General features: G+C 70.5%; 48 protein-coding genes (1 of these 48 cut by a window edge). 31 read left to right on the top strand and 17 right to left on the bottom strand.

All coding sequences use genetic code 11. The annotated features are described in order from the left end of the window. A protein-coding gene (locus tag ACZ4WS_RS01290) for a DMT family transporter (RefSeq protein ID WP_467976082.1) crosses the window boundary here: on the bottom strand, nt 1-801 show its 5' portion. The gene continues 453 nt to the left of window position 1, outside the view; the window shows 801 of its 1,254 coding nt (coding positions 1-801); its start codon is at nt 799-801; its stop codon lies off the left edge, out of view. A gap of 211 nt (nt 802-1,012) precedes the next feature. On the opposite strand from ACZ4WS_RS01290, the gene ACZ4WS_RS01285 reads away from it, so the two are divergent. The 6 genes from ACZ4WS_RS01285 (at nt 1,013) to ACZ4WS_RS01260 (ending at nt 10,007) form a co-directional block, all read left to right on the top strand. Beyond that, the gene (locus ACZ4WS_RS01285) at nt 1,013-1,762 is read left to right on the top strand and encodes a (2Fe-2S)-binding protein (RefSeq protein WP_467976080.1); all 750 of its coding nucleotides are present in this window, start codon (nt 1,013-1,015) and stop codon (nt 1,760-1,762) included. Nucleotides 1,763-1,847: 85 nt separating this feature from the next. Further along, nucleotides 1,848-2,999 carry a glycogen synthase gene (gene glgA, locus ACZ4WS_RS01280; RefSeq protein WP_467976078.1) on the top strand — a complete coding sequence of 384 codons (1,152 nt, stop codon included), beginning with the start codon at nt 1,848-1,850 and terminating at the stop codon, nt 2,997-2,999. A 98-nt stretch (nt 3,000-3,097) separates the two neighbouring features. After that, on the top strand, nt 3,098-4,318 hold the full coding sequence (glgC, locus tag ACZ4WS_RS01275) for a glucose-1-phosphate adenylyltransferase (RefSeq protein WP_467976076.1): 1,221 nt from the start codon (nt 3,098-3,100) through the stop codon (nt 4,316-4,318). A 239-nt stretch (nt 4,319-4,557) separates the two neighbouring features. After that, complete coding sequence (locus ACZ4WS_RS01270; RefSeq protein WP_467976074.1) at nt 4,558-6,888, top strand: GH92 family glycosyl hydrolase; 2,331 nt, start codon at nt 4,558-4,560, stop codon at nt 6,886-6,888. Between the two features lie 166 nt (nt 6,889-7,054). After that, on the top strand, nt 7,055-8,398 hold the full coding sequence (locus ACZ4WS_RS01265; RefSeq protein ID WP_467976073.1) for a wax ester/triacylglycerol synthase family O-acyltransferase: 1,344 nt from the start codon (nt 7,055-7,057) through the stop codon (nt 8,396-8,398). A gap of 112 nt (nt 8,399-8,510) precedes the next feature. After that, nucleotides 8,511-10,007 (top strand): SDR family NAD(P)-dependent oxidoreductase, encoded by a 1,497-nt coding sequence (locus ACZ4WS_RS01260; protein WP_467976072.1) that lies wholly within the window; start codon nt 8,511-8,513, stop codon nt 10,005-10,007. Nucleotides 10,008-10,025: 18 nt separating this feature from the next. Here ACZ4WS_RS01260 and ACZ4WS_RS01255 read toward each other — a convergent pair whose 3' ends face one another. The 4 genes from ACZ4WS_RS01255 to ACZ4WS_RS01240 all read right to left on the bottom strand — a co-directional run bounded on the left by ACZ4WS_RS01255 (nt 10,026) and on the right by ACZ4WS_RS01240 (nt 14,369). Further along, the gene (locus tag ACZ4WS_RS01255; RefSeq protein ID WP_467976070.1) at nt 10,026-11,645 is read right to left on the bottom strand and encodes a serine hydrolase; all 1,620 of its coding nucleotides are present in this window, start codon (nt 11,643-11,645) and stop codon (nt 10,026-10,028) included. Between the two features lie 44 nt (nt 11,646-11,689). Then, nucleotides 11,690-12,496, bottom strand: a complete 807-nt coding sequence (locus ACZ4WS_RS01250; protein ID WP_467976068.1) for an SDR family oxidoreductase — start codon at nt 12,494-12,496, stop codon at nt 11,690-11,692. Between the two features lie 25 nt (nt 12,497-12,521). Beyond that, nucleotides 12,522-13,082, bottom strand: coding sequence for an HD domain-containing protein (locus tag ACZ4WS_RS01245; RefSeq protein ID WP_467976066.1), 561 nt, complete (start codon nt 13,080-13,082; stop codon nt 12,522-12,524). A gap of 96 nt (nt 13,083-13,178) precedes the next feature. Beyond that, the gene (locus tag ACZ4WS_RS01240) at nt 13,179-14,369 is read right to left on the bottom strand and encodes a permease (protein WP_467976064.1); all 1,191 of its coding nucleotides are present in this window, start codon (nt 14,367-14,369) and stop codon (nt 13,179-13,181) included. 408 nt (nt 14,370-14,777) lie between these two features. Between ACZ4WS_RS01240 and ACZ4WS_RS01235 the strand changes: the two genes are divergently transcribed. Together ACZ4WS_RS01235 and ACZ4WS_RS01230 are read left to right on the top strand one after the other, a co-directional pair. After that, nucleotides 14,778-14,954 (top strand): hypothetical protein, encoded by a 177-nt coding sequence (locus ACZ4WS_RS01235; protein ID WP_467976062.1) that lies wholly within the window; start codon nt 14,778-14,780, stop codon nt 14,952-14,954. A 55-nt stretch (nt 14,955-15,009) separates the two neighbouring features. Beyond that, nucleotides 15,010-15,492 (top strand): GNAT family N-acetyltransferase, encoded by a 483-nt coding sequence (locus tag ACZ4WS_RS01230; RefSeq protein WP_467976060.1) that lies wholly within the window; start codon nt 15,010-15,012, stop codon nt 15,490-15,492. Here the strand turns inward: ACZ4WS_RS01230 and ACZ4WS_RS01225 are convergent. Next, the gene (locus ACZ4WS_RS01225; protein ID WP_467976058.1) at nt 15,489-16,829 is read right to left on the bottom strand and encodes an amidase; all 1,341 of its coding nucleotides are present in this window, start codon (nt 16,827-16,829) and stop codon (nt 15,489-15,491) included. The two genes, ACZ4WS_RS01230 and ACZ4WS_RS01225, sit on opposite strands and share 4 nt — an antisense overlap. 728 nt (nt 16,830-17,557) lie before the next feature. On the opposite strand from ACZ4WS_RS01225, the gene ACZ4WS_RS01220 reads away from it, so the two are divergent. Then, on the top strand, nt 17,558-18,010 hold the full coding sequence (locus tag ACZ4WS_RS01220) for a hypothetical protein (protein WP_467976056.1): 453 nt from the start codon (nt 17,558-17,560) through the stop codon (nt 18,008-18,010). 47 nt (nt 18,011-18,057) lie between these two features. On the opposite strand, the gene ACZ4WS_RS01215 is transcribed toward ACZ4WS_RS01220, so the two are convergent. Then, nucleotides 18,058-19,101 (bottom strand): LacI family DNA-binding transcriptional regulator, encoded by a 1,044-nt coding sequence (locus ACZ4WS_RS01215; RefSeq protein ID WP_467976054.1) that lies wholly within the window; start codon nt 19,099-19,101, stop codon nt 18,058-18,060. Between the two features lie 221 nt (nt 19,102-19,322). Here ACZ4WS_RS01215 and ACZ4WS_RS01210 point away from each other — a divergent pair, with 221 nt between their 5' ends. The 6 genes from ACZ4WS_RS01210 to ACZ4WS_RS01185 are packed head-to-tail and all read left to right on the top strand — an operon-like array spanning nt 19,323 to nt 28,772. After that, nucleotides 19,323-20,612, top strand: coding sequence for an ABC transporter substrate-binding protein (locus ACZ4WS_RS01210; protein ID WP_467976052.1), 1,290 nt, complete (start codon nt 19,323-19,325; stop codon nt 20,610-20,612). A gap of 6 nt (nt 20,613-20,618) precedes the next feature. After that, nucleotides 20,619-21,515 carry a carbohydrate ABC transporter permease gene (locus tag ACZ4WS_RS01205; RefSeq protein ID WP_467976050.1) on the top strand — a complete coding sequence of 299 codons (897 nt, stop codon included), beginning with the start codon at nt 20,619-20,621 and terminating at the stop codon, nt 21,513-21,515. Then, nucleotides 21,512-22,423: a carbohydrate ABC transporter permease gene (locus tag ACZ4WS_RS01200; RefSeq protein WP_467976049.1), complete on the top strand. Its 912-nt coding sequence runs from the start codon at nt 21,512-21,514 to the stop codon at nt 22,421-22,423. Before ACZ4WS_RS01205 ends, ACZ4WS_RS01200 begins: the two co-directional genes overlap by 4 nt. 33 nt (nt 22,424-22,456) lie before the next feature. Then, nucleotides 22,457-23,689: a glycoside hydrolase 5 family protein gene (locus ACZ4WS_RS01195; RefSeq protein WP_467976047.1), complete on the top strand. Its 1,233-nt coding sequence runs from the start codon at nt 22,457-22,459 to the stop codon at nt 23,687-23,689. Nucleotides 23,690-23,718: 29 nt separating this feature from the next. Then, nucleotides 23,719-25,716 carry an endo-beta-N-acetylglucosaminidase gene (locus ACZ4WS_RS01190; protein WP_467976045.1) on the top strand — a complete coding sequence of 666 codons (1,998 nt, stop codon included), beginning with the start codon at nt 23,719-23,721 and terminating at the stop codon, nt 25,714-25,716. A 35-nt stretch (nt 25,717-25,751) separates the two neighbouring features. Further along, nucleotides 25,752-28,772: an alpha-mannosidase gene (locus tag ACZ4WS_RS01185; protein ID WP_467976043.1), complete on the top strand. Its 3,021-nt coding sequence runs from the start codon at nt 25,752-25,754 to the stop codon at nt 28,770-28,772. Nucleotides 28,773-28,846: 74 nt separating this feature from the next. Here ACZ4WS_RS01185 and ACZ4WS_RS01180 read toward each other — a convergent pair whose 3' ends face one another. Continuing rightward, nucleotides 28,847-29,548: a FadR/GntR family transcriptional regulator gene (locus ACZ4WS_RS01180; protein ID WP_467976041.1), complete on the bottom strand. Its 702-nt coding sequence runs from the start codon at nt 29,546-29,548 to the stop codon at nt 28,847-28,849. A 165-nt stretch (nt 29,549-29,713) separates the two neighbouring features. On the opposite strand from ACZ4WS_RS01180, the gene ACZ4WS_RS01175 reads away from it, so the two are divergent. Genes ACZ4WS_RS01175 through ACZ4WS_RS01140 form a run of 8 tightly spaced genes read left to right on the top strand, consistent with a single transcriptional unit; the run spans nt 29,714 to nt 37,598 of the window. Beyond that, nucleotides 29,714-30,778 (top strand): sugar ABC transporter substrate-binding protein, encoded by a 1,065-nt coding sequence (locus tag ACZ4WS_RS01175; protein WP_467976039.1) that lies wholly within the window; start codon nt 29,714-29,716, stop codon nt 30,776-30,778. 11 nt (nt 30,779-30,789) lie between these two features. Next, nucleotides 30,790-32,283 carry a sugar ABC transporter ATP-binding protein gene (locus tag ACZ4WS_RS01170; protein ID WP_467976037.1) on the top strand — a complete coding sequence of 498 codons (1,494 nt, stop codon included), beginning with the start codon at nt 30,790-30,792 and terminating at the stop codon, nt 32,281-32,283. Beyond that, the gene (locus ACZ4WS_RS01165; protein ID WP_467976035.1) at nt 32,276-33,301 is read left to right on the top strand and encodes an ABC transporter permease; all 1,026 of its coding nucleotides are present in this window, start codon (nt 32,276-32,278) and stop codon (nt 33,299-33,301) included. The genes ACZ4WS_RS01170 and ACZ4WS_RS01165 overlap by 8 nt, the downstream gene beginning before the upstream one ends. A gap of 59 nt (nt 33,302-33,360) precedes the next feature. Beyond that, on the top strand, nt 33,361-34,716 hold the full coding sequence (locus ACZ4WS_RS01160) for an L-fuconate dehydratase (protein WP_467976034.1): 1,356 nt from the start codon (nt 33,361-33,363) through the stop codon (nt 34,714-34,716). Continuing rightward, the gene (locus tag ACZ4WS_RS01155; RefSeq protein ID WP_467976033.1) at nt 34,713-35,468 is read left to right on the top strand and encodes an SDR family NAD(P)-dependent oxidoreductase; all 756 of its coding nucleotides are present in this window, start codon (nt 34,713-34,715) and stop codon (nt 35,466-35,468) included. Before ACZ4WS_RS01160 ends, ACZ4WS_RS01155 begins: the two co-directional genes overlap by 4 nt. Next, nucleotides 35,465-36,439 carry an aldo/keto reductase gene (locus ACZ4WS_RS01150; RefSeq protein WP_467976032.1) on the top strand — a complete coding sequence of 325 codons (975 nt, stop codon included), beginning with the start codon at nt 35,465-35,467 and terminating at the stop codon, nt 36,437-36,439. Before ACZ4WS_RS01155 ends, ACZ4WS_RS01150 begins: the two co-directional genes overlap by 4 nt. An 8-nt stretch (nt 36,440-36,447) precedes the next feature. Continuing rightward, entirely contained in the window at nt 36,448-36,762 is a 315-nt protein-coding gene (locus tag ACZ4WS_RS01145; RefSeq protein WP_467976030.1) for an L-rhamnose mutarotase, read from the top strand. Then, on the top strand, nt 36,747-37,598 hold the full coding sequence (locus ACZ4WS_RS01140; RefSeq protein WP_467976029.1) for an amidohydrolase family protein: 852 nt from the start codon (nt 36,747-36,749) through the stop codon (nt 37,596-37,598). Before ACZ4WS_RS01145 ends, ACZ4WS_RS01140 begins: the two co-directional genes overlap by 16 nt. Here ACZ4WS_RS01140 and ACZ4WS_RS01135 read toward each other — a convergent pair. Beyond that, entirely contained in the window at nt 37,586-39,007 is a 1,422-nt protein-coding gene (locus ACZ4WS_RS01135) for a lipase maturation factor family protein (RefSeq protein WP_467976027.1), read from the bottom strand. The genes ACZ4WS_RS01140 and ACZ4WS_RS01135 overlap by 13 nt on opposite strands. A 136-nt stretch (nt 39,008-39,143) precedes the next feature. On the opposite strand from ACZ4WS_RS01135, the gene ACZ4WS_RS01130 reads away from it, so the two are divergent. The 3 genes from ACZ4WS_RS01130 (at nt 39,144) to ACZ4WS_RS01120 (ending at nt 43,639) form a co-directional block, all read left to right on the top strand. Next, nucleotides 39,144-40,520: a DUF6777 domain-containing protein gene (locus ACZ4WS_RS01130; protein WP_467976025.1), complete on the top strand. Its 1,377-nt coding sequence runs from the start codon at nt 39,144-39,146 to the stop codon at nt 40,518-40,520. Nucleotides 40,521-40,600: 80 nt separating this feature from the next. Then, a complete protein-coding gene (locus tag ACZ4WS_RS01125) occupies nt 40,601-42,676 on the top strand; it encodes a SpoIIE family protein phosphatase (RefSeq protein WP_467976024.1) in 2,076 nt (691 codons plus the stop codon). 102 nt (nt 42,677-42,778) lie between these two features. Beyond that, nucleotides 42,779-43,639, top strand: coding sequence for an Fpg/Nei family DNA glycosylase (locus ACZ4WS_RS01120; RefSeq protein ID WP_467976023.1), 861 nt, complete (start codon nt 42,779-42,781; stop codon nt 43,637-43,639). Nucleotides 43,640-43,684: 45 nt separating this feature from the next. Here ACZ4WS_RS01120 and ACZ4WS_RS01115 read toward each other — a convergent pair whose 3' ends face one another. The 3 genes from ACZ4WS_RS01115 to ACZ4WS_RS01105 all read right to left on the bottom strand — a co-directional run bounded on the left by ACZ4WS_RS01115 (nt 43,685) and on the right by ACZ4WS_RS01105 (nt 45,712). Further along, entirely contained in the window at nt 43,685-44,335 is a 651-nt protein-coding gene (locus tag ACZ4WS_RS01115; RefSeq protein ID WP_467977119.1) for a zf-HC2 domain-containing protein, read from the bottom strand. A 176-nt stretch (nt 44,336-44,511) separates the two neighbouring features. Continuing rightward, on the bottom strand, nt 44,512-45,027 hold the full coding sequence (locus tag ACZ4WS_RS01110) for a hypothetical protein (protein WP_467976022.1): 516 nt from the start codon (nt 45,025-45,027) through the stop codon (nt 44,512-44,514). A gap of 136 nt (nt 45,028-45,163) precedes the next feature. After that, nucleotides 45,164-45,712, bottom strand: coding sequence for a sigma-70 family RNA polymerase sigma factor (locus ACZ4WS_RS01105; RefSeq protein WP_467976020.1), 549 nt, complete (start codon nt 45,710-45,712; stop codon nt 45,164-45,166). A 269-nt stretch (nt 45,713-45,981) separates the two neighbouring features. Here ACZ4WS_RS01105 and ACZ4WS_RS01100 point away from each other — a divergent pair, with 269 nt between their 5' ends. Further along, a complete protein-coding gene (locus tag ACZ4WS_RS01100; RefSeq protein WP_467976018.1) occupies nt 45,982-47,139 on the top strand; it encodes a CapA family protein in 1,158 nt (385 codons plus the stop codon). A gap of 39 nt (nt 47,140-47,178) precedes the next feature. On the opposite strand, the gene ACZ4WS_RS01095 is transcribed toward ACZ4WS_RS01100, so the two are convergent. Further along, complete coding sequence (locus ACZ4WS_RS01095; protein WP_467976017.1) at nt 47,179-47,643, bottom strand: universal stress protein; 465 nt, start codon at nt 47,641-47,643, stop codon at nt 47,179-47,181. Nucleotides 47,644-47,743: 100 nt separating this feature from the next. Between ACZ4WS_RS01095 and lysX the strand changes: the two genes are divergently transcribed. Both lysX and ACZ4WS_RS01085 read left to right on the top strand, forming a co-directional pair. Beyond that, nucleotides 47,744-51,022, top strand: a complete 3,279-nt coding sequence (gene lysX, locus ACZ4WS_RS01090) for a bifunctional lysylphosphatidylglycerol synthetase/lysine--tRNA ligase LysX (RefSeq protein ID WP_467976016.1) — start codon at nt 47,744-47,746, stop codon at nt 51,020-51,022. 80 nt (nt 51,023-51,102) lie between these two features. Beyond that, complete coding sequence (locus ACZ4WS_RS01085) at nt 51,103-51,948, top strand: polysaccharide deacetylase family protein (protein ID WP_467976015.1); 846 nt, start codon at nt 51,103-51,105, stop codon at nt 51,946-51,948. A 39-nt stretch (nt 51,949-51,987) separates the two neighbouring features. Here the strand turns inward: ACZ4WS_RS01085 and ACZ4WS_RS01080 are convergent, their stop codons facing one another. Further along, nucleotides 51,988-52,653, bottom strand: coding sequence for a class F sortase (locus tag ACZ4WS_RS01080; RefSeq protein WP_467976014.1), 666 nt, complete (start codon nt 52,651-52,653; stop codon nt 51,988-51,990). A 797-nt stretch (nt 52,654-53,450) separates the two neighbouring features. Between ACZ4WS_RS01080 and ACZ4WS_RS01075 the strand changes: the two genes are divergently transcribed. Beyond that, a complete protein-coding gene (locus ACZ4WS_RS01075) occupies nt 53,451-53,924 on the top strand; it encodes a hypothetical protein (protein ID WP_467977117.1) in 474 nt (157 codons plus the stop codon). A 129-nt stretch (nt 53,925-54,053) separates the two neighbouring features. Here ACZ4WS_RS01075 and ACZ4WS_RS01070 read toward each other — a convergent pair whose 3' ends face one another. From ACZ4WS_RS01070 to ACZ4WS_RS01060, 3 genes are all read right to left on the bottom strand, one after another. After that, nucleotides 54,054-54,590: a hypothetical protein gene (locus tag ACZ4WS_RS01070; protein ID WP_467976013.1), complete on the bottom strand. Its 537-nt coding sequence runs from the start codon at nt 54,588-54,590 to the stop codon at nt 54,054-54,056. A 224-nt stretch (nt 54,591-54,814) separates the two neighbouring features. After that, nucleotides 54,815-55,579: a bestrophin-like domain gene (locus ACZ4WS_RS01065; protein ID WP_467976011.1), complete on the bottom strand. Its 765-nt coding sequence runs from the start codon at nt 55,577-55,579 to the stop codon at nt 54,815-54,817. A 16-nt stretch (nt 55,580-55,595) separates the two neighbouring features. Continuing rightward, complete coding sequence (locus ACZ4WS_RS01060; RefSeq protein ID WP_467976009.1) at nt 55,596-55,724, bottom strand: hypothetical protein; 129 nt, start codon at nt 55,722-55,724, stop codon at nt 55,596-55,598. 769 nt (nt 55,725-56,493) lie between these two features. Between ACZ4WS_RS01060 and ACZ4WS_RS01055 the strand changes: the two genes are divergently transcribed. Then, nucleotides 56,494-57,447 (top strand): SCO0930 family lipoprotein, encoded by a 954-nt coding sequence (locus ACZ4WS_RS01055; RefSeq protein ID WP_467976007.1) that lies wholly within the window; start codon nt 56,494-56,496, stop codon nt 57,445-57,447. Nucleotides 57,448-57,671: the final 224 nt, after the last annotated feature.

Raw genomic sequence — 57,671 nt, 5'->3', positions numbered from 1 at the left:
GATCAGACCGCCCGCTGCGACGACGCCGCAGCCCAGCGCGAGAGTGGTGCCGGTCGTGCCGTAGCGGAAGGTTTCGCCGAACATCGTGATGCCGACTGCGGCCGCCATGACGGGGTTCACGACCGTCAGCGTGGCCAGCGGGGCCGCGAGGCCGCCGCCCCGGTAGGAAGCCTGCGACAGCAGCATGCCGGCCGTGGCGAAGACGCCGATCACGGCGAGGCTGGGCAGATCGGAGAGCGAGACCTGGTTCGTCCAGTCCACCGCGACCGTCTTCGTGAACACCGAGGACATGCCGAAGGCGATACCTGCCGCGACCGCGAGCAGCACACTGCGCACGGCCGGGTGCCGGTGCGCCGCGCGGCCCGCCACCATCAGCGCCACCACCGCGCCGCCCGTCACCACGGCCAGCACGATGCGCTGGGCGTCGCCCAGGGACTGCGAGTCGGACGAGCCGACCAGCGACAGCAGGCCCGCGAGGCCCACCGTGGCCATGATCGCGCCGCGCCAGGCGGTCGCCCCGGCCTTGCGGCCGACGAAGAGGGCCGCCATCGGCAGGGCGAACACGATGGTCAGCGCGCCGAGCGGCTGCACCAGGCTCAGTGGGCCGTAGGCGAGGGCCACCACGTGCAGCAGCCCGCCGAGGCCGTTGAGCGCCACGGCGGCCCACCAGCTCGGCCTGCGCAGCGGTGCGTACGTCTGGTCGGGAGAGGTCACGGCGACCTGCTCCTGCACGATCGCTCCGCCCGCGTACGCGATGGCGGAGACGAACGACAGCAGCACGGACAAGGCGAGGGCGCTCATGAGTCCCTCCTCTGCGTACGGCGGGGGCGCTGTGCCCGGCGCGACGAACGGTCGGCTTCCATGGGAAACAACGATGCCCCGTTAATTAGTTCGCGTCGTCGTACCTGAGCAGGCATTGGGTCCTACTGCCGATGGAGTACGACACGCGCTCTGTCCTCCCCAGGGTGGGCGACACAGGGGGTGCCCCCACTGGTGGAAACCCCTAGGGGGCTTGGTACTACTGCTCTTCGTGGACCTCGACCCCGAACTCGCGGCGCTCGGCGCGCTCGGCGGCTTCTTCGTACTACGCACCGGCGTACCGCCGCGCGGCCCGCTGCCGACGCTCGCGCAGGCGTATGCGGCACCGCGTGTGGACCGCGAAGATGATGTTTACGCGGATCCGGTAACTTTTCGCATTCGAAATGTTACGGAGAGTCTTCGGGCGCCTGAACCGCGTATCGCGGTCTCGGTGGCGCACCAGGCCCTCGCGGCCCGGCTGTGGTCGATCGCGCTCGGCGCCGCCGTGCTGTACGGGCGGGTGCCCGACCTCGATCCCCGACTGCTGCACTGGGATCCGGACGGCAGCGCCCCGGACGACCTGTGGCTGTCCGAGGTGCGCGCCCGGCCCGCCGAGGCGATCGATGAGATCGTACGAGCCGGTCACCTCGCCCCGCTTGCCGCCGCCCTGCGCGCCCGATATCGCATCTCAGCAGGCCTGTTGTGGGGCAACGCGGGCTCCGCCCTGGCCGGCGCCGTACGTCAACTCGACCGCTGGGCACGGGCCAACGGCCGTACGGAGGTGGGCGAAAGGGCCCGTACGCTCGCCGCCGGACTCTTCGCGCATCCCGACCTCGCCGGCACCCTCGACCCCGCCACCCTCCGCCGCCGCAGCTGCTGCCTCTACTACCGCCTCCCCGGTGGCGGGCTCTGCGGCGACTGCTGCTTCGACCGCCCGCCGCGGCCCGCTACCGCCCATTCCTGACGGCCGTGGTCTTCGCGTGGTCTTCCCCAACTGCCCCATCTGAGTGACCATGAGGGGCACCGGCCGCAGCGACAGGGGGTTCTGTGTGCGAGTGGGACTGCTGACCCGGGAGTATCCGCCCGACGTGTACGGCGGTGCGGGGGTCCATGTCGAGTTCCTCGCCCGGGAGTTGCGATCGCTCACGGAGCTGGATGTGCATTGCTGGGGCGAGGGCGGCGCGGGCGGCGTCGTACGCCACCGGCCCTGGCCCTCGCTCGACGGTGCCAACGACGCCCTGCGCACCTTCTCCGTGGACCTGGCCATCGCCGCCGCCCTCGAAGGCCGCGAACTCGTCCACTCGCACACCTGGTACGCCAACCTCGCGGGCCACTTCGGCAAGCTGCTGCACGGCATCCCGCACGTCATGACCGCCCACTCGCTGGAGCCGCTGCGCCCCTGGAAGGCCGAGCAGCTCGGCGGCGGATACGCCCTCTCCAGCTGGGCCGAGCGCACCGCCATCGAGGCCGCGGACGCCGTGATCGCCGTATCCGGCGCGATGCGCGAGGACATCCTCACCTGCTATCCGGCCCTGGACCCGGCCAAGGTGCGCGTCGTGCACAACGGCATCGACACCTCCCTCTACCGGCCGGACCATGGCACGGACGTCCTCGACCGCGTCGGCCTCGACGCCGATCGCCCGTACATCCTGTTCGTCGGCCGGATCACCCGTCAGAAGGGCGTGCCCCAACTTCTGCGCGCGGTAAGGGACATCGACCCGGCCGTGCAGGTGGTGCTGTGCGCGGGCGCGCCCGACACCCCCGAGATCGACCGGGAGTTCCGCGACCTCTATCAGGAACTGAGCGCCGTACGCGAGGGAGTGCACTGGATTCCGCAGATGCTGCCGCGCCCGGACGTGATCCAACTCCTCACGCACGCCGCCGTGTTCGTCTGTCCCTCGGTGTACGAGCCGCTCGGCATCGTCAACCTGGAGGCGATGGCGTGCGGTACGGCCGTGGTGGCGTCGAGGGTCGGTGGGATTCCCGAGGTGGTCGAGCACGGCGTGACGGGCCTCCTCGTAGAGGTGGAGGGGAACTTCGAGGCCAATCTGGCGCTCGCCCTCGACTCGGTTCTCGCCGACCCGGAGATGGCCCGGCGCATGGGTGAGGCCGGACGGGAGCGCGCGGTACGGGAGTTCGGCTGGGACGCGGTGGCCCGGCGCACCGTCCAGCTGTACGAACAAGTCCTCAAACCGGGGTAACCATCGGACAGGCGCAGTTCAGCCGGACAGGCGTACTTCAGCAAAAGGGCCGACCCGGTAACCGGGCGCGGCCCGACCGGGCGTAGAGGGGCGGCGGCATGCGACGCGGTGGACCTTCGGTGCTGGGAATCGTACTTGCGGGTGGAGAGGGCAAGCGTCTGATGCCCCTCACCGCGGACCGCGCGAAACCCGCGGTCACCTTCGGCGGTACGTACCGCCTCGTGGACTTCGTGCTCTCCAACCTCGTCAACGCAGACGTCCTGCGCATCTGCGTCCTGACGCAGTACAAGTCGCACTCGCTGGACCGGCATGTGACGACGACCTGGCGGATGTCGAGCCTTCTCGGCAACTACGTCACTCCCGTCCCGGCCCAGCAGCGGCTCGGCCCGCGCTGGTACCTGGGCAGCGCCGACGCGATCCTGCAGTCCCTGAACCTCGTGTACGACGAACGGCCCGACTACATCGCGGTGTTCGGCGCCGACCACGTCTACCGCATGGACCCGCGGCAGATGCTCGCCCAGCACATCGAGGGCGGCGCGGGCGTGACGGTGGCCGGGATACGGGTGCCGCGCGCCGAGTCCTCGTCCTTCGGGATCATCAGCCCCGGCTCCGACGGTCAGACCGTGCGGGGCTTCCTGGAGAAGCCTGCCGACCCGCCGGGCCTTCCCGACGACCCCGAGTGCGTCTTCGCCTCGATGGGCAACTACATCTTCACCACCAAGGCCCTGATCGAGGCGCTCCAGCGGGACGCCGAGGACGGGCACTCCGTGCACGACATGGGCGGTTCGATCCTGCCGATGCTCACCGACCGGGGCGAGGCGCAGCTGTACGACTTCAGCGACAACCACGTGCCCGGCGAGACCACCCGCGACCAGGGGTACTGGCGCGACGTCGGAACCCTGGACGCGTACTACGACGCCCACATGGACCTGATCGCCGAGCGGCCCACCTTCAACCTGTACAACCGCAGTTGGCCCATCTACACCCACTCCGGGCAGCTGTCGCCGGCGAGATTCAACGCGGGCGGCATCGCGAGTGAGTCGATCATCAGTGCGGGATGCCTCATCCGGGGGCAGGTGACGAGGTCCGTGCTCTCCCCGGGCGTCCTCGTCGACCCGGGAGCCGTCGTCCAGGGTTCGGTCCTGCACGACAACGTCCACATAGGGCGGGGCGCGGTCGTGCGCGGCGCGGTCCTCGACAAGAACGTCGAGGTGCCGCCGGGCGCGACGATCGGCGTCAACCCCGAGCGGGACGCGGAGCTCTACACGGTGTCGAAGGGCGGCGTGATCGCGCTGGGCAAGGGCCAGCGCGTGCCGTAGGGCGCGAACGGCGGCCCCGGTGAGCTGTGGCCCACCGGGGCCGTTGCCATGCCGCTCGACCCGAGGAGCCGGGTACCTCGACCTGAAGAGTCGGGTCCCTCGACACGAAGAGCCGGGGCCGCGCACGACGCGCTGATCCGCGACGCGTTCGGGCGACCCCCACAAGTTGCCCGGAAACCGGACCTCCTGCCCCGACCATGCAGGGAGACAACGATGTCCACCCTCCGGAGGTCTCCCGCATGAGATGGACCAGGCGCCTGCGCCTGTGCACGGCCGGGCTGGTGGCTGCGGCCGCACTGTTCGCCCCGCCCATCGCTCAGGCCGCCGCGCCGAGCGACGGTCAACTCACCGATCTGGTCAACCCGTTCATCGGAACGCAGAACGAGGGCAACACCTATCCCGGCGCCGCCGTGCCCTTCGGCATGGTGCAGCTCTCGCCGGATACGGGGCACAGAACCGGCTACGACTACGCGCAGAACCACATCCGCGGTTTCTCCCTCGTCCATCTGTCGGGCGTCGGCTGCGCCCTCGGCGGCGACCTGCCCGTCCTGCCGACCACCGGTGACGTCACTCGGACGGACTACGCCCAGTACCAGGCCGAGTTCAGCCACGACACCGAACAGGCGAGCCCCGGCTACTACAAGGTCGGCCTGAAGACCGGCATCGACGCCGAGCTGACGGCCACCGCCCGCACCGGCGTGCAGCGCTACACCTTCCCGGCCACGGACAAGGCCAACGTGCTCATCAACGCGGGGCAGTCGCTGCACAAGAGGGTCTCCACCAAGGTCGAGATCCTCGACAACCGGACGGTGCGCACGGCGATCACGGGCAGTGGCTTCTGCCGGGCCACCGAGCCGTACACCGTGTACACGATCACCCGCTTCGACCGGCCGTTCACGACCTCGGGCACCTGGAACGGCGCCACCGTCACCGAGGCCTCCAAGACGTCCGTGAGCACGGGACGCAACGGCGCCTTCGTCCGCTTCGACACGACCAGGGACCGCACGGTCGAGGCGATCACCGCGCTCTCGTACGTGGATGCCGGCGGTGCGGCGGTCAACCTCCGTTCCGAGGGCGGCCGTCCGTTCGACACGGTCCGCAGCGAGGCCCGGCGCGCGTGGGAGGCCCGGCTCGACGACGTACGCGCCCAGGGCGGTGGCGACACCCTGCGCCGCACGTTCTACTCGTCGCTCTACCGGTCCTTCCTCGCGCCCAACATCGGCAGCGACGCCGACGGCCGCTACGCCGGCTGGGACCGGAAGATCCACCGTGCGCAGGGCTTCACCTACTACCAGAACTGGTCGCTGTGGGACACCTACCGCACCCAGTCCCAGCTCCTCGCCCTGCTTGCCCCGCGTGAGTCGCGCGACATGGCGATCTCCGTCATCACCATCGGCGAGGAGAGCGGCTGGCTGCCCAAGTGGGGCTATGGCGCGGTCGAGACGAACATCATGACCGGTGACCCGGCCACCCCGTTCCTCACCAACGCCTATCAGCAGGGACTGCTCAAGGGATACGAGCAGCGGGCCTACCGCGTCCTGAAGAAGAACGCCGACGGCGTGCCGCCCGCCGGCTCGCCCGCGGTCGGCCGCGAGGCCAACAAGGAGTACATCGCGCACGGCTTCGCGCCCTACCTCAAGGGCCGCCCGCACACGAAGCTCGGCCACTCGGACTACGACTACGGTGCGTCCGTGACGCTGGAGTACGCGCTGTCGGACGCGATGCTCGCAGAGATGGCACGGGACCTGGGACACGACGCGGACGCCGCGCGGTACGCGGCCCGTTCCCGCAACTACCGGAATGTCTACGACAGTTCGACCGGGTTCTTCCGTGCGCGCGATGCCTCCGGAGCCTTCTCGGGACCGGCGGACCCGGCCAAGAGCGTGGGCTTCCACGAGGGTTCGTCCTGGCAGTACCAGTGGCTCGTGCCGCAGGACCTGCCGGGCATGGTCGATCTGATCGGCGGCAAGCGGGCGGCCAACGACCGGCTCGACTCGTTCTTCGCGTACGACCAAATGCTGAAGGACCCCGCGAAGACCGCCCGCGAGGTGTGGGTCAACGGCCCGTACGACTACTACAACGCGGACAAGTACAACCCGCAGAACGAGCCCGACCTCATCGCCCCCTACACGTATCTGTCGACCGGTCAGCCGTGGAAGACGACCGATGTGGTGCATGCCGCGCTGACCCTGTTCACCGACGCGCCGACCGGAATGACCGGCAACGACGACCTGGGCACGATGTCCGCCTGGAACGTCCTGTCGTCGATCGGGATCTTCCCGGTGCAGCCCGGCTACGACACATGGGGCCTGTCGACGCCCGTCTTCGAGCGGGTCGACCTGACGCTCGACCGTGGCTACTACCCGCGCGGTTCTCTGACGGTCACGGCTCCCGGCACCTCGGACAGCGACCGGTACATCCAGTCGGCCCGCGTGGACGGATCCCCGTACAGCCGTACGTATTTGACGACGGACGCGCTGCGAGGCGCCGGCTCGCTCTCCTTCACGGTCGGCGCCGAGCCGTCCGACTGGGGGACGTCCGCCGAGGCCGCGCCACCCGCCCTGAACTGACCGTAGACGCCCCTCGGGGCCCTTGAGGCACTCGAGCCCCGCCCCTCCCACCGAGGGGCGGGACTTAATCTGCTGTTAACTGAGCGTAGCTTGATCGTACTTGACCGTAATCGGTTGTCGGCGATTGACTGCTTGCTCACCTGTCGTCGACGCGAGAGCAAAGCTTTTGAAATCTGACCTGCTCGCACCACTCGACCTGGCGTTCTGGAACATCGAGTCCGCCGAGCACCCCATGCACCTGGGTGCTCTCGGCGTCTTCGCGGCCCACTCGCCCACCGCGGGCGCGCACGCCGCCGACCTGCTCGCGGCCCGCGCGGCCGCGGTTCCGGGGCTGCGGATGCGGATCCGTGACGTATGGCAGCCGCTGGCCTACCCGCTCACCTCCCCGCTGGCCTTCGGCGGCGCGGCCCGTGAGCCTTCGCCCGACTTCGAGCCGCTCGACCACGTCCGGCTGCACGCGCCGACCTCGGACTTCCACGCGGTCGCGGGCCGGCTCATGGAACGCCCGCTGGAACGCGGACGCCCGCCGTGGGAGGCGCACGTGCTGCCCGGTGAGGACGGCACGTCGTTCGCCGTGCTCTTCAAGTTCCACCACGCGCTCGCCGACGGACTGCGGGCACTGACGCTCGCCGCGGCGATCATGGACCCGATGGACATGCCGGCGCCGCGCCCGCGCCCCGCCGAGCCGTCGCGGGGCCTCTTCCCGGAGCTGCGCAAGCTGCCGGAGCTCGTCCGCGGCACCCTCTCCGACGTGGGCCGGGCCCTCGACATCGGCACCTCCGTCGCCCGCGCGACCCTGGGTGTACGGTCCTCGCCCGCCCTGACCTCGGAGCCCACCGGCACCCGGCGTACCGCCGGCGTGGTCCTCGACCTCGACGACGTGCACCGCGTCCGCAAGACCGTCGGCGGCACCGTCAACGACGTCCTGATCGCCGTCGTCGCGGGCGCCCTGCGCAACTGGCTCGACGAACGCGGTGACGGCAGCGACGGGGTCGCGCCCCGCGCCCTCATCCCCGTCTCCAGGCGCCGCCCGCGCGCCGCGCACCCACAGGGCAACCGGCTCTCCGGCTATCTGATACGGCTCCCCGTCGACGACCCGGACCCGCTCGGACGGCTGCGCGCGGTGCGCACCGCGATGGACCGCAACAAGGACGCGGGACCGAACCGAGGCGCCGGAGCCGTCGCGCTGCTCGCCGACCATGTGCCACCGCTCGGGCACCGGCTCGGCGGGCCCGTCGTCGGCCAGGCGGCCCGGCTGCTCTTCGACATCCTGGTCACCAGCGTGCCGCTGCCCAGCCTCGGTCTGAAACTCGGCGGCTGCCAGCTCGCCGAGGTCTATCCGCTCGCCCCGCTGGCCCGCGGGCAGGCGCTGGCGGTGGCCGTCTCGACCTACCGAGGCCGCGTCCACTACGGGCTCGTCGCGGACGCCGAGGCCGTACCGGACCTCGGTCTGCTGGCGCGCGCCCTGTCCGAGGAGGTGGAGACGCTGACCGCCGCCTGCGCCCTCTGAAGACCGTTGATCACCTCGGGTTTGGTTCCGCGCACCATTGCTCCGTAAAATTCCGCCTTCGAAAGCGAGCGCGGTTCGAGCGCGGCGCAGAACCCGAGGAACGGCAACGGCGATGACGGTGACAGAGGACAGCCAGGCGACCCCCGCCGTGGACACGGCAGAGGTCGCGGAGGCCTCGTACGGCCCCGGTATCGACTCGGAGCGGCTGGCCGTCTGCCTCAGCGTGCTCGACGAGCTCGAGAAGATCGACGTCGACCACCCTGACGCCGTCGCCGTGCGCCGCGCCACGGCGGGCGTCTACCGGACGGTCAAGCAGCGCCGCCGCCAGGAGCGCCGGGCCGCCAAGACCGCCCACGACAAGGCGGTCACCGAGGCCACGGCGACCGGCTCCGCCCAGCGCATCGACGACGAGACGGAGGGCATCCTGCCCTCGTCCGTGACCGAGGCGGGCGAGATCGCGGGGATACTCCAGCGCCCGCGCTCCTGCTACACCTGCAAGACGCGGTACATCGAGGTCGACTACTTCTACCACCAGCTCTGCCAGAACTGCGCCGCCGAGAACCGGGCCCGCCGCGACGCCCGCACCGACCTCACCGGCAAGCGCGCGCTGCTCACCGGCGGCCGCGCCAAGATCGGCATGTACATCGCGCTGCGGCTGCTGCGTGACGGCGCGCACACCACGATCACCACGCGTTTCCCGAACGACGCGATCCGCCGCTTCAAGGCCATGCCCGACAGCGACGAGTGGATCGGCCGCCTGAAGATCGTCGGCATCGACCTCCGTGACCCGGCGCAGGTCGTCGCGCTCGCCGACTCGGTCGCCGCCGAGGGCCCGCTCGACATCCTGATCAACAACGCGGCCCAGACCGTGCGCCGCTCCCCGGGCGCCTACAGCGAGCTGCTCGCTGCCGAGTCGGGCCCGCTGCCCGCCGGTGAGCTGCCGCCCGCCGAGGTCATCGGCACCTTCGGCTCCGGCGCGGTGGCCGCGCTCCCGGTCGCCGGGGGCGGCGCGCTGACCGCGCAGGACGTCACCGACCTGGCCCTGGTGTCCGGCTCCGCCTCCCTTGAGCGGATCGCGGCCGGTACGGCCATCGACGCGGGCGGTCTCGTGCCCGACCTGCACGACTCCAACAGCTGGATCCAGTCCGTCGAGGAGGTCACGCCGGTCGAGCTCCTGGAGGTTCAGCTCTGCAACTCCACCGCGCCGTTCATCCTCATCAGCCGCCTGCGTGCGACGATGGCCGCCGCCGAGGCCAAGCGCACCTACATCGTGAACGTCTCCGCGATGGAGGGCGTCTTCAACCGCGGCTACAAGGGCGCGGGCCACCCGCACACCAACATGGCCAAGGCCGCCCTGAACATGCTCACGCGCACCAGCGCCCAGGAGATGTTCGAGAAGGACCGCATCCTGATGACCGCCGTCGACACCGGCTGGATCACCGACGAGCGCCCGCACCCCGACAAGATGCGCCTCGCCGACGCGGGCTTCCACGCCCCGCTCGACCTCATCGACGGCGCGGCCCGCGTGTACGACCCGATCGTCCGCGGCGAGCAGGGCGAGGACCTGTACGGCGTCTTCATGAAGGACTACGCGCCCGGCAAGTGGTAGCCCCGTCGGTCCGGGCCCTCACTCGCGGGTGAAGGTGCCCAGGCCGTCCTGGTCGAAGGCCTCGACGATCACCTTCGACGCCTTCGCGCCGTCAGAGCCGACGGTGAAGGTGACACCGGACAGCCCGGTCGCGTTCTCCCCGACGGTCCGGAAGCTGAAGGTGTCACCGGCGAAGTGGGTGAGACGGAACTTCGCGTGCTGCGGGCCCAGGCTCATTGTCAGCTCGCCCTTCGCGGCGGTGACGGTGAGCGGACCGTAGAAGTCGTTGGCGTACGTGCCCGTGTACACGTCGTCGGAGCGGGCCGCGGCCGCGTCCTGCGGGGGCTTGGTGTAGTCGGTGGGGGAGCGGCCCTGCTGTTCCTGCTGCTGGTACACCTGGTCGACCAGGGTGCGCCAGTCGGCCGTGGGTCTGCCGTACTGGGCGGTGTCGAAGAAGTCGAGCGCGACCGAGTCGGCGAGCCCCGCCGGTGCTCCGTTGGTGAGCACGGTGATGCCGAGCTGCTCGCCGGGCAGCATCGTCACGTTGGTGTTGGCGCCGAGTTCGAAGGCGCCGGAGTGGCTGAGGCGCAGCCGGCCCTGGTCGTCGTAACTGACGTTCCAGCCGAGGCCGTAGAAGCCGGTGCGGCCCGCCGGGGCCTGCGGGGGCTGGGCGACGATCTCGGGGAGGTGCGTGCGCTCCAGCGGTCCGGCGGCGATGATCTGCTTGCCGTCGAGTTTCCCGTTCGCGAGCTGCAGACGCATCCACGTGGCCATGTCGCGGGCCGTGGAACTCGCCCCGCCCGCGGGCGACTGGGCGTCGGCGTCACGGACGTACTTCGCCTGCCAGGTGCCGTCCGCATTCTGCACATGGGTGGCGGCCTTGTCCTTGGCCTGGTCGTAGCCGACGAAGCGGGAACTGGTGTGGTTCATGCCGGCGGGGCCGTAGAGCGTGTCCTCGGACAGCTTCTCCCAGGTCGTGTCCTTCGCGTTCGCGACGGCCTGGCCCGCCGCGGTGACCCCGTAGTTCGTGTACGCGTAGCTCGCGCGGAACGGGGTCAGCGGCTCGTACCGCAGGTGGTCCAGGATGTACGTCCGGTCGTAGCCGAGGTCCTCCAGGAGGTCTCCGGCGTGGTCGGGCAGACCGCTGCGGTGCGCGAAGAGATCGGCGTACGTCACATGCTCGCTGACCCAGGGGTCCTTGAGCGCGAAGCCCGGCAGATGCCCCGCCACGGGGTCGTCCCAGGCGATGGTCTTGCCGCCGACGACACCCGCGACGACCGTCGAGGCCAGCGGCTTGGACAGCGACGCGAGCTCGAAGACGGTGTCCGGGTCGACGGCCCCGGACTGCCCGACCCGTCGTTCGCCGAAGCCCTTGAGGTAGACGACACGGTCCTTGTGGACGACGGCCACCGCGACGCCCGGAACGCCCGTCGCCTTCATGCCGTCCTGGACGATGCGATCGAGCTTGCCGACGGCGTCGTCCACGTTCGTCTGCGTGAGCTGCGGTGGTGGCTGGGGCGGTGGCGCGGCGGATCCGGAGGCGGTGTAGCTCGCGGAGAGCAGGGCGGCCGCGGCGGCTGCCGTCAGCACTGTCCTTCGGCGGTGGAGCGCCGTCCTTCCGTGGTGTGTCGCCTGTCGCCGAACACCCATGGTCACCATTGAACGCGCGGTCCCTGTCTTTGTCCTGCCGAGAGAGGGGGCCGCTAGGCCTCGGGCGTCCGCGTCCGCAGGCGCTCGTGGACGGCGTGGCCGGAGGAGGCGGTGTGCGCGGCCCGCACCCGCGTCCCCCCGTCGACCAGCAGATCGGCACCGGTGATCCACTCGGCCGCGTCCGAGGCCAGCCAGGTCACCGCCCGCGCGATGTCCTCGGGCCGGCCGATGCGGCCCAGCGGGAGTCCGGCTCCCAGCTCGTCCTCGGAGTGCTCCCACACGAAGCGGGCCATCTCGGTGCGGACGAGGCCGGGGGAGACGGAGTTGACCCGCACGCGCGGGGCCAACTCGCCCGCGAGCTGCTGGGTCAGATGGACCAGGGCCGCCTTGCTCGTGCCGTACGCGCCCACGTGGGGACCGACGTGCCCGGCGCCCTCCGTGCAGACGTTCACGACCGCCCCGCCGTGCTCGCTCATCCACGCCCGCCAGGCGCACTGCACCAGCCGCAGTGGTGCCTCGACATTGACCGTGAACGCCTCGCGCCAGCGGTCCGGGTCGGCGTCCATCAGGGGACCGTACGGCTGGTTGGTCGCGGCGTTGTTGACCACGACGTCGATGCGCCCGAACTCCCGCAGCGCCAGCTCGGTCAGCTCCCACAGATGGGCGGGATCGGCCACCGAACCCGCCAGCCCGATGCCGCCGACCCGCTCGGCGGCCCGGCCCACCGCGTCCGGATCCCGGGCGGTCACGCACACCCGCGCCCCCGCCCCGGCGAGCGCCTCGGCGACGGCGAGCCCGATCCCGCGCGAGCCCCCGGTGACGATGGCGGCCTTGCCCTCAAGCCCGTACGGCGACGTCATCCGCGTACGGTCTCATGACGGACCGTCAGTCAACAGCCCCCAGTCGTGAGTGCTGCGCCGCCACCAGCTCGAGCACCGTGCGCCAGTCCTCCATCACCCCGGCGTCCAGGCCGACGACCTTGCCCGCGTCGTCGGCCTGCCGCAGCGTCACCGCGTCGTCGGCCAGCGGATCGCGCTCGAACGTGGCCGCCTCGCGCGGTGTCATCGCGCCACCCTGCACGGTCAGGGTCAGGGTGCTCTGCGCGGACAGCCCGCGGCCCGGCGACGTGGTCGCCAGATAGCGCTTCGCCGCCACATGCAGCCGTACGAGCCGGGAGACCCGTTCGCCGAGCAGCGGCCGTACCGCGTCGGCCGCGTGGTCGGCGTGCCGGGCGTCGTCGCCCGGCCTCAGCAGGTGTCCGATGTCGTGCACCAGGCCCGCCACCTGGAGTTCCTTGTCGCTGGGATGGCCGCGGCGCAGCAGCGCGGCGGTCTGCAGCGCGTGATCGTGCAGATCGACCGGGTCGCCATCGCGCCCCGGGGTGTCCCAGGCGCCCCGGCAGGCGTGCAGCAGATCCATCAGCTCCTCGACGCTGCGCAGCTCCATGCGTCGGTCCCCCCGCGAGAAAAGCCGTTGCCGGGCGTCAGCAGATCATGTCCGGCTTGCGAATCGGCCAACGGGACCTGAACTGCACACCCGCGTTCAGTGGTGCCCGTGATGGTCGTGGCGGTCCGCCGCGCCATGGCTGTGCGGGGTGTCGCCCTCCGGCGCTCCGCCCATCATCCGGAGCATGGCCGGGCCTCCCGTACGCAGGAAACGCCACACCAGGGCCCCCGCCAGCAGCAGGAAGACGATGTTGAGCCAGGTGGTGTAGTTCCAGGAGACGCCCTCCATGGGGATCGTCGCGTCGGCCTGGTCGGGGACGAGCCCGAGGCCGCCGAAGACGAACTCCACGACGTATCCGGCGAGCACCATGGCCGCGTAGAACGTCACCAGCAGGAAGCCGGTCATCCGCGGCCCGTAGTACTTCCGGTAGATGTTCAGGATCGGCAGGATCAGCAGGTCGGCGAAGATGAAGGCGACGACGCCGCCGAAGCTGATGCCGCCCGTCCACAGGACGACGGCCAGCGGCACGTTCCCGATGGAACAGACGAACGAGGCGATCGCGACCAGCGGTCCGACGAGGGGGCCGATCAGCTTCGCCGCGAGCGGATGCCCGTCCAGGAAGAAGGAGCGCCAGAACGCGTCGGGCACCCAGGCCGCGATCGCGCCCGCGATCAGCAGACCGATCACCAGGTCGCGCAGGATCGCCGCCCACTCCATAACGAAGACGTGCGCGACGGAGGTGAAGCCGTCGGGCGAGAGCAGCCGCCGGGCGAACGACCCTTCCCGCTGGACCGACATGTCCATGGCGGCATGCCCCTCCATGGACCCGGCCAGCCCGCGCTCCGCCTGCTCCCGGGCCTGTCGCAGCAGCCGCTCGCGCAGGAAGAGCCGGAAGAGCACGGCGAGCACCACGATCATGACCGGCCCGCCGAAGAATTCGGCGAGGGTGAACTGCCAGCCCATCAACAGCGCCAGGATCACGCCGAGTTCGACCACCAGATTGGTCGAGGCGATCTCGAACGCCATCGCCGCCGTGAAGTTCGCGCCCTTGCGGAACAGTGAGCGGGCGAGCGCGACGGCCGCGTACGAGCAGGACGAGGAGGCGGCCCCGAGCCCGGCGGCGAGCGCGAGCGTCCGTGGCCGGTCGTCACCGAGCAGCCGGACGACCGTCGCTCGGCGCACCACCGCCTGGACGACGGCGGACAGGCCGAACCCGAGGACAAGGGCCCAGGTGATCTCCCAGGTCATCGACCCCGTGATGGACAGCGCGTGCAGGATCGCGTGCATGGGTTTCGCTCACTTTCCGTCGGCGGGCGGGCTGCCCAACCGCTTCTGCTCACCGTCGGTATTGAGCCGAATGGGTGGCGACGATAAGGGCATCGTGTTTCAAATCACCGCAGATCGGGGCTGGGTGGGCGCTAATCGACGCAAGACAGTTACCTCGTGTTTTCAGCCCCATCGAGCAGGCGCCCGCTCATTTGGTTAACCTGTACCGGACGGACAGCTTTTCTGGGTTCCACCCACACCCATGGTCCGTTCCGGGACAAGCCGGTCACCACGGCATGCTCTCACCTGAGTTACCGGCGCCACCGCGTCCCTAACTGCCTTCGACTCAGACCCGAGCGGACGTCAGGCGGCCGGCAGCGGACTGGCCCCGTAAGTCCCGAGGGTGACCCGACACATAAGGAGTGCGCGGTGACACCAGAGAAGACGAATCGCGATCAGCGCCCCAAGGAACGCACGGAGCGCGCGGGCCGTGGGGCCGAGAAGAAGCTCGGCAGCCTGGATGTGTGGGCCAGGTCCGCCCCGATCCGCCTCGCGGGCTACGAGGACGACCTCGCCGAGCCCCACATCCTGCCCAGCGTCGACTGACCCCGGCAGGACCCATCGCGATCGCTGACGGCATGGGCGTGCCAGACTCACGTCCATGCTGATCAGAGAAGCCGCGGCCGACGACTGGCCGCGGATCTGGCCTTTCTGGCACCGGATCGTCGCCGCCCGCGAGACCTACGCCTGGGCCCCGGACACCTCCGAAGAAGCCGCCCGAGCCCTCTGGATGGGCCCGGGCAAGCGCGTGTACGTCGCCGAGGACGACACCGGAGCGGTGGTCGGCTCCGCCTACGTCGCCCCCAACTACGGCGGTCCCGCCGCCCGGATCGCCAACGCGGGATTCATGGTCGACCCGGAGCGGGCCGGACGGGGCGTCGGCCGGGCGCTCGCCGAGCACATCCTCGCCGTGGCGAAGGCCGACGGCTACCGGGGCATGGTGTTCAACGCCGTCGTGGAAACCAACCCCGCCGTCAAGCTGTGGAGTTCGCTCGGTTTCACGGTCCTGGGCACCGTGCCGGACGCGTACGAGCACGCCCGGCACGGGTTGGTGGGGCTGCACATCATGTACAAGGCCCTCTAGCTCAGCGGTGCCGTACGCTCCCACGGGCGCAGCTCCTCCAGCTGCCCCGCCAGATCGAGGAGAACGGACTCGGAGCCGGGGCGGCCCACCAGCTGTACGGCGCAGGGGGCACCGCTCGGCAGCGTGCCGAACGGCACCGACATTGCGGGCCAGCCGGTGAGGTTCCACGGCGGAGTCAGCGGCGAGTAGTTCGTGTTGGCCAGCAGATTGCGCAGCCAGCCCCGCTCGTGCCAGGCCGCTGCGGCGGGTCCGCGCCGGGCGAGCGTCGGGGTCAGCAGCACGTCGTGCTCCTCGAAGAACGGCTCCAGGCGCCTTCGGAGCTGCTCGCGGCGATCGCCCTTGCGCACCCCCTCCACGAAGCGGCGCCCCAGGGTGGCGTGGACGCGGGTGCGCCGGGTGAGCCGGCGCAGGTCGAGATCCTCGGCGTCCACCGCGGTGCCCGCCGTCCAGTGCGCGAGCGAGGTCGTGCTCAGCCAGAGCGGGTACGGCGGGTCGGCGGGCCGCACCTGGTGGCCCGCCCCTGCCAGCAGCCCGGCCGCCTCGCGGGCCGCGGTCGTATACGGACGGGTCACGCGAATACCGGCCAAGGGGCTGCGCACGGAGACGGCCACCTTGCGGGTCACGGTCTCCGCGGGACGTATCGCCTCGATGTCCGCGAGGACCGAGAACATCAGCCGTGCGTCCTCGACCGTGGTCGCGAGCGGCCCGTTCTCCGACATGCCGAACCAGTCGCCGTGACCGATCCCGGCGGGCACCGTGCCGTGGCCCGGCTTCAGGGTGACCAGACCGCAGTTGGCGGCCGGGATCCGCAGCGAACCCATCCCGTCGTTGCCGAGCGCGATCGGCACCATCCCGGCGGCGACCGCGGCCGCGCTGCCCCCGGAGGAGCCGCCCGCCGTGCGCGAGGTGTCCCACGGGTTGCGGGCGATGCCGTGCACGCCGTCCGTGGTGCCGAAGACACAGAGCTCGGGCACGTTCGTCAGACCCACGATCACGGCGCCCGCCGCGCGCAGCCGGGCCACGGTGACGTGGTCGTGGTCGGCGGGCGTGTCCGGGGTCGCGGCGGAGCCGTGGCGGTTCGACTCGCCGCGCACCGGGAGGTTGTCCTTGACGGCCACGGGCACGCCCGCGAGGGGGAGTTCGCCGAGATCCCTCGTGGCCAGCTCGTCGGCCTCCGCGAGGGCGGCCTCAGCCCGGAGTGTGCGGAAGGCACCGACGCGGCTGTCGAGCAGCTCGATCCGCGCGAGGTGTTCGGCCACCACCTCGCGGGGGGTGACCCGCTTCTCGCGTACGGCTGCGGCGATCTCGGCGGCGGTCCGGCCGACCCAGGTGGTCACGGGCGCTCCTTGTCGTACTGGTGAGTAGTACGAGGAGCACTCTGCCTGGGAGTGGGGTGCCTCGTCGAGAGTCGCCGGCCTTGGACATTCGCTCCGATCCTCTTGGACTTTCGCGCGGGGGCCTCCCGGTATTTCCGCAGAGCGGGAGATCATCCGATCACTGGCTCAACTTCCATGGCTGCATGCCCCATTGACAGCTTTTGGTGGCCGCTCAATCATCAGACCTCCGATGAATGGGAGCCGCTCATGAGTATGCATCCAAGACGTCAGGTACTGGGAGCCGCGGCCGGAGCCGCCGTCGCGGCCACTCTTCCCCTCGCCGGCACGGCCGAAGCGCGAACCGTGGCAGAGGGGCGGTCCCTGGACGAGCAGCAGGGCCAGTGGGTGCCCGTCCCCGACCCGACACCCGTGTCGCTCGACGCCTACGTCGACAACGACGGCATCGACACCGCCGCCGCACCCGGCGGGAACTTCGACGGCTCGGCTGACGCTGAACGTGCCGCTGGAATCCGGTGCCACGGTCACCGAGTCGGCGTGCTCGGCCGGGGACACCTTGCAGCGGTGGGAACTGGAACCCGCGCACGGGGGCTATCGGCTCGTCAACGCGATCACCCGCATAGCGGTGCACGCGACGGACGACGGGCGGCTCGCGCAGTACCCGCCCGACCAACGGGATCCGTCCGTCTGGCAGTTGACCACGTCGACCACCACGATGACCATCGCACCAGTTGACCGACATCTACTTCCGGTCGGTCGGGCGCAACTCGGTCCTCCTGCTGAACATTCCGCCGGACACGCAGGGGCTGCTGCCCGCCGCCGATGTGACGCGGCTGAGGGAGTTCCGCGAGCGGGTCGACCGGGAGCTTCCGGAGGATCTCGCGCGCGGTCGGCTGGTGAGGTCGTCGTCGGGCGTGTTCACCGTCGACCTCGGCGCGGAACGGGAGGTGGAGCGGATCCGGCTGGCGGAGGACATCCGGTACGGACAGCAGGTCGAGGGCTTCGCGGTCGAGGCGCACAGCGGCGGCTCCTGGCAGCAGGTGGCCGAAGCGGGGACGGTCGGGGCGAGCCGGATTCTGCTGCTGGCGGCGCCCGTGCGGGCACGACGATGGCGGCTACGGGTCACACGGTCCCGCCGGACGGCACGCATCGCGGAGTTCGGGCTGTACCGCTCGCAGGTCTGAGAGCTGAGGCGGGGGTGGACGTCGTACATGACGTCCCCCCACTTGCCTCAACCCCCGCAGGGCCCTGTGCTGTCCCGCTCGATCAGCCGCGGCACCGGCACCTGCACCGTCCGCGCCGGACCGCCGTCCAGCAGCGCGGTCAGCTCCTGCGCCGCCGTGCGCCCGAACTGCACGGTGTCGCGGGAGAGCGCGGACAGCCACGGCCTGACCATGCGGCACAGCGCGGAGTCCTCCCAGGCCACCACCGAGACGTCACCCGGCACGGAGAAGCCCAGCTCGGTCGCGGCGGCGACCCCGGCAACGGCCATCACGTCGTTGTCGTAGACCAGCGCGGTCGGCGGTGTGCCGCTCTCCAGGACGCGGCGGGTGACGGCCGCGCCCTCCGCGTCCGAGTAGTCGGTCGTCACCGAGCGCACCTCCGCCAGCCCCTGCCGGTCGGCCTCCGCGCGCAGCGTACGGATACGGCGTTCGGTGTGGGCGAGCCCCGGCAGGCCCGCGATGTGCACGATCCGACGATGACCGAGCGCGTACAGCTCGTCCACGACCGCGGCCATCGCGCCCGCGTCGTCCGCCCAGACGACGGACAGCCCGGGATGCCGGGCGTCCGGCACGCCGCCGATGAGCACGGCGGGCAGGCCCAGTTCGTCGAGGAGGTCCGGACGCGGATCGTCGACGCGCGGGTCGACGACCATCACCCCGTCCACACGGTGCTCGGCCCACCAGCGCCGGTAGACCGCGCACTCGGCGTCCACGTCCTCGACCACCTGGAAGAGCAGACCGAGATGACGCTCCGCCAGCACCTCCTGGATGCCGGAGATGAGCTGGAGGAAGAACGAGTCGACGCCCAGCGTGTCGGCGGGGCGTGCCACGACCAGACCGACGGTGGCCGCTCCTTCGCCGGACAGCTGGCGGGCCGCCGTACTGGGCCGCCAGCCCAGCTGTTCGGCGACCCGGCGCACCCGGTCGCGGGTGACCTCGGAGACTCCGGGCCGGTCGTTGAGCGCGAAGGAGACCGCGCTCTCGGAGACCCCGGCGCGCCGCGCGATGTCCTTCATCGTCGGCCGACGCGCGGGGGACCGCTTGGCTGGCACGTGGGCTCCCCATTTCTCCGAGCTGTGTACTAATGCGCTTGAGCAGTAGAACCCTAAAGCGCATTAGTCATGGCATGCAAGTTCCCATAGCCAGGGCGCTGACCTGCACTAATGATGAGCGGATTCCTTTAGCTGGAACGAATCCATTGACTTTTCTCAAGCGTGCCGGGCAAGGTCGCTGGCGCCACCACTCGCCGACGCCGCAAGGGAGCCGTGTCACCGTGCCCATACCCCGCAGAGCCCTCGCCGCTGCTGCCGTCGCCCTCGTCCTGCCGCTGAGCGCCTGCGGCTCCGGCGACGACAGCAGCGGCTCGACGGACGCCTCCGGCAAGGTCGAGGGGAACATCACCTTCCAGACCTGGAACCTGAGGGTCAACTTCAAGTCGTACTTCGAGGGCGTGATCGCCGACTTCGAGAAGAAGTACCCCGGCACCCATGTGAAGTGGGTCGACCAGCCCGCCGAGGGCTACGCCGACAAGATCAGCGCGGACGCGGCGGGCGGCACCCTGCCCGACGTCGTCAACGTCTCGCCCGACCTCGTCGCCCCGCTCGCCAAGGCGGGCCTCGCGCTCGACCTCGACAAGGCCGCCGCCAAGTACCGGACCGAGTACCTGGACGGCGCCTGGGCCAGCCACCAGATACCGGGCATGACCGGGACGTACGCCTTCCCGTGGTACCTCAACACCGGCCCGCTCTTCTACAACAAGTCGCTTTTCAAGGAGGCCGGACTCGACGCCTCCAAGCCGCCGACGACGTACGACGAACTCTTCGCCGACGCCCTCCAGATGGCGAAGAAGAGCAACGGCAAGGTCGCCACCCTCGCCAACGTCCCCACCATCGAGGACTTCGGCCGCTACGGCGTCGAGCTGATGAACAAGGAAGGCACCGGCTTCTCCTTCAACGACGCCAAGGGCATCGAACTCCTCACCAAGTACAAGGAGTTGTACGACGCCAAGGCGCTCGACTCGCAGGCGCTGACCGCGACTCCGGAGTCGTCCGGCAAGAAGTTCCTCACCGAGGCCGTCGCCATGAACCCGGGCAGCGCCCTGGACCTCGGCAACTTCAAGAAGCAGGCGCCGAACCTGTACAAGAACATCGGCATCACGGACCAGATCACCAGCACCGGCAAGGTGAACATGTACGTGATGGGCGTGATGGTGAACTCACGCACCAAGCACACACCGGCCGCCGTCGCCTTCGCGCACTACGTCACCGACGCGCAGAACCAGATGTCCTTCGCCAAGAAGGTCGCCATCTTCCCCAGCACCGCGGGATCGCTCGACGACCCGTACTTCACCAAGGAGGACGGGACCGACGAGACACGGGTGCGGATCGCCGCCGCCAAGTCCCTGAAGAACGCGGTCAATTACACGCCGGTTCTCTTCAGCGAGCAGATGAAGACCGCGCTGCGCAACGAGGTCGCCAAGGCACTCCAGGGCAAGGAGAGCCCCAAGGCGGCTCTCGACAACGCTGTCAAGGCCTGCAACACGCTGCTTCAGCAGCAGGGCTGATCGGACATGGCGAGTTCTTCCAGCGCAACCCGGGTGCGGCGGCAACTTCCCACCAGTCCCTGGCTGTTCGCCGCTCCCGGTCTGCTGGTCGTGGGCGTCTTCATCCTCTACCCCTTCGTCTCGACGCTCATCAACGCCTTCACCGACCGGCGCACCCTGATCCCGGGCACGTTCGTGGGCCTCGCCAACTTCAGGGAGCTGCTGCACGACGACATGTTCTGGATCGGCCTGCGCAACAGCGCGCTGTACGTCGTCGGGGTCGTCCCCGCGCTCGTCCTGCTGCCGCTGCTGCTCGCACTCCTGGTCCAGAAGAACATCCCCGGCATCACCTTCTTCCGGTCGGCCTTCTACACGCCGGTGGTCGCGTCCATCGTCGTGGTCGGCCTGATCTGGGTGTGGCTCCTGGACGAACGCGGGCTGGTGAACTCGCTGTTGGAGGCGATCGGTGTCGGCAGGGTCGGCTTCCTCAGCGACCAGTGGCTGCTCCTGCTGAGCGCCATGGCCGTCACGGTCTGGAGGGGACTCGGCTACTACATGATCATTTACCTGGCCGCGCTCGCCAACGTGCCGCGTGAGCTGCACGAGGCCGCGCAGGTGGACGGCGCGGGCGCGGTGCGCCGCTTCTTCACGGTGACCGTGCCCGCCGTCCGCTCCACGATGGTCCTGGTCGGGGCGCTCTCCTCGGTCTCCGCGTTCAAGGTGTTCTCCGAGGTGTATCTGATGGCGGGCCCGGACGGTGGTCCGGCGGGCGAGGACACCACCCTCGTCATGCTCGTCCAGCGCACCGGCACCGGGCTGACCGGCCGCGTCGGCTACGCCTCCGCCATCTCGGTCGTCGTCTTCGCCGTCACCGTCGTGCTGATGCTGCTCGTGCTGCGCGCCGACCGGAAGGAGGAGGCGTGAGCGTCGTCGAGAAGGTGCGTCCCGTCTCGCCGCCGACGCCCGTGCGGGAGCCCCGTCGCCGTCTCACCGACGAGCACGGCCGCCGCATCCGCGTCTGGGAACTCGCCCTGCGCTACCTGCTGTTGCTCGCCGTCCTCGCCCTCACCGTCGGCCCGTTCGTGTGGCAGTTGTCCACCTCGCTCAAGGGTCCGACCGAGGACATCTTCAGCTCGCCGCCCAAGTTCCTGCCGGGCGATCCGACTCTGCACAACTACAAGCGCGTTGCCGACACCATCCCCGTCTGGGACTACGCGTTCAACTCGCTCAAGGTCGCGGGCGCCAACGTCGTGACCAACTGCGTCGGTTCGGCCCTCGCCGGGTACGCCCTGGCCCGCCTGCGCTACCGGGGCCGGCGCGTGGCCACCCTCGTCTTCATCCTCGCGATGCTGGTCCCCGTCGAGGGCATCATCATCGCCCAGTTCACGACCATGCGTGAGCTCGGCCTGAACAACACGCTCATCGGGGTGGTCCTGCCCGGCTGCATCGGCGCGATGAACGTCCTGCTGATGCGCAACGCCTTCCTCAACCTCCCGTACGAGATCGAGGAGGCCGCCTTCGTCGACGGGGCGAACGCCTGGCAGCGGTTCCTGCGGATCGCGCTGCCGGCGGTGAAGGGCACGCTCGCCGTGGTCGCGATCTTCGCGTTCATGGGTGCCTGGGACGACTTCCTGTGGCCGCTGATCGTGCTGAGCGATCCGTCGAAGTTCACCCTGACCATCGGCCTCAACTATCTGCACGGCACCTTCGCCAACGACGAACGGCTCGTCGCCGCGGGCACGATCATCGCCGTGGCACCGCTGATCGCCCTCTTCGCCTGTCTCCAGCGGTACTTCTTCCGTGGCGTCGGTGAGGGCGCCGTCAAGGGCTGAACTCCCCGTACTTCTGCTTCGCAAGGATCCCGCATGCCTTCTGCCGTGCGCTTCGGCGTCAACTACACGCCCAGCGAAGGGTGGTTCCACCACTGGCTGGACTTCGACCTCGACGCCGTACGCGCCGATCTCGACTCGATCGCCGCGCTCGGCCTGGACCACATCCGGGTCTTCCCGCTGTGGCCCTACTTCCAGCCCAACCGCACACTGATCCGCCCGCGCGCCGTGGAGCAGCTCGTCGCGCTCGCCGACGCGGCCGCCGAGCGTGGACTCGACGTCAACGTGGACGGTCTGCAGGGACACTTGTCGAGCTTCGACTTCCTGCCCGCGTGGACGCGGACCTGGCACCGGCGGAACATCTTCACCGATCCGGACGTGGTCGACGGGGAGGCCGAGTATCTGCGCACCCTCGCCGCCGCGCTCGCCGACCGGCCGAACTTCATCGGCATGACGATCGGCAACGAGGTCAACCAGTTCGCGGCCGTACCGCACCCGGACCCGGACCGCATCACCCCGGAGCAGGCTGCCCGGTGGCTGGCACGGCTGCTCGCCGCCTGTGAGGAGGGTGCGCCCGGCAAGCTGCATCTGCACGCCTCGTACGACGCCACCTGGTACCAGGACGACCAGCCGTTCACGCCCGAGCACTCGGCCCGGCTCGGCGCGGTCACCGCCGTGCACTCGTGGGTGTTCAACGGCACGGCCCAGCGCCATGGCCGTACCGGAACGGCCACCGAGCAGCATGCCGCGTACCTCATCGAGCTGTCCAAGGCCTGGGCGGACGACCCGGGCCGTCCGGTCTGGCTGCAGGAGGTCGGCGCGCCCGCGCCGCTGATCCCGGCCGAGCACGCGGCCGCCTTCACCGAGGCGACCGTCGCGAACGCCCTCGACTGCCCGGATCTGTGGGGCGTCACCTGGTGGTGCTCGCACGACGTCAGCCGCGATCTCGCGGATTTCCCCGAACTCGAGTACAGCCTGGGTCTGTTGACCAATGACCGGCAGACCAAGCCCGCGGGACGGACCATCGCCGGGATCGTCGAGGAGCGGCGCGGGTACACCCCCGCACCCCGGACCACCGCGCTCGTCGTCGACACCGTGCCCGGCCGTTCGGTCTGCGCCCCCGGCGGCCCGGTCTTCGAGGCCTTCGCCCGGCTGGCCGCCGACGGGGCCCGTCCCACCACTGTTCTCGCGAGCCGCGCCGACGACAAGGAACACCTCGCGGCCCGTGGCATCACCGAAGTCGTCACACCGGATCAGGTCACCGAGTAGCCCGTCCCCACGACGATACGGAGCACACAGTGAACCTCAGCAGACGCACCGTCCTGCTCGCCGGAGCCGCGGCAGCGCTCACCCCCGCGCTGCCCGGTCTCGCGGCCGCGGCCACCCGCGACCTTCAGCCGTACGCCTCCTACTGGTACCCCGACTCCCTGCCCTCGGGCACCCCGGGCGCCGGCATCACCTGGCGCAGTCTCAAGGCCTGGCGCGCCGAGAGCGACGCGGACCTGGCGTTCAACGCGGCGTCCGTGCCGCTCGCCGCCCGCTTCACGCCGACCCCCGCGAACACCACGGCCCGCTCCGGCCAGGCCCGTGTCCAGTCCCTCGTCTCCTTCGGCCCGACCTCCAGCAATCCCTCGCAGGGCTCCGCCACCGCCGACTACTACGCCCTCACCCACTGGGCGTACGTCGACGAACTCGTCTTGTGGGGCGGCTCGTCGGGCGAGGGCCTGATTCTCGCGCCGAACGCGCCGATCGTGGACGCGGCCCACCGCCACGGCGTGCGCGTCCTCGGTAACGTCTTCCTGCCGCCCGTCGCCTACGGCGGACAGCTGCAGTGGACCCGTGACCTGGTGCAGAAGGACTCCACCGGGCACTACCCGCTCGCCGCGCAACTGGTCGCGGTCGCGGCCGCCCACGGCTTCGACGGCTGGTTCATCAACGCCGAGACCGGCGGTGGGAACACCGCGCTCGCCACCGACATGCTCGGCTTCCTCAAGGAACTCAAGGCGCTCGGCACGGCCAAGGGGCAGCGGGTCACCTGGTACGACTCGATGACCGTGAACGGCTCGGTGAGCTGGCAGGGCGCGCTCAACAACCAGAACAAGACGTTCTTCCAGGCCGCCGACTCGATGTTCCTCGACTTCCGCTGGTCGCAGAGCAGCCTGGCTTCCTCGGGAACGACGGCGCAGCAACTCGGGCGCAGCCGCTATGAGTTGTGGGCGGGCGTCGACGTCGAGTCCAACGGAACGGGCACGTCCGTCAATTGGGACGCCATCGTGCCGACCACCAAGACACACGTCACCTCCATCGGCTTCTACCGGCCCGAGTGGACCCGCAACCATCTCCCCGCGAGCCGCACACCCGGCGACTTCCACGCCGCCGACGACACGTTCTGGACCGGCGCCTCCCTCGACCCCGCCAAGCCGGACACGACCGCCGGCTGGCGCGCTCCCGCTGTCTCCGTCGCCGACCGCTCCACCGTCACCTCCGTCCCCTTCGCGACCGTCTTCAACACTGGCCACGGCCTGAAGTGGTACGAGGACGGCCAGGCCACCTCGGACGCCGCCTGGAACCACCTCGGTCTCCAGGACCGGCTGCCGTCCCGCCGCTGGGTCGTGCGGACCACCGGCCAACGCCCGTCCGTCACCTTCGACTTCGCGGACGCCTGGCGCGGCGGCAGCAGCCTCCTGGTCGACGGCGCCCTCGACACGCCGGCCACGCTGGACCTGTACGCGACGCGGCTGCCGCTCGGCGCGGACACGGTCGTCGAGCTGACCCACCGTACCGACGCGGGCGGCGCCTCCGTGGAACTTGCCGTCGCCACCGCCGAGCCGAGCGGAGCGGGTGGGGCGCCCCCGTACACGTACTTCCCGGTGACCTCCTCGGGCGACGGCTGGCAGACCTCGACCGTGCGGCTGACGGGACTGACGGGGACCGTGCACGCGCTGGGCGTCCGGCTGACCGCGAGTGGCGGACCCGTGCGATGGCGGCTCGGCGCGCTCGCCGTCCGGGACGCGGTGGTGACCCCCGCCGCTCCCACCGGCCTGCGGATCACCGACGCCGACGGCGGCAGCCTGCGCTTCGCCTGGCAGGGTGCGCCTGGCCCCGTACGCCAGTACGAGCTGTACAGGACGCTCCCCGACGGCACACGCCGCTTCCTCGGCGGCACCTGCCAGACCGCGTTCTACGTCGGTGGTCTCACCCCCGAGCAGGATGAGACGGCCGCGCGGTTCGAACTGCGCGCGGTGGGGGAGCTGTTCATCGTCTCGACCGCCGCCACGACCACCCACACCTGGTAGCCCGCACCCGCACCCTCACCCCACGGAGGACTCTCATGCATGACGACCGCACCCTGGTCGAAGCCCGCCTCAAGCGCGTCCTCGACGAGCGCATACGTCCCGCGGTGTACCCCGAGTCCGTACCGCTGGAGGTGGCGGTGTGGAACGCGCCCGGCGAGCCGGTGCCGGTCGCCGAAGGACTGGCGGCCGCCGCGGAGCCGATCGAGGTGGGCGCGCGCTGGGGTGCTCCGTGGGGCACCAGCTGGTTCCGCGTCACCGGGACCGTCCCCCAGGCATGGGCCGGGAAGACCGTCGAGGCGCTGCTGGACCTGGGTTTCGACGAGAACATGCCGGGTTTCCAGTGCGAGGGGCTCGTCTACCGGCCCGACGGCACTCCGGTGAAGGGCCTCAATCCGCGCAACCAGTGGGTGCGGATCGGCGCCCCAGTCGAGGGCGGTGAGGCGGTCCGGCTGCACATCGAGGCCGCGTCCAACCCGGTGATTCTCGACTACCACCCCTTCCTGCCCACGCAGTTGGGCGACAAGGAGACAGCGGGCAGCGAGCCGCAGTACCGACTGGAACGCATGGACCTCGCGGTCTTCGACGAGACCGTGTGGCAGCTCGTCATCGACCTGGAGGTGCTCGGCGAGCTGATGGCCGAGCTTCCGGTGGAGTCCGCGCGGCGCTGGGACATCCTGCGGGCGCTGGAGCGCGCGCTGGACGCGGTGGACCTTCAGGACGTCAACGGCACGGCAGGCGTGGCCCGTTCGCGGCTGGAAGGCGTGCTGTCCGTGCCCGCCGTCCCCTCCGCCCACCGCATCAGTGCCGTCGGCCACGCGCACATCGACTCGGCCTGGCTGTGGCCACTGCGCGAGACGGTCCGCAAGGTGGCGCGGACGACCTCCAACATGACGGCACTCCTCGAAGACGAGCCGGACTTCGTCTTCGCCATGTCCCAGGCCCAGCAGTGGGCCTGGGTGAAGGAGCACCGGCCGGAGGTGTGGGCGCGGGTGAAGAAGGCCGTGGCCGACGGGCGCTTCGTGCCGGCCGGCGGCATGTGGGTCGAGTCGGACACGAACATGCCGGGCTCGGAGGCGATGGCCCGTCAGTTCGTGCACGGGAAGCGCTTCTTCCTGGACGAGTTCGGCATCGAGAACGACGAGGCCTGGCTGCCCGACACCTTCGGCTTCGCGGCCGGTCTGCCGCAGATCATCAAGGCCGCGGGCTCCAAATGGCTGCTCACGCAGAAGATCTCGTGGTCGCAGACCAACAAGTTCCCGCACCACACCTTCCAGTGGGAAGGCATCGACGGCACCCGGATCTTCACCCACTTCCCGCCCGTCGACACCTACAACTGCTCCATGAAGGGCAGCGAGATCGCCCACGCGGCAAGCAACTTCAAGGACAAGGGCGTCGCCCGGCACTCCCTGGCACCCACCGGCTGGGGCGACGGCGGCGGGGGCACCACCCGTGAGATGGTCGCCAAGGCGGCCCGGCTCCGCGACCTCGAAGGCTCCGCGGCCGTGGTGTGGGAGACCCCCGGGAAGTTCTTCGAGAAGGCGGAGGCCGAATACCCCAACGCTCCCGTGTGGGTCGGCGAGCTGTATCTCGAACTGCACCGGGCCACACTCACCAGCCAGGCGAAGACCAAGCAGGGCAACCGGCGCAGCGAACACCTCCTGCGCGAGGCGGAACTGTGGGCGGCGACGGCGGCCGTACGGACCGGAGTCCCGTACCCCCACGAGGAGTTGGACCGCATCTGGAAGACGGTGCTGCTCCACCAGTTCCACGACATCCTGCCCGGCTCGTCCATCGCCTGGGTGCACCGGGAGGCGCGCAAGACGTACGAGCGGGTCGCCGACGAGCTGAACGGCATCATCGGCGCGGCCCAGCGCGCGCTGGCCGGTGGTGAGGGCTCGACGACGCTGGTGTTCAACTCGGCACCGCACAGCCGGGACGGCGTTCCCGCGGGTGGCGCCCGGATCCAGGCCGTCGACGGTCAGACAGCGCTCGCCTCACGCGTCAGCGGCGGCTACGTCCTCGACAACGGCCTGCTGAGGCTCGAGATCGACGGGCAGGGGCTCGTCGTCTCCGCGTACGACCTCGTCGGCGACCGCGAGACGATCGCCCCCGGCAAGGCCGCGAACCTCCTCCAGATCCACCCCGACTTCCCGAACATGTGGGACGCCTGGGACGTCGACGAGTTCTATCGCAACACCGTCACCGACCTGATCGACGCCGATGAGGTCGTGCCTGGTGAGCACGGCGTGTCGGTCCGGATCGTACGGACCTTCGGCGCGTCGCGCGTCACTCAGGTGCTGTCGCTCGCCCCGGGGGAGCGGCGGCTCGGCATCGACACCGAAGTCGACTGGCACGAGACGGAGAAGTTCCTCAAGCTCGCCTTCCCGCTCGATGTGCACGCCGAACGGTACGCGTCCGAGACCCAGTTCGGGCACTTCTACCGGCCGACGCACACCAACACGAGCTGGGAGGCCGCCAAGTTCGAGGCGTGCAACCACCGGTTCGTGCACTTCGAGGAGCCCGGCTGGGGTGTCGCCCTGGTGAACGACTCGACGTACGGCCATGACGTCACCCGGACCGTGCGCGACAGCGACTCCGGCACGACCACGACCGTGCGCGTCTCGCTGCTGCGTGCCCCGCGCTTCCCCGACCCGGAGACCGACCAGGGCGTCCACCGCTTCCGGCACGCGCTGGTGCCGGGGGCGGGGATCGCGGACGCGGTGCGCGAGGGGTGGCGGATCAACCTGCCGGAGCGGCGGATGGCCGGTTCCCGGGAGGTCGCGCCACTGGTGAGCATCGACCAGGACGCGGTCGTCGTGACGGCGGTCAAGCTGGCCGACGACGGCAGCGGTGACGTGGTCGTCCGCTTCCACGAGTCGTGCGGTGGGCGTACGAGGGCCACACTCACGGCGGGCTTCGAGGTCGCGACCGTCACGGTGACGGACCTGCTGGAGCGGCCACTCGCCGAGGCGGCCGAACCGTGGCGCGACGGAGCCCGGATCACGCTGGCGCTGCGCCCCTTCGAGCTGGTGACGCTCAGGCTGCGGCGCGCCTGACTCCTCGCGGGCTGTGGGCCCATGTCAGCCGGAGCGGCTGTGGGCCCACGTCGGCCGGAGCGGCTGCGGGCCCACTACGGCTTGAGCTGGGTCCGCAGCCACTGCTCCACCTCGCCCACGTGCGCGGCCGCCGCCGCCCGAGCCGCCTCGGGATCGCGTGCCACCAGCGCGCGGTGGATCGCCGCGTGCTCGCGCCGGGTGCGCTCGAAGGCACCCTCCTCCTGGTAGCCGCGCCAGACACGGGCGCGGAAGGTGCGCGAGGAGAGGCCCTCCAGGATGGCCGCCATCGTCTCGTTGCCCGCCGCCGCCCCGATGGCGCGGTGGAAGGCGAGGTCGTGGGCGAGGATCTCCTCCGGGTCGTCCGTCGCGTTCATCGCCGCGAGGTGTTTCTCGACCTCGGCGAGCTCATCCGCCGAGATGCGGGCGGCTGCGAGCGCGGTCGCCGTCGACTCCAGGATCCGGCGGATTTCGAGCAGCTCGACCAGCCGCGGCCCCCGGGACAGATCGGCCACGACACCAAAGGTCTCCAGGAGGTCCCCGGCCTCCAACTGCGTGACGTAGATGCCCGATCCGTGCCGTGCCTCCAGGACGCCCATGACCGTGAGCGCGCGGATCGCCTCGCGCATCGAGCTGCGGGAGATGCCCAGCTGGGCGGCGAGATCACGCTCGGTGGGCAGCCGCTGGCCCGGCTCGAGACGGCCCTCTCCGATCATCGCCTTGATCTGCTCGATGGCGCGCTGCGTCACGGTGCCTTTCTGCGGGGCGGACTCGTCCACGCCATCTCCTCCTGTCGCCGGATGCGCCGCAGTCTAACCATCGGAGTGGTCGGACCACTATCGCTCGAGAGCACGAAAATTTGGCTCCGGAGGGTGTTGCGGCGGCGAAGTGGTCTGATAAATATGCGGTCACCTGCTCGATCTCGCTCAATGAGGAGCCGTCAGATGGCCGGCAGAAGACTGCGAAACAGGCGGATCACCGTACGTGCGGCGGCTGCGGCCGCCTGCGCCACCCTCGTGCTCTCCGCATGCGGCAGCACCAAGGACAGCGTCGCCTCCGGCGGCGGGGGAGGCGGCACCGGCAAGGTCGGGGTGATCCTGCCCCTGCTGACCTCGCCGTTCTGGCAGTCGTACAACGACTACGTCCCGAAGATGGCGAAGTCCGAGGGCGTGGACGCGCTCAAGACCGTCAACTCCAACAGTGACCCGTCGCAGCAGATCACCGACATCAACAACCAGCTGAACCAGGGCGTGAAGGGTCTCGTCGTGGCCCCTCTGGACAGCGCCGCGATCGCCGCGGGCCTTGACCAGGCCGAGCGCAAGGGCGTGCCCGTGGTCGCCGTCGACGTGGCGCCCGAGAAGGGCAAGGTCGCCATGGTCGTACGCGCCGACAACGTCGCGTACGGCGAGAAGGCGTGCGAGTACCTCGGCAAGCAGATCAGCTCCGGCAAGGTCGTGCAGATCATGGGCGATCTGGCGTCCGTCAACGGCCGCGAGCGCTCCGAGGCGTTCCGTACCTGCGTGAAGAAGAACTACCCCAAGCTGAAGGTCCTGGAGATCCCCGCCAAGTGGGAGTCCGACACCGCGGCCTCCAAGCTGGACACCCTGCTGAACGCCAACCCCGACATCAAGGGCATCTACATGCAGGCGGGCGGCGTCTACCTCGCACCCACGCTGCAGACCCTCAAGTCCAAGGGCATGCTGAAGACGGCGGGCCAGGCGGGCCACATCACGATCGTCTCGAACGACGGCATCCCGCAGGAGTTCGACGCCATCCGCAAGGGCCAGATCGACGCCACCGTCTCGCAGCCGGCCGACGCGTACGCCAAGTACGGCATGTACTACATCAAGGCCGCGATGCAGGGGAAGACGTTCAAGCCGGGCCCCACGGACCACGACTCCGAGATCGTCAAGCTGCCCAGCGGCATCCTGGAGGACCAGCTGCCCGCGCCGCTGGTGACCAAGGACAACGTGGACGACTCCAAGCTCTGGGGCAACACGGTCAAATGAGTACCGGTCAAATGAGCACACCACTGGTCGAGGCGCGGGGGATAGCCAAGCGGTACGGTCCCACGGTCGCGCTCCAAGACGGTCAACTCACCGTCCTCCCCGGTGAGTCGCACGCCCTCGTCGGCCGCAACGGTGCGGGCAAGTCCACCCTCGTCACCATCCTCACCGGCCTCCAGGCCCCCGACGAGGGCACGGTCCGCTTCGACGGCGAGCCCGCGCCCGCGCTCGCCGACCGTGACGCCTGGCGCCGCAAGGTGGCTTGCGTCTATCAAAAGCCCACGGTGGTACCCGAGTTGACGGTCGCCGAGAACCTCTTCATCAACCGGCAGCCGGTCGGACGCGGCGGTTTCATCAGCTGGCGCAGGCTGAGGGCCGAGGCGGCGGAGGTCCTGGAGACCTGGGACGTGCGCGTCGACCCGGACGCGCGAACCGCCGACCTCAAGGTCGAGGACCGTCAAATGGTCGAGATCGCACGGGCGTTGAGCTTCGGAGCCCGGTTCATCGTCCTCGACGAACCGACCGCCCAGCTCGACAACCGCGAGATCGAGCGGCTCTTCACCCGGATGCGCGCGCTCCAGGAATCCGGCGTCACCTTCCTGTTCATCTCGCACCACCTCCAGGAGGTGTACGAGGTGTGCCAGACGGTCACGGTGCTGCGCGACGCCCGCTGGATCACCACCGCGCCGGTCGCCGAACTGCCGCGTCCGGCGCTGGTGGAGGCCATGGCGGGGGAGTCGATCAGCGAACACACGGCCACGCACCCGTCCGTGGCCGCCGACGCGCCGGTGATGCTCGAAGCCAAGGGGCTCACCTCGGACGCGTACGAGGACATCGACCTCACCGTCCGCCGCGGCGAGGTCCTCGGCCTCGCCGGCTCCAGCGGCAGCGGCAAGATCGAGCTGGCCGAGTCCTTCGCGGGCCTGTACGAACCGAGGAGCGGAGCCGCCCGACTCGACGGCGAGCGGCTTCCGTTCGGCGACGTGCAGGCCGCTCTCGAGGCGGGCGTCGGCTGCGTCCCGCGCGACCGGCACGACCAGGGCCTGGTCACCGGGATGAGCATCGGTGACAACGCCACCATGAGCGTCCTGAACCGGCTCGGCCGCTACGGCTTCATCGGCACCGACCGCAGACGCCGCTTCGCCACCGAGCTGATCGAACGCCTCGACATCCACACCGAAGGCCCGGAACAGCCCGTCTCCGACCTCTCCGGCGGCAACGCGCAGAAGGTCGTGATGGCCCGCGCCCTCGCCTCGGACCCGCGTCTCCTCGTCCTCATCAACCCCACCGCGGGCGTCGACGTGAAGTCCAAGGAGTCCCTGCTGTCGCGGATGGACAGCGCGCGCGAGGACGGCACCGCCGTGCTCGTCGTCTCCGACGAACTCGACGACCTGCGCCGCTGCGACCGCGTCCTCGTCCTCTTCCACGGCCGCGTCGTCGCCGAGCACCCGGCGGGCTGGCACGACCACGAGCTGATCGCCTCCATCGAAGGAGTGGACCATGGCTGACACCAAGGCCCCGCCGCTCACCCCCCTCCGGGCCCCCGACCCGCGTGCCGCCAAGACGGTTCTGCTCCGCCGTGCCCGCGAACTCGCCCTCGTCCCCGCCCTGTTGCTGCTCATGGTGCTCGGCGCCTTCGTCAACGACTCGTTCCTCACCGAGCGGAACCTGATCTCGATCCTCGGCGCCTCGGCCGCCCTCGCCATGGTCGTGCTCGCCGAGTCGCTCGTGCTCATCACCGGCAAGTTCGACCTGTCGCTGGAGTCGGTGGTGGGCATCGCGCCCGCCGTGGGCGCGCTGCTCGTGCTGCCCGCCGCGCAGTCCGGCTGGGGGACGGAGTTCCCGGCCGCGCTCGCCCTGCTCGCGATCCTGGTCGTGGGCGCGGTCATCGGCGCGTTCAACGGCATCCTGGTCGTCAAGTTCAAGCTCAACGCCTTCATCGTCACCCTCGCGATGCTGATCATCCTGCGTGGACTGCTGGTCGGCGCCACCAAGGGCAAGACGCTGTTCGGGATGCCCGACGCGTTCTTCTCGCTGGCCACCACGACCTTTCTGCGTGTCCCGATGTCGGTGTGGCTGGCGGCCGTCGCCTTCGGGGTGGCGGGCCTGATCCTGAAGTACCACCGCATCGGCCGCGCCCTGTACGCGATCGGCGGCAACGCGGACGCGGCCCGCGCGGCCGGTATCCGCGTCGAGCGCGTGATGCTCGGCGTGTTCGTCGTGGCCGGGGTGCTCGCCTCGGTCGGCGGGATCATGCAGACCGGATACGTGGGTGCGATCAGCGCCAACCAGGGCAACAACATGATCTTCACCGTCTTCGCGGCCGCGGTCATCGGCGGCATCAGCCTCGACGGCGGCAAGGGCACCATGTTCGGCGCGCTGACCGGCGTACTCCTCCTTGGAGTGGTGCAGAACCTGCTCACGCTGGCCCAGGTGCCGTCGTTCTGGATCCAGGCCATCTACGGCGGAATCATCCTGGTCGCCCTGATGATCGCCCGCGTGACGACGGGCCGCGCCCAGGACTGACCTCCCTCGATTTCGTACGGAGCCTTCCGTACGCCCTGTCCCGGACCGAAAGGCCTCCCGTGTCCCCAACTGCCGCTCGTATTACTGCGGTCGACACCTATGACATCCGCTTCCCCACCTCGCGCGAGCTCGACGGCTCCGACGCGATGAACCCGGACCCCGACTACTCGGCGGCATACGTCGTGCTGCGCAGTGACGCGGCCGACGGCGTCGAGGGGCACGGCTTCACCTTCACCATCGGGCGGGGCAATGATGTCCAGGTCGCCGCGATCGACGCGCTGCGCGGGCATGTGGTCGGACGGTCCGTCGACGAGCTGTGCGCAGACCCCGGCTCCCTCGGCCGGGACCTGATCGGCGACAGCCAGCTGCGCTGGCTCGGCCCCGAGAAGGGCGTGATGCACATGGCGATCGGCGCCGTCGTCAACGCCGTATGGGACCTGGCCGCCAAGCGGGCGGACAAGCCGCTGTGGCAGCTGCTCGCCGACGCCGAGCCGGAATGGCTGGTACGCCAGGTCGACTTCCGCTACATCACGGACGCGCTCACGCCCGAGGAGGCGCTGGAACTGCTGCGCCGCGGCAAGGAGGGAGCCGCGGCACGCGCCGCGACCCTTCGGGAACGAGGCTTCCCGGCCTACACCACCTCACCGGGCTGGCTCGGCTACAGCGACGAGAAGCTCACCCGGCTCGCCACCGAAGCCGTCGCCGACGGCTTTCGGCAGATCAAGCTGAAGGTGGGTGCGGATCTGGCGGACGACGTACGCCGCTGCCGGGTCGCCCGCGCCGTGGTCGGCCCGGACATCCGCGTCGCCATCGACGCCAACCAGCGCTGGAACGTCGACGAGGCGATCACCTGGACCAAGGCCCTCGCCGAGTTCGACCCCTACTGGATCGAGGAGCCGACGAGCCCCGACGACGTCCTCGGCCATGCCACCGTGCGCGAGGCCGTCGCCCCCGTGAAGGTCGCCACCGGCGAGCACGTCCAGAACCGCATCGTCTTCAAGCAGCTGCTCCAGGCCGGCGCCATCGACGTCCTCCAGATCGACGCGGCCCGCGTCGGCGGCGTCAACGAGAACCTCGCGATCCTGCTGCTCGCCGCCAAGTTCGGCGTGCCGGTCTGCCCGCACGCGGGCGGCGTCGGCCTGTGCGAGCTCGTCCAGCACCTCTCGATGTTCGACTTCGTGGCGCTGGCCGGCACCACCGACGACCGGGTCATCGAATACGTCGACCATCTGCACGGCCACTTCCTCGACCCGGTGGTGATTCGCCAGGGTCACTACACGGCACCCACCGCGCCGGGCTTCTCGGCCGCCATGCGGCCCGAGTCCATCGCGGAATTCACCTACCCCGGCGGTACCTTCTGGGCCGCCGACCTCGCGCAGCAGGCGCACACCGACCAGAAGGGGGAAGCGGCATGACCGACTTCGAAGGACTCAAGGCACTGGTGACGGGCGGCGCCTCCGGCATCGGCCGGGCCACCGCGGAACTCCTCGCCGCTCGCGGTGCCCAGGTCGCCGTCCTCGACCTGGACCCGTCGTCGGTCGAGAAGCCGTTGCTCGGCTACCGGGCCGACGTCTGTGACGACGCGTCCGTACGCGCGGCCGTGGCCGCGGCCGTCGCCGACCTGGGCGGCCTGGATGTGCTGGTCAACAACGCCGGTATCGGCGCCCAGGGCACCATCGAGGACAACGACGACGAGCAGTGGCACCGGGTCCTGGACGTCAACGTCCTCGGCATGGTGCGTACGGCCCGCGCCGCCCTGCCCCATCTGCGCGAGTCCGCGCACGCGGCCATCGTGAACACCTGCTCCATCGCCGCCACCGCGGGCCTGCCCCAGCGCGCCCTGTACTCCGCCTCGAAGGGTGCCGTCCTCTCGCTCACCCTCGCCATGGCCGCCGACCACATCCGCGAAGGCGTCCGCGTCAACTGCGTCAATCCCGGCACGGCCGACACGCCGTGGATCGGCCGCCTGCTCGATGCCGCCGCCGACCCGGCCGCGGAGCGGGCCGCGCTGGAGGCCCGCCAGCCCTCCGGCCGTCTCGTCTCGGCAGCCGAAGTCGCGGGCGCCATCGCGTACTTGGCGAGTCCGCTGTCCGGCGCCACCACCGGCACCGCCCTCGCCGTCGACGGCGGCATGCAGGGGCTGCGGCTGCGCCCGGTGGGCCAGTGAGCACGCTCGGCAGCAGCGGTGTCGAGGTCAGCCCGCTGTCCTTCGGCGCCGCGGGCATCGGCAACCTGTTCACCGCGGTCGGCGACGAGCAGGCGCATGAGGCTGTCGATGCCGCCTGGTCCGGTGGCATCCGCTACTTCGACACGGCACCGCACTACGGCATCGGCCTCTCCGAGCGGCGCCTCGGCGCGGCCCTGCGCGACCGGCCGCGTGCCGAGTACACCGTCTCCACCAAGGTGGGGCGCCTCCTGGAGCTCACGGACCAGGGCGGCGACGACCTGGCCGACGGCTTCGCCGTGCCCGCCACGCACCGTCGCGTCTGGGACTTCAGCGCGGACGGCGTACGGCGCAGTCTGGACGCCAGCCTGGAACGGCTCGGCCTCGACCGCGTGGACGTCGTCTACCTGCACGACCCGGACGACCACGCCGAGCAGGCCTTCCGCGAGGGCTACCCCGCCCTGGAGAAGCTGCGCTCGGAAGGCGTCGTCGGCGCGATCGGCGCGGGCATGAACCAGACCGAGATGCTCACCCGCTTCGTTCGCGAGACGGACGTCGACGTGGTGCTGTGCGCCGGCCGGTACACGCTGCTCGACCACCGGGCGCTGGCCGACCTGCTGCCCGCCGCCGAGGAGCGGGGGACCTCCGTCGTCATCGGCGGCGCCTTCAACTCCGGTCTGCTGGCCGACCCGCGGCCGGGAGCGACGTACAACTACACCACCGCGCCGGCGGAGGTGCTGGACCGCGCCCTGCGCCTGAAGGGCATCGCCGAGCGGCACGGCACGACCCTGCGCGCCGCCGCCCTGGCCTTCCCCGCCGCCCACCCGGCCGTCGCGAGCGTCCTGGCCGGTGCTCGCGCGGCGCACGAAGTCCGGGACTGCGTCGAGCAGTTCGCGACGCCGGTGCCCCGGGACTTCTGGCAGGAACTGCGTGCGGAGGGTCTGCTGCCCGCCGCTGCCCCCGTACCCGCTTAGGAGCCGTCATGAGAGTCGCGCTGCACACCAAGGTCCGCGCGGACCGCGTCGCCGAGTACGAGGCCGCCCACCGCGAGGTCCCCGCCGAACTGACCGCGGCGATCCGCGCCGCCGGGGCCACCTCCTGGACGATCTGGCGCAGCGGCACCGATCTCTTCCACGTCCTGGAGTGCGCGGACTACGGGCGGATGCTCGCCGAGCTGGACAAGCTGCCGGTCAACATCGCCTGGCAGGCCCGTATGGCGGAACTCCTCGACGTCGTGCACGACTACTCCGGCGAGGGCGCGGGCGCCGGCCTGCCCGTCGTATGGGAGCTGCCGTGACCGTCGACGCCCACCACCACGTGTGGGACCTCTCCGTCCGCGACCAGGACTGGCTCACGGGCACCGAACTCCTGCCCCTGCGGCGTGACTTCACCCTCACGGACCTCGAGCCGGAGGCGCGTGCCGCCGGGGTCGACCGCACGATCCTCGTACAGACGATCACCGTGGCCGAGGAGACCCCGGAGTTCCTCGCCCTCGCGGCGCACCACGAGCTGGTCGCGGGAGTGGTCGGGTGGACCGACCTGACCCGGCCGGATGTCGCCGACGAGCTGGCGCGGCTGCGGGAGCTGCCGGGGGGCCGGTATCTCAAGGGCATCCGGCACCAGGTGCAGGGCGAGGCCGACCCCGAGTGGCTGCTGCGTCCGGACGTGCGGCGCGGGCTCGCCGCCGTCGCCGGGGCGGGCCTGGTCTACGACCTGGTGGTGCTGCCGCACCAGTTGCCCGCGTGCGTACGGGCAGCCGCGGGCCACCCCGAACTGACCTTTGTGCTCGACCACTTGGGAAAGCCGCCGATCGCCACAGGCGCGCTGGAGCCCTGGGCGAGCGCCGTCGGCAGGCTGGCCGCGCTCCCCAACACCGTGTGCAAGCTCTCCGGGATGGTCACCGAAGCGGACCCCGCGAAGTGGACGGTCGACGACCTGCGCCCGTACGCCGACACCGTCCTGGACGCCTTCGGCCCCCGTCGGCTGATGTTCGGCTCCGACTGGCCGGTGTGCACACTGGCTGCGGCCTACGGCCAAGTGGTCGACACCGCAAGCGAGTTGGTCCGTCGTTTCGGCGCGGATGAGCAAGCGGGGGTCTTCGGAGGCACCGCCGCTCGCGTCTACCGCCTCTGAGCCACCCGGTCCAGTCGCATCGGCGGCAGGAACTCCCGTACGTACGTCCGGTGCCAGCACGCGCCCGTCTCCCGCAGCTCGCGCCAGGTCGTGTAGCGGTAGCGGTAGAGGCGGGCGCGGATGTAGCGGGGCGGGGCGTCGGCGGGGAACGGGGAGCGGCGCAGCAGCCGTAGCGTGTCGCGGTCGTTCTCCAGGAGCCGCTCCACCAGACCCGTGAACCATGAAGCGGCGTACGCGGGGGAGAGCGCCGCGAACCACATCAGCCAGTCGAGCCGCAGGTGGTACGGCGCGAACTGGCGTGGCCAGTACCGGGGATCGCCCGGTTTGCCCTTGAACTCGTACTCCCGCCAGTCCGCGTCCTCGTACGGCATGTCGTCCGCCGTGCCCTCGACGATCACCTCGTCGCGCACCCGGCTGACGCTGCCGAACGCCCCATACGTGTTGACCAGATGGAGCGGGTCGAAGGAGCGGTTCATGACCTGGCGCCGGGAGAGCAGATTGCGGGTCGGGCGGTAGCTGAGGGTCAGCAGACCCGTGGCCACCGCCAGGACCACGATCTCGTACCAGAGTGGTGTCGCGGACACGTGCGGGGCAGTGGTGGGGAACTCGACCGCCGACAGGGCCAGCACGATGGTGATCCAGTTCAGCCAGGAGAAGTTGCCGGACAGGACCAGCCACAGCTGGGTGAGGATCATCAGCGAGGCGGCGGCCGTCGCGATCGGCTGCGGGGTGAAGAGGAGGACGGGGACGACGAGTTGGGTGACGTGGTTGGCGGCCACCTCGGCCCGGTGGAACGGCTTCGGGAGATGGTGGAAGAACCAGCTGAGCGGGCCCGGCATCGGCTGTGTCTCGTGGTGGTAGTACAGGCAGGTCAGCTTCCGCCAGCACGCGTCGCCGCGCATCTTGATCAGCCCGGCGCCGAACTCGACGCGGAACAGCACCCAGCGCAGCAGGAAGAGGACGACGATCGGCGGGGCCACCTCGTCGTTGCCGAGGAAGACGGCGAGGAAGCCCACCTCCAGGAGCAGCGACTCCCAGCCGAACGAGTACCAGGTCTGGCCCACGTTGACGATCGACAGATACAGCGCCCACGGGAGGAGCCACAGCAGCATGCCGCCCCAGAGCGGCAGGTACGAGTCCAGGCCCGCGAGCAGCGCCACCGACACCGCGCAGCCCGCCCAGGACCAAGCCGCGAAGAAGCGGTCCGAGTAGTGCAGATGGAACACGCTCGGCGCGCGGCGGAACGGCACCTGCGCCACGAAGCGGGGCACCGGCAGCATCCCGCGCTCCCCGATGAGCGCGCGGAACTGCAGCGCCGCGCCCAGGAAGGCGACCAGGTACACGGCGGCCAGCGCCCGCTGGAAGACCAGTCGGCTCAGCCAGTACTCCGGTGCGACGAACCACTCCACGTCGGCCGCTCCTCTCCCCTCCATTGTGACGCTGGGTGACCTGTCTCCGCTTGCGTGACCCATGTGAGTGACACAGACAATGGTGGACGAATTGCTGGGGGATGAGCGAATTGCCCGGGATGAACGGGAGAATGTGGTGCACCTACCCACCAGAACCTTCGTCACAGCCTGCACGCTCTCGGCGGCGCTCCTCGTCGCCGGGTGCGGCGGCGACAGCGACAAGGGCGAGACGGCCGGCGCGTCCAGCGGGTCCAGCGGCGAACTCTTCCTGCAGCCGGTCGCGGCCCAGGGGCCCGACCCCTTCACCGCCTCCACCGCCTCCACAACCTCGCTACCCGTCACCCGAACGCCGCAATCGCGGTCCACCGGCGGCACCTCAGCCCCGCAGGGGGTGCGCTCCCTGTCGGGCTCCACGCCCGGTCTCTACGGCGGCACCCAGAACGCCGGCAGCTGTGACGTCGAGAAGCAGATCGGCTTCCTCGCCGCCGACCGGAGCAAGGAGCGCGCCTTCGCGCAGGCCGCGGGCATCTCCCAGGCCTCCGTCCCCCGCTACCTGCGGGGTCTGACATCGGTCGTGCTGCGCGCCGACACGCGCGTCACCGACCACGGGTTCAGCAACGGACGGGCCACCGGCTTCCAGTCCGTGCTCCAGGTGGGCACCGCCGTCCTCGTCGACAACCGGGGCGTGCCCCGCGTCCGCTGCGCCTGCGGCAACCCGCTCAACCCGCCCGTCGCCCTCCGGGGAAACGCGGGCACCCAGGGGCGCCCCTGGTCCGGGTACCAGCCCACCCAGGTCGTCGCGGTGACCCCGGCGCCCACCGTGATCACCAACATCACGATCATCAACATCGTCGACAACAGGTGGATCGAGCGGAGGATCGGTGACGACGGCGACCACGACCACGTCGTACCACCGCCCGACGGCTGGACGCCGGCCCCGCGCCCGCACGACTCGTCCTCCGGTGCCTCGCGAGGCGCGGAGAGTCCGTCGCCGGACGACCGGTCGTCGGACTGCGTGACGCCCGACGCGACCGTGACCGTGCCGCCGGGAGCGACCGAGAGCGCCCCGGGCGAGACCACGCGACCCGACACCACTCCGTCCGGCGCGCCGACGGGTCGGTTCCCGACGGATGAGTCGTCGACCTCGACGGATGAGTCCTCGACCCCGGTGGATGAGTTCCCGAGCTCGCCGGACGAGTTCCCGGCCTCGGTCGAAGAGCCCTCGGACTGCCCGACGGCCACTGTCACGGCCCCGCCGACGACGGAGCCCGACAGCACACGGACCCCCTCGGACCGGAGCGCCGCTCCGGACACGGACCCGGCCTCCCCCGACGAGTCCATGTCCGAGGAGCCCCCGTCGCCGCTGGACCCCTCGGGTTCGGCGAGCGAGGACATCGGTCCCGACATCGTCCCGGACACCCCCGATGTGCCCGACGGCGGCGGTCTGATCCCCGACGAGCCGACCGCCCCGGACAGCATCTTCGACGCCCCGACCGACGTCTTCGACAGTTGACCCGCACGAACTTCTGGGGGAGCCCGGAGACGGACCCTCCAGAAGTCGAATAATCGGGCAAATCCTGGCAAGGTGGGCCCATGGTTGATCGGGGAGCGAGCGCCCTGTCACTCCCGGACGACTGGCCCGCCCACCCGGATCCGATCCTGGCGCTCAACCGCATGGGCAGCTTCGACTGGGACCTGGACACCGGACTGATGCACATGGATGTCCAGGCCCACGAGGTCTTCGACGTGCGCCTCGACGAATACGACGGCCACCCCACGACCCTGGACATGCGCGTACCCCCGGGCGAGGGCATACGCCTCGACACCCTGGTTTCCCAGGCTCTCAAGGACGGCAGCGAGAACTACGGCGCCTACTTCCGCATCCGCCGCCGCGACGGCTCGCTGCGCTGGACGCACACCCAGGGCTACATCCGCCGCGACGAGACGGGGCGCCCGCGCCGGATCATCGGCATCGTCCGGGACGCCACCCAAGAGCTGAGCGAGAGCGAGGCGCGCCGCGAGCAGGCCGCCCAGGACGAGGTGCGCCGCCAGCAGACGAACGTCGTCCAGATCACCACCGCGGCCCTCGCGCACGCCCGCACCGTCCAGGACGTCATCGACGTCCTGGAGGACACCCACGGCCTCACCCACCTCGGGGCGACGAGCCTGGTCATGGGCCTGGTGGAGGCCGGCCGCATCCGCATGGTCGCCGCAGGCCCCGAGGACAGCTATGTGCCCGGCACCCGGGTCACCCGCCTCGACGCGCAGTACCCCATGAACGAGGTCGTACGAACCCTCGCGCCGCACTTCATCGAGTCGCCGGAGGAGTTCGCCGAGTCGTACCCCCTGCTGTGGCCGAACATCACCGACCTGAACATCACCTCGGCCGCGTATCTGCCGCTCATCGTGCAGGCCCGGCCCATCGGCGCGATCGGTCTGCTCTACAACGACCGGCGCGGCTTCTCGTCGGAGGAGCGCAATATCCTCGTCGCGCTCGGCAGCAGCATCGCGCAGAGCCTCCAGCGGGCCATGTTCTACGAGCAGGAGAAAGACCTCGCCCAGGGCCTCCAGCAGGCCATGCTGCCGCGCTCCATCCCCAGCGTCCCCGGCGCCGACATCGCCGTCCGCTACCGCTCCGCCTCCCTTGGCCGGGACATCGGCGGCGACTGGTACGACGTGATCCCGCTGCCCGGCGGTCGCGTCGGTGCCGTCATCGGCGACGTCCAGGGCCACGACACGCACGCCGCCGCGGTCATGGGCCAGCTGCGCATCGTGCTGCGCGCCTACGCCGCCGAGGGCCACACCCCCGCCACCGTGATGGCCCGCGCCTCGGTCTTCCTGCACGAACTCGACACCGATCGGTTCGCGACCTGCCTGTACGCGGAGGCCGACCTGTCCACCGGAGTGGTCCAGGTCGTGCGCGCGGGCCATATCGACCCCCTGATGCGTCTGACCGACGGCACCTGCCGCAGACTGGCCGTCGAAGGCGGTCTGCCGCTCGGGCTGTCCGCCGAGTTCGGCCGCCTCGAATACCCGGTCGCCACCGTCGAACTCGACCCCGGCCACACGCTGCTGCTGTGCACCGACGGGCTCGTCGAGCAGCCCGGGGTGGACCTCGACGAAGGCATGCACACCCTCGGGGAGCTCATCTGCTCGGGCCCGGACGACGTACGCGACCTCGCCGACCGGCTCATCGATGTAGCCGAGGAGCGCGGTGGTGACGACGATGTCGCGCTGCTGCTCCTGCGCCGCCGCGGCCACACCGACCAGCGGTCCGGCGGACGGCTCCAGCAGCATGTGGCGCCCGGCGACCCCGAGGCGCTCACCGAGGCCCGTCACATGATCCGCGCCGCGGTCTACGCCTGGGGCGCCGGAGAGCGCGCCGACGAGATCGAGCTGATCGCCGACGAACTCATCACCAACGCCCTGATGCACACCGAGGGCTCAGCCATCGTCACCCTGCGCGTCCTCAGCGGCCTTGACCGCAGGCTGCGCGCCGAGGTCGAGGACTCCTCCAGCGCGCTGCCGCGCCGCCGCGAGGCCGGCGAGTCCGGCGTCTCCGGCCGTGGCCTCCTCCTGGTCGACCGCCTCGCCGACGTCTGGGGCGTGGAGGCCCGTGGCGGCGGCAAGTGCGTGTGGTGCGAGTTCGTCGTCCCGGAGCGGAACTGAGATCGCGCGTCCTGGACCCGGCCGCACGTCCCGGACCCCGCCGGACACTGGCTCCGAGCCGGTGCACATGGTGTTGTCGGTGCCGGGTGGCACTCTGGACCCATGCCGGAACTGCCCGAGGTCGAAGCGCTCAAGGACTTCCTGGCCGACCATCTCGTCGGCCGTGAGGTCGTGCGCGTGCTGCCCGTCGCCATCAGCGTCCTGAAGACGTACGACCCGCCCGTCACCGCCTTCGAGGGGCGCGAGGTCACCGCCGTGCACCGGCACGGCAAGTTCCTCGACATCGAGGCGGACGGACTGCACTTCGTGACGCACCTGGCCCGCGCGGGCTGGCTGCACTGGAAGGACACGCTGCCCGACGGCCCGCCCCGCCCCGGCAAGGGCCCGCTCGCGCTGCGCGTCGCGCTGGAGACCGGCGAGGGCTTCGACCTCACCGAGGCGGGGACGCAGAAGCGACTCGCCGTGTACGTCGTACGGGACCCGGCGGAGATCCCGGGCGTCGCCCGCCTCGGCCCCGACCCGCTCGCCGACGACTTCGACGAGGCACGGTTCGCCGCGCTCCTCAAGGACGAGCGTCGCCAACTGAAGGGCGCACTCCGCGACCAGAGCCTGATCGCGGGTGTGGGGAACGCGTACAGCGACGAGATCCTGCACGCCGCCAAGATGTCCCCCTTCAAGCTCGCCTCCGCGCTGACCCCCGAGGAGATACGCCGCCTGTACGAGGCGCTGCGCTCCACGCTCACGGAGGCCGTCGAGCGCTCCCACGGGCTGGCCGCCGGACGCCTCAAGGCGGAGAAGAAGAGCGGGCTGCGGGTGCACGGCAGAACGGGGGAGCCGTGCCCGGTGTGCGGCGACACCATCCTCGAGGTGTCCTTCAGCGACTCCTCGCTGCAGTACTGCCCGACCTGCCAGACGGGAGGCAAACCGCTCGCGGACCGCCGGATGTCCAGACTTCTCAAGTAGCCGCACATCGGCCGGGGGCCCGGCATCGGCCGACTGCGAGAGACGTCAGTGCGGCTTGAGCGTCACCAGGTGTTCGCCTTCCGTCGTGCGCACCTCGAAGCGGCTGATCTCCTCCGGCTGGAACGCTGCGCCGCCCGTCACACTGGTGGCCCGGCCGTCGTGCGAGGGCACCATCCAGCTGGCCACCGTCTGCTCCGAGCCGTCCTTGCCGACGACCACGAGCTGACAGGCGCGCGGGCCCCCCGCGTCCTTGACCTGAATATCGACCTGGCTGCCCCCGACCCGGTCGTGGGTGGTGACCTGCGCCCACACACCGGTGTCCGCGTCCGTCGCGGCGACCTGGGCCGGCCCGGAGCCGTGTCCCGTCACGATCGCGACCGCGGGACCACCCGCGGCGAACACCACGGCGGCGGCCACCGCGTACAGCAACCTCCTGCGCCCGACCCGGTTTCGCGCCGCCACCTCGCCGAGCAACCGGTCCAGGAACCGGGGCCCGGGGGCGGCGAAGGGGTGCACGGAGCGCGGTGTGGCGCGTCGGTACAGCATCAACTGCCGTGCGGCGGGACGGAACTCACTCACATGCGCGGTGCAGCTGGGGCACTCCATGAGGTGGTCCTCGAAGCGGAAGGCCTCCGCCTCGTCCAGCACGCCGAGCGCGTAGGCGCCGACGTCACGATGCCGTTCCAGGGACCTCATACCGAATACCGAATCCTTGTGGCGATGGTGCGGGGTGGGGGTGGTGCTGCTGTTGCCCACCCGTACGCACCAGACCGTCGAATCACTCAAGACACGGACGGAATACCGGCCAGGACATTCGGAGCGAGAGGGCCCGCGGATTGGTGCGAGCTCAGAAAACTTGCCCGAAGAGGCGGTCAGAAGAGATGGATCGCAAGATGCCCCAGCGGCAGCCCCAGTCGCCAGGCCGGCGTCCACACCTTCGGACCGTCGTCCTCGCCCGGCACCGGGCCGCCACCGGGCACCGCGTCCAGGTCCGGGGCGAGCAGCTCGGTCTCCTCCAGCCAGCGCCAGGCCGCCGACGCCAGCTCCAGGTCCGGGGCGGGACCGCCCGATTCGACCGCCTCGGCCGCCAGCCGCGCCATGTGCTCGCGCACCCAGTCCTGCCACGGCTGGTCGTACGCCGTCAGCGACAGCCACGTCTCCAGCTGTGAGACGACCCGGATGCCGGAGAGCTCACCGTCGCTGTCGGAGAGAAAGATGGTGAGCGCCAGCGCGTCACGCCCGGCGCGGAACTCGAAGGACGTGGGCGGCATCAGGTCGCCGGTCCGCAGCAGCTCGTCGGCGATGTACTCGGCGTACAACCACGCCATGGGGACGGTGAGTTCACCACCGCCGGTGCCGTCCGTGCTCTCTTGACCTCTGTGCAGCATCCCTTCCTGCCTTCCTCCGGTGCGTGCGCGTCGCCCGACCCCGGGCCCTCAGTCCGGAACACGGATGAGGACAAGCGGAGTACTCAACCATGGTCCTCGGCAGGCGCTTTACGGAGGTTTGACTCAGCCTTCGGTTTCACCGCAGGTCGGCCGCGTATCCCGGAAGCACCCGGCGCAGGGCGCGCAGCGCGTAGAACGCGCGGGACTTCACGGTACCGGGCGGAATTCCGAGCGCCGCCGCGGCCTCCGCCACGCTCGCCCCCTGGAAGTACACCTGCACCAGGACTTCACGGTGCTCCGGAGTGAGTGTCTTCACAGCCTCCCGTACATCGAGCGTCGCCGCAGACCGTTCCGCGTGATCGGCACAGACGCGCGCACTTTCGAGCACCGCGTCCCCGACCTCCGCGGGGCGCGCCTGGCGGGCCCGCCGCGCGTCGATCGCGAGCCGCCGCCCGACGGTGAGCAGCCAGGGACGTACGGAGTCGAAGGCGTCGGCACGCAGCGCCTCGGGGTGCTGCCAGGCGCGTACGAACGTCTCCTGCACCAAGTCCTCGGCGCGCTGCCGGTCGCCGTCACAGAGGCGCAGCAGCAGCGCGAAGAGCGGTCGGCCGTGCTCGCGCTGCAGCGCGGCCAGCTCGTGCTCGGCGGTCGTCCCGTGTGTGATGGTGGTGGTTCCGGCCGTCATGGCCTGTATGCCAGCGCGATGCGCGCCGCGCGGACAGGCCATGAGCACCGTTGTGCGGTGGGCGGTCGAAGCCGTCGGTGAGCGGTGCGATGAACGGTCCACCGGGGTGCGGGTCGCGGTGGCCGGGGGCTCTGCCCCCAGAGCCCCGCGTCGCCCCAACGGGCTCCTCCTCAAGCGCCGGACGGGCTAAAGACGTCGTTGCTGCTTGACTCTCGGCCGCCCCCGTATGTCCTTCTGTAAGTAAATATGACCGCATTGGGGCGAGGTTGATGACCACACGCAGGCGACAGACCACCCTGGCCCTCGCGGCCGTACTCATCGCGGCGACCGCGGGCTGTCAAGCTCAGGCCCCGTCGGCCCGGCAGCAGCGCGGACATCCGGCGGCCCCCGCCGCCGTCCGCGGCTTCACCCTCGTCGCCTCCGGCGACGTGCTGCCGCACACCTCGGTCATCGAGAGGGCGAACTACGACGCGGGAGGCCATGGGTACGACTTCCGGCCGATGCTCGCGGGGGTCGAACCCGTTGTGTCCGGCGCCGATCTGGCGATCTGTCACATGGAGACCGTGTACGGCGCGGACGGCGACTACACCGGCTACCCGACCTTCAAGTCCCCGCCGCAGGTGGCCGAGGGACTCGCCGCGACCGGCTACGACGCCTGCTCCACAGCCTCGACCCACACCCTGGACGACGGCGCCGCCGGAATCCGGCGCACCCTGGACGCGCTCGACCGCGCGGGCGTGCGGCACGCGGGATCGGCGCGTACGGCGGACGAGGCGAGCGTCACCAGCATGATGCGGGCGGGCAGCGCCAAGGTCGCGCATCTCGCCTACACCTACGACACGAACGGCTCTCCGCTCGCGCAGGGGCAGCCCTGGGCCGTCAACCTCATCGACCCCGACCGGATCGTCGCGGATGCCAGGGCCGCCCGGAAGGCGGGCGCCGACGTGGTCGTCGTATCCCTGAACTGGGGCACCGAATGGCAGGACGATCCGGACGAGCAGCAGCTGCGGCTGAGCAGGCAGCTGACCGCCTCCCGGACGAACGGGCGGCCCGACATCGACCTGATCCTCGGCACGCACGCCCATGTCCCGCAGGCGTACGAGAAGGTCAACGGCACGTGGGTCATCTATGGCATGGGCGACCAGATCGCCGGCGAGATGTTCGACCGCCAAGGCGTTCAGGACCGGCGCGGCAGCGAGAGCACCATCGGGCGGTTCACCTTCGCGCCGCCCGCGCACCAGGGCGCGCGCTGGGAGGTGACGAAGGCCGAGTTCATTCCGCAGGCGTTCGACCTCGACGCCGGTCGCGTGGTCAACCTCAACGTCGCCCTGGAGCAGGGGGCCGGGGTCGGCGGTGTACGCGACCGGATCAGCGACGTCGTCCTGAGCCGCGGCGCGGCCCAGAACGGCCTCGTCATGGGGGAGTAGCCGTGGCGCCGGCCGGAACGCGAGCGCCCGAGGGCCGGTCTACGGCACGACGGTGACGGGCCAGCGGCCCGCCTTCACCAGCCGGATGGCCACCGATCCGACGATCCGGTGGCCCGCCTGCTCGGAGGCGCCGACCACCACGGCGTCCGCCTTGAGCTCGTCCGCGGCCCTGACCAGGCCGTTGTACGGGTCGCCGCGGAAGGTGTGGAACTCCCAGCGCACTTCGAATATGTCCTTGACCCGCTCGGCGGATTCCCGGATCTGCGCGACCAGGTCCTCGGCGATCTCGTCGGTCGTCTCCGCGACCGGCACGCCAAGCGCCGCGCCCGCCGCCATCACGGGCTGGACGTACACGACGGCGAGCAGCGCGCGCTGCCGTCGGGCCAGGCCACCGGCATATGCCGCCGCATGGAGCGAGGAGTCGGAGCCGTCCACGCCGACGAGGATGACCTTGGGACCGTCCGTGCCCCGCTCGAACTGATGCGAGTGCTGCTGTTCCGTCACGGCTGTGAGGCTATCGGAAACCGCAGGTCCCGACCCCGTCGGGGAGGCGCGGAACCCGCTCGACGGGCGGGCCCGTCCGGCTCTTCCTAGAGTCGGAACCATGAGTGCCACCGTGGAGGCCCGCGCACCGAAGGACGCCACAGGGCCGATACGGCCGTCCCGGGGAGGCTTCCTCGGCAAGGTGCCCGAGGGCTTCGCGACGTTCTTCGGCGCTCTCGGGCTGCTCTGCGCCCTGCTGGCCTTCATCGAGCCCCTGCGGCGACTGCTGCGCCCCGTCGTGCGCTTCCTGGACCTGCTGATCGTCCCGGTCAGCGCGAACCTCGCGTACGCCGTCTTCCTCTTCCTGCTCGCCGGGGCGACCGCCGCCCGCAAACAGGTCGCCTGGTGGCTGGTCGTCGTCTACCTGGGCCTGCTCGTCCTCGACGACATTCCCGACATCGCGCAGGGCGTGTACGCCCAGTCGCTCCCTTCCCTCATCGTCTGCGGCCTCGCGCTGGTGCTGCTGATCGTGGCCCGCGAGGAGTTCTACGCGGCCCACCGGCGCGGCGCCGTGTGGCGGGCGCTCGCCGTGCTGCTCGCCGGGCTCGGCGTGGCGATTCTGGTCGGCTGGGGCCTGGTCGAGCTGTTCCCCGGCACGCTGCCGGAAGGCCGGCGGCTGCTGTGGGCGGCCAACCGGGTCTGCGGCGGCCTCGTCTCAGGGCGTTCCTTCAACGGGATGCCGCCGCGCGCACTGTCCTTCGTCCTCGGCCTGTTCGGCGCCCTGGCCCTGCTCAACGCCGCCGCCACGCTCTTCCGCTCCCAGCGCCTGGAGGCGGCCCTGCACGGCGACGAGGAGCCCCGCATCCGCGCCCTGCTCCACGCGTACGGCGCCGACGACTCCCTCGGCTACTTCGCGACCCGCCGCGACAAGGCCGTCGTCTTCTCGCCCAGCGGAAAGGCCGCGGTCACCTATCGCGTCGAGGCCGGCGTCTGCCTCGCCAGCGGCGACCCCGTCGGCGACCGCGAGGCCTGGCCGCACGCCATCGGCGCCTGGCTCGACGTGGCCCGCCACTACGCCTGGGCGCCCGCCGTGATGGGCGCCTCGGAGGAGGGCGCCAAGGCGTTCGCGCGCTCGGGGCTCGGCGCGCTCCAGCTCGGCGACGAGGCGATTCTGTACGTCGCCGACTTCGACCTGGACGGCCGCGACATGCGCGTCACACGCCAGGCCGTCAACCGCGTGCGGCGCACCGGCGCCACCTGCCGCGTACGCCGCCACTCCACCCTCACCGATGCGGAGATGGAGGAGATCGTCGACCGGGCCGACGCCTGGCGCGACACCGAGACCGAGCGCGGCTTCTCGATGGCCCTCGACCGGCTCGGCGACCCCGAGGACGGCGACTGCCTCCTGGTGGAGGCCATGGGGAGCGACGGCAAGCTCCTCGCGCTGCTCTCCTTCGTGCCCTGGGGCCGCGACGGCGTCTCGCTGGACCTGATGCGCCGTGACCGCAGCGCCCCCAACGGGGTCATGGAGTTCATGGTCGCGGAGCTGTGCGCGGTCGCCGGAAAGTTCGGCGCACGGCGCATCTCGCTGAACTTCGCGGCGTTCCGGTCGGTCTTCGAGGAAGGCGCCCGCATCGGCGCGGGGCCGGTGCTCAGGCTCTGGCGCCGGCTGCTGCTGTTCTTCTCCAGGTGGTGGCAGCTGGAGGCCCTGTACCGGTCCAACGCCAAGTACCACCCCGAGTGGTACCCGCGCTTCATCTGCTACGGCGAGACCGGCTCCCTCGCCCGCATCGGGCTGGCGTCCGGCATCGCCGAGGGCTTCGTCTCCGTACCCTCGCTGCGCAAGCTCTGGGGCAAGGGGCGCGCGAGGGGCGGACCCGAACCCGCGACCACCGAGGGCCTGCCCTCGCTGTCGGCCCTCGGCCTCGAAGAAGGGGACGAGGCCGAGGCCGCGGATCCGACGGCGGGCCTGCCCGAACAGGTCCGCATCCGGCACCGCACCCTCGACCGGCTCCGCTCCGACGGCACCGACCCCTATCCGGTGGGCATCCCGCCGCGCACCCACACCCTCGCCGAGGTCCGCGAGGGCGACCATGTGACCGTCGCCGGCCGCGTCATCCTCGTACGCGACTTCGGCGGCATCGTCTTCGCCGTGCTGCGCGACTGGTCCGGCGACCGTCAACTCGCCCTCACCCGCAAGGACTCCGGTCCCGCCCTCGACCGGTTCCGCAAGGACATCGACATCGGGGACCACATCATCGCGAGCGGTCTCACAGGAGTCAGCGACACGGGCGAGCTGACCGTGTTCGTCACGTCCTGGCAGCTCACCGGCAAGTGCCTGCGCCCGCTGCCCGACAAGCGCCGGGGCCTGGCCGACCCCGAGGCGAAGGTGCGCCGCCGCTACCTCGACCTGGTGTCCAGCCCCGACGCCCGCGCGGTCGTCCGGGCCCGTTCCACCGCCGTACAGGCGCTGCGCCAGGGTCTGCTCGACCGCGGCTATCTTGAGGTCGAGACACCGATGCTCCAGCAGATCCACGGCGGCGCCAACGCCCGCCCCTTCACCACCCACATCAACGCCTACGACCTGAATCTGTACCTGCGCATCGCACCCGAGCTCTATCTGAAGCGGCTGTGCGTGGGCGGCCTGGAGAAGGTCTTCGAGATGGGCCGCACCTTCCGCAACGAGGGCGTCTCCTACAAGCACAACCCCGAGTTCACGATGCTGGAGGCCTACCAGGCCTTCGCCGACTACGACGTGATGCTCGATCTCACCCGCGAACTGATCCAGGGCGCGGCGACCGCCGCCTTCGGGGCCCCCGTCGCGCGCAAGGACGGCACCGAGTACGACATCTCCGGGCCCTGGCCCGTCAAGACCCTGTACGGCGCGGTCTCGGAGGCGCTGGGGGAGGAGGTCGACGCCGACACGCCCCTGGAGACGCTGCTGCGGCTGTGCGACCGCGCGGGCGTGCCGTACACGGCGGACGACGGACGCGGCGGTGTCGTACTGGAGATGTACGAACGACTGGTCGAGGAGAAGACCCAGCTCCCCACGTTCTACAAGGACTTCCCGACCGACGTCTCTCCGCTCACCCGCCAGCACCGCGCCGACCCGCGCCTCGCCGAGCGCTGGGACCTCGTCGCCTTCGGCACCGAACTGGGCACCGCCTACTCGGAGTTGACCGACCCCGTGGAACAGCGCCGACGGCTGACCGCGCAGTCGCTGCTGGCTGCCGGGGGAGACCCCGAGGCGATGGAGCTCGACGAGGACTTCCTCGACGCCCTGGAGTACGCGATGCCGCCCACCGGGGGCCTCGGTATCGGCGTCGACCGGCTGGTCATGTTCCTCACCGGGCTGACGATCCGTGAGACGTTGCCGTTCCCCCTGGTGCGCCGCCGCTGAATGGTCCAGGCGGGTGCTTTCGTAGGTCCGCACCGGTGTTCCTGAACTGCGCCACCCCTCATCAGGGTGACTGATAAATCATGAAAAAGGATAAGCTGCTCACCCGGCGCCGGGCGTTGATCGCCGGCGCCGCCGTCCTGGGCGCGGCCGGGGCGGCGGGCACGGCCCGCGTCCTCACCGCCGAACCGGCCGCGAAGCCGGTGCTCAGTGCCCCACCGGTCTCGGGCCCGCAGGCGCGCCGCGCCCTCAAGCCCTCCGCCTACCGCCTCCAGCCGATGGCCGGATACGGCGCACCACGCAGCGCGCCCGCGCGGACCGTCGTCCGGCACGAGCCGCTCCTGCGTATGTCCGGGCGCGGCCGCAGCATGGTGCTGACCTTCGACGACGGCCCCGACCCCCGCTACACGCCGGGCATCCTGCGCACCCTGCGCGAGTACGACGTGCGCGCGATGTTCTTCGTGTGCGGGGAGATGGCCGTCGACAACAAGGACCTGCTGAGCGAGATGGCCGACGACGGACACATCGTCGGCAACCACACCTGGACCCACCCGCTGCTGACCCAGCTCTCGCGCTCCGCGATCCGCTCAGAGATGGAACGCACCAGCGAGGTCATCGACGACGCCTACGGTGAGCCGCCCGTCTGGTTCCGCGCGCCCTACGGGGCCTGGAACCGGGCGGCCTTCCAGATCGGCGCCGAACTGGGCATGGAGCCGCTGGCATGGACGGTCGACTCGCTCGACTGGACGACCCCGGGCACCGGCACCATCGTCGACCGGGTCGAGAGCGGCGCCGCCCCGGGTGTCGTGGTCCTCTCGCACGACGCGGGCGGCGACCGCTCGCAGAGCGTACGGGCGCTGCGCGACTATCTGCCGCAGCTGCTGGATTCCGGCTATCACATGACCGTGCCGCGACGGCGATTCGCGTAGCGCCCTCGGCAGGCTTTCGCCCGCCCGGTCAAGGAACGCTCAGCGAACCTCGACCAGGCGGGCGAATACGACGACGTTGCCGTCGTAGCCGTGCTGCTTGGAGAAACCGCCCCCGCAGGTGATGACCCGCAATTCGGGAGCACCCTTGCTGCCGTACACGCGGTCGCCGGGGAAGTTGTTCTTCGCGAAGACCTCGATGCCGTAGATCTCGAACGCCGCGGTCTTCCCGTCCTTGCGCTGCACCTCGATCCGGCTTCCCTTTTTCAATGCCCCGAGCCCGTAGAAGACGGCGGGGCCCCGCATGTTGTCCACATGGCCCACGATCACGGCCGTGCCCTTTTCGCCGGGCGAGACCGCGCCGGTGAACCAGCCGGCGAGATTCGGGTCGTCGGGCGGCGGCGCGGCGACCCACCCGTCGATGTCGAGACCCACGGGCATGACCGGGGCGTCGACCTGGATCGACGGAATCCTGACCCGGTCCACCAGGGAGTACGGCAGCGGAGCCGGAGCGCCTGAGAAGGTGCCACCGGCGGTGCGGCTTTCGGCTGCCGCTGCCGAAGCGGGCTGCGGAGGGCCCACGTCGAACTCACCGGAACCATTCCGAATGAGCGCGAGGCCGGTCAGCAGAACAAGCGCTATCACGCCCCACGGGGCGCGCTTCCTCCTCCGCCGCTCCTCCTCTTCGGCCAGCTCGGACGCAGACATTCGCAATCCCCTCTCGACGCGGCCGTCGCCGCGTCCGTCGCGCATATGAGAACGCTAAGTCCAGCACGTCCGGCGGGCGACGGGGCGCGGGCGAACGGGTGGCGGAGTACATCGGGCGTGAGCCATCCGAGTTGCCGAGGCCAGGAATTTTCTGACGGTCCGTGACCTGCGGCAATATCCGATTGTGTGTAATTCTCTCGGCGTGTCCTCTCACCGGGACGGACCATTCTCGAAATGCGGCCCTGTGCACGGCATCTGAGGGTCTGTCTGGGAGGCGTTTTCTCGCCGATCTACCGGGGACGGTTCCCGGGGCGTCTTCCGCGGAGGATCACATGGGAAACTCACGTGCCCTGGCGGCCGCGGCCACGGTGGTCGCCGTCCTCGGGCTCGCCGCCCCCGCGGCCGTCGCGGACGGTATGGGCGACGGGAGCGGTCTGGGCAACACCAATTTGGGTGACGCGGGCAACATCAGCGGGTTTGGGCTGGGCAACATCAACGGGTTCGGGCCGGGCAACACCAACGGGTTCGGGCTGGGCAACAACAACGGGTTCGGGCTGGGCAACAACAACGGGTCCAGGCTGGGCAACAACAACGGGTCCAGGCCGGGCAACAACAACGGGGGTGGCCCGGGTAACAACAACGGGGGTGGCCCGGGCAACAACAACGGGTTCGGGCTGGGCAACAACAACGGGTTCGGGCCGGGCAACAACAGCGGGTTTGGGCTGGGCAACAACAACGGGTTCGGGCCGGGCAACAACAACGGGGATGGTCGGGGTAACAACAACGACGGGTTCGGGCTGGGTAACAACAACGGGTTCGGGCCGGGCAACAACAACGGGGATGGTCCGGGCAACGACTTCGGGGGTTTTTCGAGGAACATCGTCGCCGTCCCCAGCGTCATCGCCGCCGGCGGCCAGCTGACGGTGACGGTCGACGGGTGCCGGAACGGCGGCACCATGACCTCGCCCGTGTTCCGGCGCGCGACCCTCTCGCGGGTCCCGGGCAACAACGACACGGCGAGCGGAACGGCGAACGTCGACCGCGACGCGCGCCCCGGCTCGTACGACATCAACGTCAACTGCGTCGGGTCGGGCTCCCTGACCCGCCCCCGTGCCTTCACTGTCGTCGGTGGTGTCCGCGGTGGTCTCGGCGGCAGCAGCTCGACGGGCGCCACGCGCACCGACATGGCGATCGGTGGCGGTCTGGTGGCCGCGGCCGTCATCGGCGGCGGAGTGTTCTGGTTGCGCCGCCGGTCCGAGAAAAGGATCTGACCGGCCCCCCTGTGGATCCGACCGGCTCTCCCCCCTTCAGAGACGGCCGTCCCCCTCGGAAACGCACGTGGGAGCCCTACGCCCTGGATCCTTCCGAAAGGGTCCGGGGCGAAAGGCTGTGCCGCTGCGTCAGGAGTCGTCGGCCGCGGTGCGGCGGCGCGCCATGTACCACGCCGTGCCGACCGTGCCTGCGATGAGCGCGGCTCCGAGGCCGATCTCCTTCAGGTCGAAGCCGCCGACACTCCCGCCGACACCGGCCCTGACACCCCCTTGGGTGGAGACCGGGAGAGGTGTCGTGTTGTCGGCACGGCCGGTGGCGATGGTGAGGTCCGTGTGACCGCTCACGCCGTCGCACATGAACGTCACTTCGTACGCAGCGCCCTGCTTGGCGTCCGAGTCGACCAGGGCCGTGGCCGAGGACTGACCCTGCCGGATGGTGACGGTGTCGAAGACACCCGAGGAGACCGTGACGTCCCGCTGGCAGCCCCCGTCGTTTCTCTGCACGAGCAGCGCGACCTGACCGCCCGTGGCGATGGTCGACGGCTGGACGCTGAAACCGAACGGGGTGATGTTGTTGTTCCCGTCGCCGGCGACGGCGGCGGGCGCGGAGAAGGCCAGGGCGGTCACGCCCAGCAGAGCGGCCGAAGCGACGCGTATCGCGTGCATGGTGAGCCTCCAGGTCCCCGAGGAGCCTTGCCGCGGACCATTTCCGCTTGCGTCAGAAATGCGCCTCGATGATCGAAACGCTAGGAAAGGGAGCGCGTGGGCGCGATCGCAGTCGCGCGAATGGGGCAATCGCGTGGGCCGTTCAGGGGACGGTGTACGTGCAGACGGGGGACGGACGCGGCGTGGCGTCCGTACCCCGCTGTCGGGCCGCTCTTGAGGGTTCGTCACCCGGGAAGGTGCGGGAACAGCGCCGTGAACGGCTCCGCCGAGGCCGTGATCCCCCGGCTGTAGGGCGCGTCGAAGTCCCAGATCAGGAAGAGCAGGAAGGCGATCAGGGCGGAGAAGAGCCCGGCGAGGATCAGCTCGCGCGTGGTGCGCCGGATCTGCAGGGCGAAGACCATCCCCACGGTGACCACGGCGCCGGCGATCAGCCCGAACCACACCACCCCCGGCATGGTCGCCCCCGTGGAGTCGGAGCGGGCGTTGCGTGCGGCGTCGGCCGCGGTCACCTGGTCGACGAGGGGTTGATAGGCCTGGGCCTCGAAGTCCGTCCTGGGCTTGTAGTCGGTGACGTCCTGACGGATGCGGTCGAAGAGCCGGCCGCCCTCGGCCGTCACATGGCCCTGGTCCGCCATGGCCTTCCACTCGGTGGTGACGACGTGGCCGACATACGCGTTGACGTCGCCGCGGATGCGGTCGCGCACGTCGGGCGGGTAGACGCGGACCCGTGCCGAGATCTCGTGCAGGGCCTGCGCCTCGGTCTGCACATGGTCCTGGGCGACGCCGCGGGCCTCCCAGACACCGGCGATGGCCAGGCCCAGGACGATGGCGTACACCACGCCGATCATCATGGTCATGTACTCGATCACGTCCGGGGTCTCGGACGGATCCTCGTCCTCACGGACCGCGCGATGACGTACGAGCGTGACGACGAGGACGACGACGCACGCGGCCGCCATCGCGAGGACGAGAACAAGCCATTCCGACAAAGGATGCCTCCAAGGATCAGCGCGGGCGCAGCGCCGCGACGGCGAGTACCGCGGGCGCGGTGATGAGCAGGGTGAGTGAAACCAGCGAGGGGCCACCGCGGGACGGGTGCTTGCGCGGCGGGTTGCGATACGCCGGATAACTCACCGGGGACGGGGTCGGCTTGGGGTGCGCGCTCGGTGTGGGCGTCGGCGTGGGAGTGGGCCTCGGCGTCGGGGTGGGCCGGGGCGGCACGGGCCGTGGGCTCGGCGAAGGAGGAGGCGGGGGTGGGGGAGGCGGTGGTTCGGGGCTCGGTGAGTGAGTGGGTGGGTGCGTCGGAGTGGGGGTCGGGGCCGGCGTAGGGGTCGGTGTGGGCGTCGGGGTGGGCGTCGGGGTCGGTGTGGGCGTCGGGGTGGGCGTCGGGGTGGGGCAGGGCGGTGGTGGTGTGGGGGTCGGGCACCAAGCGGTACCGCCGGTGACCGCCACTGCGCCGCTTCCCGCGACGGCGACCGCCGAGACCCCGTCGCCGTCCGGGCCGACGGAGGCGTACGCGCAGGAGTCGGCGACCGCCGACCCCTGCGACGCGCCACCGAGGATCCAGGCCAGCGTCAGCAGCGCCAACAGCCGTATGACGAGGGCGGATCGGGTCCGCTTGGGTCCATGCACGACGGAGATCATGGAGCGCGCGGCGCCCGTGTACGCCGGAGTGGCGGGGTATTGCCCCCGAAGGGAGGATGTGCGCCTCCCCGCAGTTTGACGGGCCGCGCGGAATGCACCGCCGGGTACGTACATGTGCGCGAACCGCGCGGTTCGCGTCACAGGTTTCGGAAAGAAATTTGTGAGCCGGTTGAACACTTCCGCCACTCCCGCCCGTACCTAGGGCCATGCGCGGCGCAGCAGGGCGCTGCAACACCAATGCGAACAGCGGGAGTTACCCATGAAGACCTCCTGGCGGAGCGCCTCCCTCGTAGCGACAGCTGCGGCCGTGCTGGCGCTCACGACGGCGTGCGGTCAGGAACAGGGCACCCAGTCGACGGGCAGCCAGAATGTGGGCGCCACCGCGGCCGCCGGCGATTATGGATCGAGTTCCAGCGACACTGGCTCCGGCAATGGTTACGGCGCCGATTCCAAGGACGAGCAGGGCACCGCGGCCAAGGCGGAATCCGCAGGTCAGCTCGCTGTTACCGAAAGTACGAAGCTCGGCAAGGTGCTGACCGACAGCGCCGGATTCACCCTTTACCGCTTCGACAAGGACACGGCCGAACCGCCGAAGTCGAGCTGCGACGGCGATTGCGCGACGGCCTGGCCGCCGGTTCCCGCCGAGGGTGCCACCGCCGCCACCGGTGTGGACAAGGCGCTCCTTGGTGAGGTCACCCGGACGGACGGCACCAAGCAGCTGACCATCGGCGGCTGGCCGATGTACCGGTACGCGAAGGACACGAAGGCCGGGGACACCAACGGTCAGGGCGTGGGCGGCACTTGGTACGCGTCTGCCCCCAATGGCAAGAAGGCGACCCTGGCCGACCTGCCCGGCCTGTCGACCCGCAACGACCCCAAGCTCGGCGAGATCGTCGTCGACAAGAACGGCATGACGGTCTACCGCTTCATGAAGGACCAGGCCTGGCCTGTCTCGAAGTCGGCCTGCACCGGCGCCTGCCTGGAGAAGTGGCCCGCCGTCGCGCCGGTCGCCGCGAACGACACCAAGGGCGTCCAGAAGAAGGGCCTCATGGGCTTCACCCGGCCGGACGGCGTCAAGCAGATGACCGTCAACTGCTGGCCCATTTACACCTTCTCCGGTGACACGGCTCCCGGAGACACCAACGGTCAGGGCGTGGGCGGCACGTGGTACGCCGTCGCGCCCGACGGAAAGCCGGTCGGCGCGTCCGAGTAGAAGATCACCTCCCCAGGGTTGATCACCTCGCCCAGTCAGCAACGGAACGCGGAAGGGAGTGGACGCAGAGAAGCACTGTGCCGGACGAACGAAACAGCGCGCGCGACCTTGGTCCGCCCCCCCCCCCCCCCCCCGGGGGGGGGGGGCACCTTGTGTTTCCCGAAGGGGGGGGGTTTTTCTCCCCTTTTTTCCTCCCGGGAGCGTTTTTTCGTTTTTCTGGGCGG

The organism is Streptomyces sp. NPDC029292 (genome assembly GCF_055569295.1).
Note: the sequence above shows the minus strand (reverse complement) of the source record. Positions and strands in the feature narration are given on the sequence as shown.

What these genes read in the sequence shown, in the direction of transcription:
- glgC (WP_467976076.1), top strand. Translation starts at nt 3,098, where the DNA reads ATGCGACGCGGTGGACCTTCGGTGCTGGGAATCGTACTTGCGGGTGGA.
- ACZ4WS_RS01270 (WP_467976074.1), top strand. Translation starts at nt 4,558, where the DNA reads ATGAGATGGACCAGGCGCCTGCGCCTGTGCACGGCCGGGCTGGTGGCT.
- ACZ4WS_RS01260 (WP_467976072.1), top strand. Translation starts at nt 8,511, where the DNA reads ATGACGGTGACAGAGGACAGCCAGGCGACCCCCGCCGTGGACACGGCA.
- ACZ4WS_RS01255 (WP_467976070.1), bottom strand. Translation starts at nt 11,645, where the DNA reads ATGGTGACCATGGGTGTTCGGCGACAGGCGACACACCACGGAAGGACG.
- ACZ4WS_RS01250 (WP_467976068.1), bottom strand. Translation starts at nt 12,496, where the DNA reads ATGACGTCGCCGTACGGGCTTGAGGGCAAGGCCGCCATCGTCACCGGG.
- ACZ4WS_RS01245 (WP_467976066.1), bottom strand. Translation starts at nt 13,082, where the DNA reads ATGGAGCTGCGCAGCGTCGAGGAGCTGATGGATCTGCTGCACGCCTGC.
- ACZ4WS_RS01240 (WP_467976064.1), bottom strand. Translation starts at nt 14,369, where the DNA reads ATGCACGCGATCCTGCACGCGCTGTCCATCACGGGGTCGATGACCTGG.
- ACZ4WS_RS01230 (WP_467976060.1), top strand. Translation starts at nt 15,010, where the DNA reads ATGCTGATCAGAGAAGCCGCGGCCGACGACTGGCCGCGGATCTGGCCT.
- ACZ4WS_RS01205 (WP_467976050.1), top strand. Translation starts at nt 20,619, where the DNA reads ATGGCGAGTTCTTCCAGCGCAACCCGGGTGCGGCGGCAACTTCCCACC.
- ACZ4WS_RS01195 (WP_467976047.1), top strand. Translation starts at nt 22,457, where the DNA reads ATGCCTTCTGCCGTGCGCTTCGGCGTCAACTACACGCCCAGCGAAGGG.
- ACZ4WS_RS01185 (WP_467976043.1), top strand. Translation starts at nt 25,752, where the DNA reads ATGCATGACGACCGCACCCTGGTCGAAGCCCGCCTCAAGCGCGTCCTC.
- ACZ4WS_RS01175 (WP_467976039.1), top strand. Translation starts at nt 29,714, where the DNA reads ATGGCCGGCAGAAGACTGCGAAACAGGCGGATCACCGTACGTGCGGCG.
- ACZ4WS_RS01170 (WP_467976037.1), top strand. Translation starts at nt 30,790, where the DNA reads ATGAGCACACCACTGGTCGAGGCGCGGGGGATAGCCAAGCGGTACGGT.
- ACZ4WS_RS01165 (WP_467976035.1), top strand. Translation starts at nt 32,276, where the DNA reads ATGGCTGACACCAAGGCCCCGCCGCTCACCCCCCTCCGGGCCCCCGAC.
- ACZ4WS_RS01155 (WP_467976033.1), top strand. Translation starts at nt 34,713, where the DNA reads ATGACCGACTTCGAAGGACTCAAGGCACTGGTGACGGGCGGCGCCTCC.
- ACZ4WS_RS01145 (WP_467976030.1), top strand. Translation starts at nt 36,448, where the DNA reads ATGAGAGTCGCGCTGCACACCAAGGTCCGCGCGGACCGCGTCGCCGAG.
- ACZ4WS_RS01140 (WP_467976029.1), top strand. Translation starts at nt 36,747, where the DNA reads ATGGGAGCTGCCGTGACCGTCGACGCCCACCACCACGTGTGGGACCTC.
- ACZ4WS_RS01125 (WP_467976024.1), top strand. Translation starts at nt 40,601, where the DNA reads ATGGTTGATCGGGGAGCGAGCGCCCTGTCACTCCCGGACGACTGGCCC.
- ACZ4WS_RS01120 (WP_467976023.1), top strand. Translation starts at nt 42,779, where the DNA reads ATGCCGGAACTGCCCGAGGTCGAAGCGCTCAAGGACTTCCTGGCCGAC.
- ACZ4WS_RS01115 (WP_467977119.1), bottom strand. Translation starts at nt 44,335, where the DNA reads ATGAGGTCCCTGGAACGGCATCGTGACGTCGGCGCCTACGCGCTCGGC.
- ACZ4WS_RS01110 (WP_467976022.1), bottom strand. Translation starts at nt 45,027, where the DNA reads ATGCTGCACAGAGGTCAAGAGAGCACGGACGGCACCGGCGGTGGTGAA.
- ACZ4WS_RS01105 (WP_467976020.1), bottom strand. Translation starts at nt 45,712, where the DNA reads ATGACGGCCGGAACCACCACCATCACACACGGGACGACCGCCGAGCAC.
- ACZ4WS_RS01100 (WP_467976018.1), top strand. Translation starts at nt 45,982, where the DNA reads ATGACCACACGCAGGCGACAGACCACCCTGGCCCTCGCGGCCGTACTC.
- lysX (WP_467976016.1), top strand. Translation starts at nt 47,744, where the DNA reads ATGAGTGCCACCGTGGAGGCCCGCGCACCGAAGGACGCCACAGGGCCG.
- ACZ4WS_RS01085 (WP_467976015.1), top strand. Translation starts at nt 51,103, where the DNA reads ATGAAAAAGGATAAGCTGCTCACCCGGCGCCGGGCGTTGATCGCCGGC.
- ACZ4WS_RS01080 (WP_467976014.1), bottom strand. Translation starts at nt 52,653, where the DNA reads ATGTCTGCGTCCGAGCTGGCCGAAGAGGAGGAGCGGCGGAGGAGGAAG.
- ACZ4WS_RS01070 (WP_467976013.1), bottom strand. Translation starts at nt 54,590, where the DNA reads ATGCACGCGATACGCGTCGCTTCGGCCGCTCTGCTGGGCGTGACCGCC.
- ACZ4WS_RS01055 (WP_467976007.1), top strand. Translation starts at nt 56,494, where the DNA reads ATGAAGACCTCCTGGCGGAGCGCCTCCCTCGTAGCGACAGCTGCGGCC.